At 40.2% G+C, this 57,671-nt stretch carries 53 protein-coding genes (2 of these 53 only partly in view); 27 read left to right on the forward strand and 26 right to left on the reverse strand.

All coding sequences use genetic code 11. The annotated features are described in order from the left end of the window. The 3 genes from ALFOR1_RS10705 to ALFOR1_RS10715 all read left to right on the forward strand — a co-directional run. Positions 1-1,293, forward strand: partial view of a sugar porter family MFS transporter gene (locus ALFOR1_RS10705; RefSeq protein WP_104642957.1) — the 3' portion only. The gene continues 132 nt to the left of window position 1, outside the view; the window shows 1,293 of its 1,425 coding nt (coding positions 133-1,425); its start codon lies beyond the left edge, outside the window; its stop codon occupies positions 1,291-1,293. A 1,254-nt stretch (positions 1,294-2,547) separates the two neighbouring features. Then, positions 2,548-4,125, forward strand: coding sequence for a glycoside hydrolase family 68 protein (locus ALFOR1_RS10710; protein WP_104642958.1), 1,578 nt, complete (start codon positions 2,548-2,550; stop codon positions 4,123-4,125). 266 nt (positions 4,126-4,391) lie between these two features. Next, the gene (locus ALFOR1_RS10715; RefSeq protein WP_197709262.1) at positions 4,392-6,044 is read left to right on the forward strand and encodes a glycoside hydrolase family 32 protein; all 1,653 of its coding nucleotides are present in this window, start codon (positions 4,392-4,394) and stop codon (positions 6,042-6,044) included. A gap of 654 nt (positions 6,045-6,698) precedes the next feature. Here ALFOR1_RS10715 and ALFOR1_RS10720 read toward each other — a convergent pair. Continuing rightward, a complete protein-coding gene (locus ALFOR1_RS10720) occupies positions 6,699-7,190 on the reverse strand; it encodes a MarR family winged helix-turn-helix transcriptional regulator (RefSeq protein WP_104642960.1) in 492 nt (163 codons plus the stop codon). 203 nt (positions 7,191-7,393) lie between these two features. Between ALFOR1_RS10720 and ALFOR1_RS10725 the strand changes: the two genes are divergently transcribed. From ALFOR1_RS10725 to ALFOR1_RS10735, 3 genes are all read left to right on the forward strand, one after another. Then, on the forward strand, positions 7,394-8,341 hold the full coding sequence (locus ALFOR1_RS10725; RefSeq protein WP_104642961.1) for a PDR/VanB family oxidoreductase: 948 nt from the start codon (positions 7,394-7,396) through the stop codon (positions 8,339-8,341). A 36-nt stretch (positions 8,342-8,377) separates the two neighbouring features. After that, on the forward strand, positions 8,378-9,430 hold the full coding sequence (locus ALFOR1_RS10730; protein ID WP_104642962.1) for an aromatic ring-hydroxylating dioxygenase subunit alpha: 1,053 nt from the start codon (positions 8,378-8,380) through the stop codon (positions 9,428-9,430). A gap of 232 nt (positions 9,431-9,662) precedes the next feature. Continuing rightward, positions 9,663-11,030, forward strand: coding sequence for an MFS transporter (locus ALFOR1_RS10735; protein WP_104642963.1), 1,368 nt, complete (start codon positions 9,663-9,665; stop codon positions 11,028-11,030). A gap of 69 nt (positions 11,031-11,099) precedes the next feature. Here the strand turns inward: ALFOR1_RS10735 and ALFOR1_RS10740 are convergent, their stop codons facing one another. Beyond that, positions 11,100-12,056, reverse strand: a complete 957-nt coding sequence (locus ALFOR1_RS10740; protein ID WP_104642964.1) for a PDR/VanB family oxidoreductase — start codon at positions 12,054-12,056, stop codon at positions 11,100-11,102. Positions 12,057-12,070: 14 nt separating this feature from the next. Continuing rightward, positions 12,071-13,162, reverse strand: coding sequence for an aromatic ring-hydroxylating dioxygenase subunit alpha (locus ALFOR1_RS10745; protein WP_197709263.1), 1,092 nt, complete (start codon positions 13,160-13,162; stop codon positions 12,071-12,073). Positions 13,163-13,376: 214 nt separating this feature from the next. On the opposite strand from ALFOR1_RS10745, the gene ALFOR1_RS10750 reads away from it, so the two are divergent. Continuing rightward, positions 13,377-14,093, forward strand: a complete 717-nt coding sequence (locus ALFOR1_RS10750) for a GntR family transcriptional regulator (protein ID WP_058429819.1) — start codon at positions 13,377-13,379, stop codon at positions 14,091-14,093. Positions 14,094-14,192: 99 nt separating this feature from the next. Here the strand turns inward: ALFOR1_RS10750 and ALFOR1_RS10755 are convergent, their stop codons facing one another. Genes ALFOR1_RS10755 through ALFOR1_RS10765 form a run of 3 tightly spaced genes read right to left on the reverse strand, consistent with a single transcriptional unit; the run spans position 14,193 to position 16,770 of the window. After that, positions 14,193-15,383: an acetyl-CoA C-acetyltransferase gene (locus tag ALFOR1_RS10755; RefSeq protein ID WP_104642965.1), complete on the reverse strand. Its 1,191-nt coding sequence runs from the start codon at positions 15,381-15,383 to the stop codon at positions 14,193-14,195. Then, complete coding sequence (locus ALFOR1_RS10760) at positions 15,380-16,051, reverse strand: 3-oxoacid CoA-transferase subunit B (protein WP_058429821.1); 672 nt, start codon at positions 16,049-16,051, stop codon at positions 15,380-15,382. The genes ALFOR1_RS10755 and ALFOR1_RS10760 overlap by 4 nt, the downstream gene beginning before the upstream one ends. 2 nt (positions 16,052-16,053) lie before the next feature. Next, positions 16,054-16,770 (reverse strand): CoA transferase subunit A, encoded by a 717-nt coding sequence (locus ALFOR1_RS10765; protein WP_104642966.1) that lies wholly within the window; start codon positions 16,768-16,770, stop codon positions 16,054-16,056. A gap of 112 nt (positions 16,771-16,882) precedes the next feature. On the opposite strand from ALFOR1_RS10765, the gene ALFOR1_RS10770 reads away from it, so the two are divergent. After that, entirely contained in the window at positions 16,883-17,776 is an 894-nt protein-coding gene (locus tag ALFOR1_RS10770) for a LysR family transcriptional regulator (RefSeq protein WP_197709264.1), read from the forward strand. Positions 17,777-17,779: 3 nt separating this feature from the next. On the opposite strand, the gene ALFOR1_RS10775 is transcribed toward ALFOR1_RS10770, so the two are convergent. Beyond that, positions 17,780-18,982: an MFS transporter gene (locus ALFOR1_RS10775; RefSeq protein WP_104642967.1), complete on the reverse strand. Its 1,203-nt coding sequence runs from the start codon at positions 18,980-18,982 to the stop codon at positions 17,780-17,782. Between the two features lie 353 nt (positions 18,983-19,335). Here ALFOR1_RS10775 and ALFOR1_RS10780 point away from each other — a divergent pair, with 353 nt between their 5' ends. Together ALFOR1_RS10780 and ALFOR1_RS10785 are read left to right on the forward strand one after the other, a co-directional pair. Continuing rightward, on the forward strand, positions 19,336-21,849 hold the full coding sequence (locus tag ALFOR1_RS10780; RefSeq protein ID WP_104642968.1) for a TonB-dependent receptor: 2,514 nt from the start codon (positions 19,336-19,338) through the stop codon (positions 21,847-21,849). A 13-nt stretch (positions 21,850-21,862) separates the two neighbouring features. Beyond that, the gene (locus ALFOR1_RS10785; RefSeq protein ID WP_158657440.1) at positions 21,863-22,849 is read left to right on the forward strand and encodes an MBL fold metallo-hydrolase; all 987 of its coding nucleotides are present in this window, start codon (positions 21,863-21,865) and stop codon (positions 22,847-22,849) included. 54 nt (positions 22,850-22,903) lie between these two features. Here ALFOR1_RS10785 and ALFOR1_RS10790 read toward each other — a convergent pair whose 3' ends face one another. Further along, positions 22,904-23,812, reverse strand: a complete 909-nt coding sequence (locus ALFOR1_RS10790) for a LysR family transcriptional regulator (RefSeq protein WP_104642970.1) — start codon at positions 23,810-23,812, stop codon at positions 22,904-22,906. A gap of 147 nt (positions 23,813-23,959) precedes the next feature. Between ALFOR1_RS10790 and ALFOR1_RS10795 the strand changes: the two genes are divergently transcribed. From ALFOR1_RS10795 to ALFOR1_RS10820, 6 genes are all read left to right on the forward strand, one after another. Next, the gene (locus ALFOR1_RS10795; protein ID WP_104642971.1) at positions 23,960-24,949 is read left to right on the forward strand and encodes a fumarylacetoacetate hydrolase family protein; all 990 of its coding nucleotides are present in this window, start codon (positions 23,960-23,962) and stop codon (positions 24,947-24,949) included. Between the two features lie 216 nt (positions 24,950-25,165). Further along, positions 25,166-25,729 (forward strand): cyclase family protein, encoded by a 564-nt coding sequence (locus ALFOR1_RS10800; RefSeq protein ID WP_197709268.1) that lies wholly within the window; start codon positions 25,166-25,168, stop codon positions 25,727-25,729. A gap of 41 nt (positions 25,730-25,770) precedes the next feature. Further along, entirely contained in the window at positions 25,771-26,931 is a 1,161-nt protein-coding gene (locus ALFOR1_RS10805) for an alpha/beta hydrolase family protein (protein ID WP_104642972.1), read from the forward strand. A gap of 10 nt (positions 26,932-26,941) precedes the next feature. Continuing rightward, positions 26,942-27,877, forward strand: a complete 936-nt coding sequence (locus tag ALFOR1_RS10810; protein WP_104642973.1) for a VOC family protein — start codon at positions 26,942-26,944, stop codon at positions 27,875-27,877. Between the two features lie 2 nt (positions 27,878-27,879). Next, positions 27,880-28,236: a Rieske (2Fe-2S) protein gene (locus ALFOR1_RS10815; protein WP_104642974.1), complete on the forward strand. Its 357-nt coding sequence runs from the start codon at positions 27,880-27,882 to the stop codon at positions 28,234-28,236. Between the two features lies 1 nt (position 28,237). Next, a complete protein-coding gene (locus tag ALFOR1_RS10820) occupies positions 28,238-29,368 on the forward strand; it encodes an FAD-dependent oxidoreductase (RefSeq protein ID WP_104642975.1) in 1,131 nt (376 codons plus the stop codon). Between the two features lie 87 nt (positions 29,369-29,455). Here ALFOR1_RS10820 and ALFOR1_RS10825 read toward each other — a convergent pair whose 3' ends face one another. The 9 genes from ALFOR1_RS10825 to ALFOR1_RS10865 are packed head-to-tail and all read right to left on the reverse strand — an operon-like array spanning position 29,456 to position 37,168. Then, positions 29,456-30,214 carry a sulfite exporter TauE/SafE family protein gene (locus tag ALFOR1_RS10825; RefSeq protein ID WP_104642976.1) on the reverse strand — a complete coding sequence of 253 codons (759 nt, stop codon included), beginning with the start codon at positions 30,212-30,214 and terminating at the stop codon, positions 29,456-29,458. A 24-nt stretch (positions 30,215-30,238) separates the two neighbouring features. Then, positions 30,239-31,225 carry an aldo/keto reductase gene (locus ALFOR1_RS10830; RefSeq protein WP_104642977.1) on the reverse strand — a complete coding sequence of 329 codons (987 nt, stop codon included), beginning with the start codon at positions 31,223-31,225 and terminating at the stop codon, positions 30,239-30,241. Between the two features lie 20 nt (positions 31,226-31,245). Continuing rightward, positions 31,246-32,190, reverse strand: a complete 945-nt coding sequence (locus ALFOR1_RS10835; protein WP_104642978.1) for a Gfo/Idh/MocA family oxidoreductase — start codon at positions 32,188-32,190, stop codon at positions 31,246-31,248. A 14-nt stretch (positions 32,191-32,204) separates the two neighbouring features. Further along, a complete protein-coding gene (locus ALFOR1_RS10840; protein ID WP_104642979.1) occupies positions 32,205-33,044 on the reverse strand; it encodes a class III extradiol dioxygenase subunit beta in 840 nt (279 codons plus the stop codon). Between the two features lie 2 nt (positions 33,045-33,046). Continuing rightward, a complete protein-coding gene (gene ligA, locus ALFOR1_RS10845) occupies positions 33,047-33,436 on the reverse strand; it encodes a protocatechuate 4,5-dioxygenase subunit alpha (RefSeq protein WP_058429838.1) in 390 nt (129 codons plus the stop codon). A 9-nt stretch (positions 33,437-33,445) separates the two neighbouring features. Beyond that, entirely contained in the window at positions 33,446-34,339 is an 894-nt protein-coding gene (locus ALFOR1_RS10850) for an amidohydrolase family protein (protein ID WP_104642980.1), read from the reverse strand. Further along, positions 34,336-35,355, reverse strand: a complete 1,020-nt coding sequence (locus ALFOR1_RS10855; protein WP_104642981.1) for an amidohydrolase family protein — start codon at positions 35,353-35,355, stop codon at positions 34,336-34,338. The genes ALFOR1_RS10850 and ALFOR1_RS10855 overlap by 4 nt, the downstream gene beginning before the upstream one ends. Positions 35,356-35,404: 49 nt before the next feature. After that, a complete protein-coding gene (locus tag ALFOR1_RS10860; RefSeq protein ID WP_104642982.1) occupies positions 35,405-36,478 on the reverse strand; it encodes a 4-oxalomesaconate tautomerase in 1,074 nt (357 codons plus the stop codon). After that, positions 36,479-37,168, reverse strand: coding sequence for a 4-carboxy-4-hydroxy-2-oxoadipate aldolase/oxaloacetate decarboxylase (locus ALFOR1_RS10865; protein ID WP_104642983.1), 690 nt, complete (start codon positions 37,166-37,168; stop codon positions 36,479-36,481). Between the two features lie 146 nt (positions 37,169-37,314). Between ALFOR1_RS10865 and ALFOR1_RS10870 the strand changes: the two genes are divergently transcribed. Continuing rightward, a complete protein-coding gene (locus tag ALFOR1_RS10870) occupies positions 37,315-38,514 on the forward strand; it encodes a LysR family transcriptional regulator (protein WP_104642984.1) in 1,200 nt (399 codons plus the stop codon). Here the strand turns inward: ALFOR1_RS10870 and ALFOR1_RS10875 are convergent. Then, positions 38,511-39,383 (reverse strand): helix-turn-helix domain-containing protein, encoded by an 873-nt coding sequence (locus ALFOR1_RS10875; RefSeq protein ID WP_104642985.1) that lies wholly within the window; start codon positions 39,381-39,383, stop codon positions 38,511-38,513. The genes ALFOR1_RS10870 and ALFOR1_RS10875 overlap by 4 nt on opposite strands. A 121-nt stretch (positions 39,384-39,504) precedes the next feature. Between ALFOR1_RS10875 and ALFOR1_RS10880 the strand changes: the two genes are divergently transcribed. Then, complete coding sequence (locus ALFOR1_RS10880; RefSeq protein WP_269459733.1) at positions 39,505-40,323, forward strand: 4-hydroxybenzoate 3-monooxygenase; 819 nt, start codon at positions 39,505-39,507, stop codon at positions 40,321-40,323. A 16-nt stretch (positions 40,324-40,339) separates the two neighbouring features. After that, on the forward strand, positions 40,340-40,714 hold the full coding sequence (locus tag ALFOR1_RS20625) for an FAD-dependent monooxygenase (RefSeq protein ID WP_269459734.1): 375 nt from the start codon (positions 40,340-40,342) through the stop codon (positions 40,712-40,714). 261 nt (positions 40,715-40,975) lie between these two features. Here the strand turns inward: ALFOR1_RS20625 and ALFOR1_RS10885 are convergent, their stop codons facing one another. Continuing rightward, positions 40,976-42,496: a carboxylesterase/lipase family protein gene (locus ALFOR1_RS10885; protein WP_104642986.1), complete on the reverse strand. Its 1,521-nt coding sequence runs from the start codon at positions 42,494-42,496 to the stop codon at positions 40,976-40,978. On the opposite strand from ALFOR1_RS10885, the gene ALFOR1_RS10890 reads away from it, so the two are divergent. The 6 genes from ALFOR1_RS10890 to ALFOR1_RS10915 all read left to right on the forward strand — a co-directional run bounded on the left by ALFOR1_RS10890 (position 42,416) and on the right by ALFOR1_RS10915 (position 47,029). After that, positions 42,416-43,066 carry an OmpP1/FadL family transporter gene (locus ALFOR1_RS10890; protein WP_227006952.1) on the forward strand — a complete coding sequence of 217 codons (651 nt, stop codon included), beginning with the start codon at positions 42,416-42,418 and terminating at the stop codon, positions 43,064-43,066. The two genes, ALFOR1_RS10885 and ALFOR1_RS10890, sit on opposite strands and share 81 nt — an antisense overlap. A gap of 80 nt (positions 43,067-43,146) precedes the next feature. Then, a complete protein-coding gene (locus ALFOR1_RS10895; RefSeq protein WP_104642378.1) occupies positions 43,147-44,301 on the forward strand; it encodes an IS110 family RNA-guided transposase in 1,155 nt (384 codons plus the stop codon). A 311-nt stretch (positions 44,302-44,612) separates the two neighbouring features. Further along, positions 44,613-44,975, forward strand: a complete 363-nt coding sequence (locus tag ALFOR1_RS10900) for a hypothetical protein (RefSeq protein ID WP_227006951.1) — start codon at positions 44,613-44,615, stop codon at positions 44,973-44,975. Between the two features lies 1 nt (position 44,976). Continuing rightward, on the forward strand, positions 44,977-45,390 hold the full coding sequence (locus tag ALFOR1_RS10905) for a YeeE/YedE family protein (RefSeq protein ID WP_104642987.1): 414 nt from the start codon (positions 44,977-44,979) through the stop codon (positions 45,388-45,390). A gap of 4 nt (positions 45,391-45,394) precedes the next feature. Then, a complete protein-coding gene (locus ALFOR1_RS10910; RefSeq protein WP_104642988.1) occupies positions 45,395-45,796 on the forward strand; it encodes a DUF6691 family protein in 402 nt (133 codons plus the stop codon). Between the two features lie 153 nt (positions 45,797-45,949). Next, a complete protein-coding gene (locus tag ALFOR1_RS10915) occupies positions 45,950-47,029 on the forward strand; it encodes a mechanosensitive ion channel family protein (RefSeq protein ID WP_104642989.1) in 1,080 nt (359 codons plus the stop codon). A 109-nt stretch (positions 47,030-47,138) separates the two neighbouring features. Here ALFOR1_RS10915 and ALFOR1_RS10920 read toward each other — a convergent pair whose 3' ends face one another. After that, a complete protein-coding gene (locus ALFOR1_RS10920) occupies positions 47,139-49,274 on the reverse strand; it encodes a TonB-dependent siderophore receptor (protein WP_104642990.1) in 2,136 nt (711 codons plus the stop codon). Between the two features lie 223 nt (positions 49,275-49,497). Here ALFOR1_RS10920 and zigA point away from each other — a divergent pair, with 223 nt between their 5' ends. Both zigA and ALFOR1_RS10930 read left to right on the forward strand, forming a co-directional pair. After that, positions 49,498-50,697 (forward strand): zinc metallochaperone GTPase ZigA, encoded by a 1,200-nt coding sequence (gene zigA, locus ALFOR1_RS10925; RefSeq protein ID WP_104642991.1) that lies wholly within the window; start codon positions 49,498-49,500, stop codon positions 50,695-50,697. Then, positions 50,697-51,386: a DUF1826 domain-containing protein gene (locus tag ALFOR1_RS10930; RefSeq protein WP_104642992.1), complete on the forward strand. Its 690-nt coding sequence runs from the start codon at positions 50,697-50,699 to the stop codon at positions 51,384-51,386. Before zigA ends, ALFOR1_RS10930 begins: the two co-directional genes overlap by 1 nt. A 26-nt stretch (positions 51,387-51,412) precedes the next feature. Here the strand turns inward: ALFOR1_RS10930 and ALFOR1_RS10935 are convergent, their stop codons facing one another. The 6 genes from ALFOR1_RS10935 to ALFOR1_RS10960 all read right to left on the reverse strand — a co-directional run. Next, positions 51,413-54,172 (reverse strand): response regulator, encoded by a 2,760-nt coding sequence (locus ALFOR1_RS10935; protein WP_104642993.1) that lies wholly within the window; start codon positions 54,170-54,172, stop codon positions 51,413-51,415. Positions 54,173-54,708: 536 nt separating this feature from the next. Further along, entirely contained in the window at positions 54,709-55,374 is a 666-nt protein-coding gene (locus ALFOR1_RS10940) for a hypothetical protein (RefSeq protein WP_104642994.1), read from the reverse strand. A gap of 258 nt (positions 55,375-55,632) precedes the next feature. Then, positions 55,633-56,352, reverse strand: a complete 720-nt coding sequence (locus tag ALFOR1_RS10945) for a DUF4262 domain-containing protein (RefSeq protein WP_104642995.1) — start codon at positions 56,350-56,352, stop codon at positions 55,633-55,635. 5 nt (positions 56,353-56,357) lie between these two features. Next, positions 56,358-56,528, reverse strand: a complete 171-nt coding sequence (locus ALFOR1_RS10950) for an HNH endonuclease (protein WP_104642996.1) — start codon at positions 56,526-56,528, stop codon at positions 56,358-56,360. Between the two features lie 4 nt (positions 56,529-56,532). Then, entirely contained in the window at positions 56,533-56,931 is a 399-nt protein-coding gene (locus ALFOR1_RS10955) for a polymorphic toxin-type HINT domain-containing protein (protein WP_158657442.1), read from the reverse strand. A 346-nt stretch (positions 56,932-57,277) separates the two neighbouring features. Then, positions 57,278-57,671, reverse strand: the 3' portion of a protein-coding gene (locus tag ALFOR1_RS10960; protein ID WP_104642999.1) for an RHS repeat-associated core domain-containing protein. Its footprint extends 329 nt past the window's final position; 394 of the gene's 723 nt are visible here — the last part of the coding sequence; the start codon falls outside the window, past its right edge; its stop codon occupies positions 57,278-57,280.

The raw sequence follows: 57,671 nt of genomic DNA on the forward strand, positions 1-57,671 counted from the left end.
GGCACGGTGTCGGCACTCGGTAATGCTTTTAATTCAAGCAGTGTGGCTACGGGCTTTAACGTAGCGTCTGTGTTACTTGGCTGTGCCCTAGGTGCACTTGCTGCGGGGCCGCTGGCTGATAAGTTTGGTCGCCGTGCAATTATGATCATCACCGCGATTATTTTTGCTATTAGCGCATTTGGGTCGGGCATTAGCGAAAGCTCTGCGGAGTTTATTTTTTACCGCTTATTTGGTGGTTTAGGTATTGGTGCTGCATCGGTATTGGCGCCAGCTTATATTGCAGAGGTTGCGCCACCAGCCCTTCGTGGTCGTTTAGCTACATTACAGCAACTCGCTATTGTATTGGGTTTATTTGCTGCGTTTTTAAGTAACTATTTAATTGCTGATGCAGCTGGTAGCGCGCAAAATATTTTAATGCTTGATACAGCCGCTTGGCGCTGGATGTTTTGGGCTGAGCTTGTGCCTGCAATACTTTTTTTAGTGGGTGTGTTGTTTATTCCTGAGTCGCCTCGTTATTTAGTAGCGCAAGGTAAAGTAGACGATGCAAAAACGGTATTTAGTAAAATTTCGAACGACAACGTTGCTGCGCAAATAAGCGATGTTAAAAGCTCCTTGCATAGCGATAAAAAGCCGAGTATTCGCGATTTATTTATTGATGGCAGTAAAAAAGTACACCCAATTGTTTGGGCGGGTGTTGCGCTGAGTGTGTTTCAGCAATTTGTAGGTATTAACGTGGTATTTTATTACGGCTCTGAGCTTTGGCAAGCTGCTGGGTTTGACGAGTCGCAATCGCTATTTATAAATGTATTAGCGGGTACTACTAATATTGTATCGACCTTTATTGCTATTGCCCTTGTTGACAAAATTGGCCGTAAGCCACTATTGCTTGTAGGCAGTGTGGGTATGTTTATTAGCTTAAGCGCGCTTACTTATATATTTGGCAGCGCAGGCCTTGATGAAGCAGGCAAGCTCGCACTTAGCGATAACATGGGTTCGTTTGCGCTTATAATGGCTAACTTATTTGTGGTATTTTTTGGATTAAGTTGGGGCCCCGTTGTGTGGGTGTTATTAGGCGAAATGTTTAATAACCGTATTCGCGGTGCAGCGCTTGCTGTTGCTGCAAGCGCACAGTGGATTGCTAACTTTGCCATTACCATGACCTTCCCTATTATGCTGGCTAACATTGGCCTTGCAGGTGCGTACGGCTTTTATGCTTTATCGGCACTTATTAGCATATTTTTTGTGGCTAAATACATTACAGAAACCCGTGGTAAAACACTTGAGTCTATGTAATTAGCTCTGAAAGCGGTGAACCCTTTTCACCGCTTTGTGTTTTTTAGGTAAATTATTGATTTAATAGCCGTATTAAACCATTTAATAATTACTGCACTAAACATTCGCTTACCTCTCGCGTTCAGTATTCCTTTTTACTATAAGTAATCGATTTAAATTCCTTTTTTGAATATAGAAAATTAGCTATTGTCCGCGTTTTCCCACTACGTATGTCTGATCAGTGCCACTTAAGTCGAGAATACACGGCGCGCTGAGAACTTATTGATTTATAATGAAATATGGCACTTAAATTGAGATTTATTAACTAAATTACACCCTAAAAATAATTATGTTTTTTATTAGGTAAATTTCTTAAACAACGAGAAATCGCTTACAAACATCTATTACAGTAAGTGATTTGAAGCGGTAATTAGCCTAGTTATTAAAACGTATACTTTTTGCTTTAAACATATGGTCGAAAATTAGATGCCCTGATGAAGATTAAAACCTTGGCGGGAAAGCTTTTCAAGACCCAAAGCAACAGTATTTTATGAGTCGGTATCGTTTTTGACTCATCGGAAAATAACAATACGTAATCCTATATTCGGGGTTCATTTTTCCATTACATAAGCACTAGTGTAAAACTAATGCCTCCTTTTCCTAGATTAACTTAATCGATTAAGTAAAACCCTAATTAACCTAGTACCGAATGGTGATAAATACATTGTTTTTCAGTTAAAAACTAAATGCAGAATCACAACCTTAAAGCATTAAAATTTATTTTTACAGCATTAATATTCACACTTTTATTTTTCCCCTCTAGATCACCCATTAAGATTATAAGTAAACACTAACCCTTTACGACCCATATACATGGCAAAACCTTAATTAGAGATGAATTAATCGGATTTTTTTAAAAGTTAATTCATGCATTAGTTTTTATATTTATGTTTATGTTTATATTTATATTATTAAATCAGTACACTCTTACTAAATACACAACTTAATCGTTTAAGTATTCGAGAGATTAGTATATAGTCACACTGCTAATATCAATTAGCGAGGGCATTATTACGCCTGAATTTATTGGCTAATTCCAGAAGATAAACTTTAGCCTTTGTCCGAATCGATTTCGCTTTAAAAGTCGCATACGTTCAAGTGAATACAATTGGTTTTCACTGAGGATAATTGATTTAGACTAGGGTAACAGGGTGTCTTATTAGGAAGAGGCTATTCTTTTACGGGAAACATTTTCAATTTAGTGAGAAGATATTGATGGATAGTAAAATAAGTAAATCGACAATCCCAATTTTGTGTGCATTTCTGGGTTTAACAACGGCAGCTGTTGCAGAACCTCATCTACAGCCAGGTCCCGAGCCGACACTTCACACCCAAGAGGCATTTTCACCTGAGAGTAATTTCACTGCGAAGTGGACGCGGGCTGATGCACGTCAAATCAAGCGCATGTCTGATCCGACGGCAGGTTCACGTCAAAATTCGATGCCTGAAGAATATACTATGCCTGATATCCCGCAAAACTTTCCCGACATGTCGAACGAACAGGTCTGGGTATGGGACTCTTGGCCTCTTACTGACGAGAATGCTAATCAGTACAGTGTTAATGGACAGGAAATCATTTTTTCTTTAGTAGCCGACCGTAGCCTTGGCTTTGATGATCGTCACGTTTACGCAAAGATCGGCTACTTCTATCGGCCGGCTGGGATTTCCGCTGATCAACGCCCAGAAAATGGTGGTTGGACCTATGGTGGTCTCGTGTTCGATGAAGGTGTCACCGGTGAAATTTTCGAGGACCAGTCTTATAGCCACCAGACCCAGTGGTCAGGCTCGGCGCGTATTTTTCCAGGTGGTGAAATAAAATTATTTTTCACAGATGTTGCATTCTACCGAGACCAAAACGGTGGACCGGACATCAAACCGTACGACTCTCGACTCGCCCTAAGCGTAGGCCATGTGCATGCTAATAAACACGGTGTGAGATTCACCGGGTTCAATAAGGTTACGTCGTTACTCGAGGCTGACGGCACTTACTACCAAAATTCTGAGCAAAACCCTTACTATAACTTCCGCGACCCGTTCACTTTCGAAGATCCAGCTCATCCAGGTGAGACCTATATGGTATTTGAGGGCAACACGGCGATGGACCGGGCAACTGCACAGTGTGATGCGGACGACCTTGGCTACCAGGACGGCGACCCTTATGCAGAAACCGTAACCCAAGTGAATGCATCGGGTGCGCCCTTTCAAATCGGTAACGTTGGTCTGGCCAAGGCTACGAACGACGACCTGACCGAGTGGGAATTTCTGCCGCCTATTCTATCTGCAAACTGTGTCACCGACCAGACTGAACGACCGCAGATTTACCAACAAGATGGCAAGTACTATCTTTTCACTATTAGCCACAGCACTACATATGCAACAGGTATTACTGGCCCCGAGGGCGTATATGGTTTCGTAGGCAACGGTATTCGTAGCGATTACCAGCCGATGAACCAGGGATCTGGGCTGGTGCTCGGTAACCCAACAAACCTCAATTACTGGCCAGGTAGCCCGTTTGCGCCAGACTATAATCAGCATCCAGGTCAATTCCAGTCATACTCACACTATGTGATGCCTGGTGGTTTAATCCAATCGTTCATCGACACAATCGGCACTAAAGAAAATTTTCGTCGTGGTGGGACACTTGCACCTACAGTTAGGATAAAAATTAACGGCGACTCGTCAGAGGTTGATTATTCCTATGGCGTAAATGGTTATGGACTAGGTGGTTGGGCCGATATCCCTGCAAACCTGAATGTGAATTCGGGCGGACAGATCAAGCCACTTAAGCAATAACTTTAGTAAATTAACTTATATAGTCCTTACAAGGGGGAAGAGGAGAATGTGTTGTACCGACGTATCCTCTTCTCTCTTATTTGTACCTGGCAAATAAAATTATGCGGAACTGTCAGTCTATTTTTTTGTTCTGCAGCAGTGACTTTTGAAGCACTGCATTTCTTTATTTTACAATTTTTTTGTACCGCCCATACCATCTATCATGCTCATTGAGTACCTTTGCGCAACTACTTTACTTTTTATCCGATTTTCCAATAAGGAGAGTTATGAATAACAATTTTATTTTAACATCTGCAAGTCGCTGGTCTTTGGCAATTTGCATGTTGGTCGCGCTGTTCAATTCAGGGGGGTCATCGGCCGTTGAATTCGGTTCCGAAGCAGCAATCAGCTCCTCACCGTTGCCCCTGTTGACAGAAAAATCATCTAAATACCAGCGTCCGACTAATTGGGCACGATATAGACCCGCAATGCACCTGACCCCCGAAAAACACTGGATGAACGATCCTCAGCGTCCAATTATGATTGACGGTATCTGGCACTACTATTACCTTTACAATGCCGATTATCCTATAGGGAATGGTACTGAGTGGTACCACGCAACCTCGGTTGACCTTGTGCACTGGCAAGATCACGGCGTGGCAATTGATAAGTATAAGAATGGCCTCGGCGATATTGAAACCGGCAGCGCAGTAATTGACATCAATAACACTGCAGGCTTCGGTCCTGGCGCGGTAATCGCCATTATGACTCAACAGCACGAGGGTGTGCAGCGTCAATCACTCTTTGTCTCTACTGACGGCGGCTATCGATTTAAGGCCTACCAAGACAACCCTATTATGGACAACCCAGGATCCCAGCATTGGCGTGATCCTAAAATAGTCTGGGACGACACGCGCAATGAATGGTTGATGGTTCTGGCTGAGGGTCATAAGATCGGCTTTTACACATCGCCCGATTTGAAGCATTGGAAGTATCAGTCTGGGTTCAAGCGCAGCGACCTTGGAATTCTGGAATGTCCAGACCTGTTTCGGATGTCGGTCAACGGTGACACTGCAACTACACGATGGGTGCTGGTAACTGGCGCGAACGGCTTTAAAAAAGGAATGACTACGGGAACTGTGTACTGGACCGGAGAATGGGACGGAGAACATTTCACCGCTGATCGCGATGAACCTCAATGGCTAGACTTCGGCGCCGACTTTTATGCCACAGTGACATGGGACGACCCCCGCAACAATGACGCCGAACGCCTTACTTCGCGCTATGCCATCGGTTGGCTCAATAACTGGGCCTACGCCACCAAACTCCCAACCGATGACTGGCACGGGGGAGCTAACTCGGTCGTACGGCGCATCATGCTTCAGTCCGTCGACGGTAAGCCACAACTTGTATCGCAACCCATAAATGCGATCAACAAACTTGAAGGCAGTACAGTAGCTCGATCTAATATTCGGGTGACGGAAGCGTCGAAAACGACACTTCCTCAACCTCCGTCCGACGCCTACCGTCTCCGTGTGAAGATTAATGCAGATTCAGATGCTAAAGAGGTCCGCTTCCGACTTAAGGAAGGAAAAAAGCACTTTTCTATCGTTGGGTACAACCTTGCGAATGACACTGTATTTATCCAACGCGATAGTGATGCTATAGCCAATGCGATGCCCAAAGTATATCGCGAGGTTCGAAAGTCGCCCGTACAAATGCGCGATGGCTTTGTCATGTTGGATATCATTGTAGATACAACATCCATTGAGGTCTTTGTAAATAACGGAGAAGTTGTACTTTCAAATCTTGTATTCGGTGCCCCCGGAGCAAATGGCCTCTCTGTCGAGTCAATTGGAGGAAATACCGAACTGAGCTTATTTGAGCTAGCTCCTTTGAAGGTTGCCCCGATTATTCGCAGTAAAGGTAATACGCGCTAGGCCTATGCTCCCGTGAAATTTTCGCCTAGATTGTATTTTAAGGTGTTGCTGGTTATTGTGTAATTAATAGATATCGTTCCAATGTGCTATCTCTCTATGAACAAAGAAGCTCGACAGCTATTGAAGTGAATTGAGCTTCCTGAAAAAACAATGATGTGGGTCTAGTTGTACATCAGATTGACAAAGCCAGAGAGATGTTGATAACTCTATAATTCACACGGAGTTTGATTTGAAATTTATCAACTAAAGTAGAGGGCTATATTTGTAATTCGTATCAGCTATTTTACTAAGGTAATGGTAAGGTAATTTTGGACACCCATTGAGAAGGGAATATTATGCTAATAAGCATATAAATTTGGGTAAAAATCACAAAATTAAAACGCGAAACTTATTCCGCAGTAATCAAATAAGAAACTACTCAATTAGTTTAATTTAGGTTTAACGACAATTGACTCTAAGATTAAATATAAAGAGCCTTAAATTGTGGCCAATATAATTGGCCACTACATTTCGAGAATCCCTCCACAAATATACATCTCAAATGTTGGATGTACTACCACTACAATGTTTTTTATATAGTGGTCGAACTAACTAGCACTAGCCCTTGCATAGTTTCTATAACCTTCTATCTCACTTTACTCATTAGTAAAATTATTACTCAGTATCAGATACTTCAAACTCATTAACTTTCTTAATATTTTTATTTAGTTTAAGCAGGACATCAATAAGTGTATCAATCTCTTTTTCTGACACTCCATGTAATAGCAAGCTTTCTCGTTCTAAAGCGACAGTTAGAATTTCATCATGAAGTTTTTCTCCCTGAAGAGTTAGCTTTGCTAGCGAAGAGCGACCATCGTGCTCATCCTTTACAAAACTAATATGCTCTAACGTTTGTAATTGCTTTAAAGCGCGGCTCACAGCGGCTTTATCTAAACCAATGACCTGACAGATGCGATTTGCAGAAATATTTGATTCCACCTTGAGCATTGCTAATACACGCCACTCAATAACGCCTACATTAAAGTTTTTTCGATAGCATACAGATGCACCACTTGAGAGTTTATTAGAAAGAAAATTTACAAGCGCAGGTATATATCGTTCAAGATCTAGCTGCTTAGCACTAGGTTCTTTGGGTTTAGAAGGCATTGGTTTTTCCAATTTTCAGGGTATAAATAAATTTTACTAGGTAAATCTTGAGATTAAAACTATTTATGATCATTGCTTATTACGATCAAAGAGTTTTACATTCATAACGTTAACACTGAGTTAATCCCTACACCCAAATTATAGTTGACACCTCAACTACAATTCAACATTATAAACATAAAGTAACAAACATTAGGAACTTTATGTTTTCAGTAAACGTACGCTGTAAAAAGGTTGAAACACCTAATATTGTCAGTTTTGAGCTAATACCTATAAATGCGCAAGCTTTACCTAAATTTGATGCGGGTAGCCACATTGATGTGGTGCTTAATGATAAAATAACTCGTCAGTACTCACTTATCAGCCATCCTCAATCCGATGAGTTTTATAAAATAGCGGTATTAAAAGATGCCAATTCACGAGGAGGCTCAATTGCACTTCACTCTGATGTGCAAGTCGGTGATACATTATCAATTTCTGATCCTCGCAACCTCTTTGCACTCAATTCAACTCATAATAAAGCACTATTATTCGCAGGCGGTATAGGCATTACTCCAATAATCTCAATGGCAAGAGAGCTTGATATTAACGGCGTTGATTTTGAGCTTCATTATCATGCTAAATCCCCCGTAGAGGCAGCTTTTTATCAAGAATTGCTAGAGTGTTCATTTTCTGAAAAGGTATTTTTTCACTTTTCAACCCAGCCAAAAAAAGATGCAAAAGAACTTATTGGTGAATTTAAAACGAATACGCATTTATACACTTGTGGCCCAGCAGCTTATATGGAATATATTTTTAACAGTGCAAAATCAAATAACTGGAAAGACGAGTACTTACACAAAGAAAATTTTAAAGCTGAACCTAAAGCAGAAGGTTCTGAAGATATTCCGTTTAAGCTCATTTTGAGCCGTTCAGGCTTAGAAATTGATGTTTCTGCAGAGCAAACCGCTTTAGAAGCAATGGAAGATGCGGGTATTGAGTTAGACGTATCATGCGAAATGGGAATTTGCGGTACATGCGTTACCTCTGTGACATGCGGTATACCCGACCACAGAGATGAATTCTTTACTGCTGATGAAAAAGCAAAAAACGATAGGTTCACACCCTGTTGTTCAAGAGCGTTAAGCAACTCTCTAACGCTAGATTTATAGAGAAAATTTTAACACGAGACTTTACACGAGACACTTATGACCACACATACACAAACTAATTCGGACACTAAAACCCCCTTTCCTCTTAACATGTGGTACTTAGCAGCACTAAGCAAAGAGTTAACCGACAAGCCACTAGCTCGCACTTTATTAAACACCCCTATAGTTTTATTTAGAGATGCACAAGGCCATGCTAGCGCACTTGAAGATCGTTGTTGCCATCGCCAACTACCTTTATCGATGGGAACACTTGAAAAAGAAGGATTAAGATGCGGTTATCATGGTCTATTATTTAATGGCCAAGGCCAATGTCTTGAAGTACCAGGGCAAAAAAAAGTTCCAAGAAAAGCAAAAGTAACGCCTTTTACACTTAAAGAGCAAGATGATTTAATTTGGATTTGGTTTGGTTCAGAGCAAGGCTCAACCCCTGATCAAGACCCACCTCGCTATCTTTATCATTCTGACGAAAAATATGTTTACGATGGTGATGTATATCACTACCAAGCACCATTTCAACTCATACATGACAATTTACTTGATCTTAGCCACTTAGGTTACGTACACCTTAAAACGATTGGTGGTGACGCTAAAACACATATGAATGCACAAATGGATGTAGAAGCTATAGGTGATAAAGTGACCGTAAAACGTTACATGCCAAATTCAACTCCGCCACCAACATATACAGCTGCTTATCCATTTAAAGATAAAATAGATCGCTGGCAAGAAATTGAATTCTATCCATCACATTTAAGGATATGGACTGGCGGTATTGACGCAAACAGTGAATCGGTAACTAACCCTAACCGTGGCGGCTTTCATATGCGTGGCTTACATTGCATAACCCCAGAAACAGAAGAAACATGTCATTATTTTTGGACTATATCAACAAACCCAACAACTGATATTGAAAATGTAAAACAAAAAGTAGTAGAACAAACTCGTTACACGTTCAATGAAGACAAAGTGGTTATTGAAGCGCAACACAAATCAATGAAGCACTTTAAAGGGCAACCTATGATTGATATCCATGTTGATACCGGTGCAAATTACGCTAGGCGAATAATTAAGCGCTTATGTGAAGCTTAAAGGCTTGTTTTATTTATATTAACTCAAACTGAGGTATTACTTTTTCAATGGCCTACAAAGTAATACCTCATCATATTGGACCAAAAAATACGCTAATTAAAAATTACGTCGATACTTAGTAGACCAGCTTGCTACCTCTGTTGCTATTAGCAATAATAAACGCATTAACAAACCCATGTTCTCAAACACCACCTTTAATTATTTTTACAGTCTATGCGTTTAAGGATCATATTTGTTTAAACTTCCTATTACTACCATTGCACTTATAATTGTATGCAGCGGATCTATTATCGGACCTCTTGGCATGGCCGGCGTCAACATAGCTATTCCAAATCTTGCAGAGGATTTACAAGCAAGCGCTAAAATGATTGGTTGGATGCCGACCCTTTACTTACTTAGTAGCGTAATATTTATGCTGCCTTGCGGGAAAATTGCCGATAACTATGGTCGAAAACGAGTATATGCATTTGGTTTAGGCCTAAATGCACTCGCATCACTGATGTGTGCTATTGCGTCATCAATTGAATGGGTGCTTTTTTGGCGTTTTGTACAAGGCGCTGCAGGTGCCATGATTTTTGGTATTGGTGTTGCAATTATTACTTCTATTACGCCAAATAATAAAAGAGGCATGGCACTAGGCACCTCTGCAGCGTGTGTGTATATAGGCTTAAGTGCAGCCCCTGCAATAGGCGGTTGGCTCACCGAAATATGGGGATGGCGAGCTGTATTTTACTCTCAAATTCCGCTTGTGCTTCTGCTACTACTTGCTATTAAACTTTTTTTACATGGTGAGTGGAAAAACGATAAAAAATCTTCGTTTGACTGGTGGGGTACTGCGCTTTTCTCACTCTTTGCAATATGTTTAGTATTAGGACTCAGTGATCTACCCACTATGACAGGATGGGGTTTAACATTACTTTCAGTAATAAGCTTAGGATTATTTATTATTCACCAAAGTAAAAGTAGGCGACCATTAATCAGAGTACAAATGTTTTTAGAAAGCAGAGTATTCAGCTTATCGCTGTCTACATCGTTTTTAATGTACGCCAGTAATTTTTCATTGGCTTTTTTGTTAAGCTTATATCTGCAATATATTAAAGGGTTAAGTCCTTCTCATGCTGGCCAAATCGTGTTACTGCAAGCAGTTTCTATGGCCATTATGGCACCATTGTCTGGTAAACTTTCAGATAAAATACAGCCACGCATAATAGCTACATTTGGCTGTATAATTGTTATGGTCAGCTTTTTTTTACTATCACTGTTATCTATGGACTCAAGTATCACATACATAAGTGGCTCACTGTTATTGTTAGGTATTGGCTTTGGCTTATTCTCAACACCTAACAATAATGCAATTATGGGCGCTGTAGATAAGAATGAGTTAGGCGTAGCCTCTTCTTCCATGAATTTATCACGAACAATTGGTAATTTATTTGGAATGAGCTTGGTAAATTTAATTGTGCATTATTACTTAGGGGACAGCACGTTTTCAGCGCAACATAGTCATGCTTTAATGAGTACAATTTCACTCGCGTTTAACGTGTCTTTAGGCTTTGTAATTCTAGCAAGCTGTATCTCGGCATTTCGTGGGAAAGCCTAAATTATGCGTTGCTGATACGGGTTACACGTATAAAAGTAATTATAAATCGCTTTATACGTGTAAGTGTATTTATAAATCGAGTGTTATGGACCCTGTTTTTGCTCTTGAACAACACGGCATAATCAACTTGCCTTGTGCTTTTTCTTTGTCTGTTAAAAAAACATCGCGATGTTCCGGATTGCCTTCCACTACACCAGTTTGGCAAGTGCCACAAACTCCTGATTCACATGCAACTGGTATAAATATCCCATTAACCTCTAGCACTTGAGAAATAGACTGCCCTTCGCCTACAGTAAACTGTTTACCTGAGCTAGCAATTTTTACAGTGAATGACGTGTCTTCTAAAACATTTTCAGCAACCACTGGTGCGGCGAAGTATTCTCGATGTAATCTCTCCTCAGACCAACCTAGCAAACGAGCTTGAGTTAATACATATGTTATAAACTCAGCAGGCCCACATATATACAAGTCAGTACCACGAATATGCTCACCTAGCACCTGTTCTACATCCATACGACCCGATTGCAATTCTTGGCTAAAGTGAAACACTATTTTATCGCTAAACGGCCCTAATTTTAATGCTTCAACAAATGCTGCAGTTTCAGAAGATTTAGCGCAATAGTGAAATGCGAAAGGTGTCCCCAAACTATGTAATGTTTGAGCCATCGTTATTAATGGCGTAACCCCTATTCCACCCGCAATCAGTAATGTATTTTTCTTTGGCTTCAGCAATGAGAAGTGATTTTTAGGTTCACTTACTTCGACTTTATCGCCTATTTTTAGGTTATGCACCTCCGCTGAGCCACCACGAGATTGAGGATCTTTTAATACTGCAATTTCGTAGTAACGAGGGTCGCACTGTAACCGACATAGAGAATATTGACGAAGCAAACCATTTGGTAGCTTTATATCAATATGTGCACCTGCCTCAAATGGTGGCAAATTCACATTGTCAGCGCGTCCAAGTACGAGCCTCACAACCGCCTTTGCCTCAATGACCACATTTTTAACAATAACTGAAATCATCTTAATTCCCTTTGTTAAAATGTTACTGATTGGAGTGGTAGCTCGTCTGTAGATATATTTTTCGCATTTATTTCTTTATCGATTAAACGCTCAATGATACGTCGCGACTGAACACCACCGGCATCTATATCAAGCTTTAAAAGATCAAATTGCGGGAAACTCTTCAGATTTTGTTGCTGACGTTCTAATACCTCTAAATCTTCTTGGAAAATACTGCCTTGCCCTTCTCTAATTTTATCAGTTAATGTAACGTCTTGAGCATTAAAGTTACGTGCCATCCCCCAAAAGTACCACATCGTATTTTCAGTCTCAGGAGTAATAAAATCAACCACTGTACTGCTCGCTTTTTTATTCTTTGGTGCATCAAAACCACCATAACCAGCATGTGCTACACCCACATCAATCATTACATGTGATGGCGGCATAAAGCGACAAATTTGCCAACGGTCTACTGGTGTATCCGATGCAAGCCCATTACCCTCCAGAGCAGTTCGCCAAAATGGCGGTGCCATAATATTTTCCATATAACGGCGACAAAAAACTTTATCGCCTTCTACTTCAGTTTGCACCGGAGACTCATCAATTTCTTTTTGGCCTATACTACTAGCATGAACGTAGGTTTCATGTGTTAAGTCCATTAGATTATCGATCATTAAACGATAGTCGCATTTTATATGATACAACCCCCCCCCATAGGCCCAAGTATCATCTTCAGCCCAAGGTAAGTGTGGGATAAGATCTGTATTTGCAGCCTCTTTATCACCAGGCCAAACCCAGATAAAACCAAAGCGCTCCTCAACTGCAAATGACTTCATACACGGAAATCTCTGCACACGTTGCAGCGGCATTTCTTTTGTTTTACCGTCCTCACCCATTTTTAGACCATGATAGCCGCATACAAGCAAGCCGTCCTCAACATATCCTAAAGATAAAGCTGCGCCACGGTGTGGACAAAAATCTAGCACCGCAGCTACTTTTCCATCCGCCTGACGATAAAAAGCAATACTTTGATCACACACTTTTCGGCCGAGTGGTTTATTGTGATTGATTTCATCACTCATTGCCGCCACATACCATGTATTTTTAATAAAGATCTGCTTAGCCATACCTTGATCTCCTGTTGTGTTTTTGTTGTCATTGGATCCAATATAAACTAATAAACAAGATAAATGAAACAAATATGCACAAATTGGATCCATATAATTTTCTTTTTTGCACTTTTAGTCACGCTTTAGTTGTAAATTCACACTATTTCAATGACTATATGCAGTGTAGATTCCTAATTGGATCCAGTTTAAAAAGTAATTGAGGTAATTTTTTATGACTAAGTCAGGCCAAAATGCAGTAACTACATTGCGACAAATGATTTTAACTGGAGCACTAAAAACCGGAGAAAGGCTCGTTGAAATTGCTACTTCTGAACGTCTAGGTGTTTCAAGAACGCCTGTAAGAATTGCATTTAGAACACTTGAACAAGAAGGTTTGTTGACCAAACTTCCTAGGCGTGGCTACGAAGTCCGCTCAGTTTCACCAATTGAAATTGAAGGCGCTATTGAAGTAAGAGGAGTATTAGAGGGCCTAGCTGCTCGACAAGCTGCAGAAAACGGCCTTAACGAAGAACAAAAACATGAAATGCAATCCCTGCTTGCTTGTGGTGATTTATTATTTGAAGGGGCCGAACTAACTGAAGATGACTTAGCAACCTACCATGATATGAACCGCCGTTTTCATCTACTAATTATTGAAGCGTCGGGTAACTTGGCTATCCAGGCTGCACTATCTAAAAATGAGCACCTACCATTTGCCTCGGTAAGCGCGCTTGCCATCGACAAAAATAATATGCAAAAAGAGTTTAAACGCTTTGCATTTGCACATCAGCAACATCACCACGTATTTCATGCAATGCTTTCTCGCCAAGGTGCTCGTGCTGAAGGAATTATGCGTGAGCATGCACAAGCAACACTCGGTTACGATCGAAACTATCACCGAACAGAGCTTAAAAACAAACTCACCGTTATTTCGCACGCAAATAAATAACCTGCACAGAAGTGTTACTCACTCTTAAATATTGAGGGAGCCATATTCTATAAGATCTAAAGCTTGCTAATGAAGGAGGCCTTTAAATATTAAAACTTATTAAGCCTTTGTGCGTTCACGCGAGACCAACATAGCAATGCCCATACCACCACCAATACAAAGTGTTGCTAACCCTTTTGTTTTATTAGCTCGCTGCATTTGATATATCAGCGAGACTAAAATACGACAACCTGAAGCACCTATGGGGTGGCCTAAAGCTACCGCCCCCCCATTTACATTTAATTTTTTAGGATCAAGCCCTAATTCATTATTTACGTGCAGTGCTTGGGCTGAAAATGCCTCATTAGCCTCAATTAAATCAATATCATGCACTTGCCAGCCCGCTTTTTTACACACAGCCTGCGTGGCCGCTATTGGGCCAGTGCCCATGTAAAGCGGCTCAACACCTTCGCAAGCGGTAGCTTCAATCACAGCTAAAATAGGTAAGTTTAACTTTTTTGCATACTCGTCTGAAGTAACCACCACCATCGCTGCGCCGTCGTTAATAGTCGAACTATTTCCAGCGGTAACTGAACCGTCTTTTTTGAACGCAGGCCTAAGCTTACTAAGGTTTATAATTTGTGTATCAGCTTTTACTGATTCATCAACATCAAAACTCTGGATATCGCCTCCACGTTTTGCAATATAAATAGGGGCAATTTCATCTTTGAATAAACCACTACTAATAGCATGTGCTGCTTTTTGCTGTGAATGAACTGCAAATTTATCTTGTGCTTCTCGTGAGACCGAAAATTTTTCAGCTATCTTTTCAGCTGTAATTCCCATATGTATATTTTCGCGACTATCCCACAGCCCATCTTTTATTAAGCTATCAACCAGTGATAAATCACCTAATTTTTTAGGTACTCTATTATTGGGTAATACGTGCGCCGCCTGAGACATACTTTCTTGCCCACCAGCAACCACCATTTTAGCATCACCGCAAAGAACTGATTGCGCAGCCAATTGCACCGCTTTTAGTCCTGAGCCACATACGTGATTAATAGTAAAAGCAGACACATTAATAGGTAGTCCGGCATTAAGTGCTGTCTGCCTTGCTGGATTTTGGCCACAACCTGCTGTTAGCACCTGCCCTAAAATCACCTCCTCAATGTGTGGCTTTACTTGCGGTGTTTCATCAAGAACGGTTTTAAGTAACTGACTACCTATTTCAATAGCTGATAGGCTTGATAAACTTTGTCCAAAACCACCAATTGCGGTTCTTTTTGCAGCAACAATAACAGCCTTCATGCTACCACCTCGGGCAAGTCCATTTCGGGCACATGTTCAGGAATAACAAGCTCACCTGCTGTTAACCGTTGAATATCTTCTACCGAGACATTCGGCGCCCTTTCTAACAAATGAAATTTACCGTCTTTAATTTCCATAAAAGCGAGATCAGTTAGCACTTTTTTAATACAGCCCTTACCAGTTAGTGGCAGTGTACAATTTGCTAATAACTTTGATTCACCATGCTTTGATGCATGGGTCATAGTGACAATAATGTTATCGGCACCCGCCACTAAGTCCATAGCACCTCCCATTCCTTTAATTAACTTCCCGGGGATCATGTAAGACGCAATATTACCATTCACATCCACTTCAAAAGCGCCTAATACAGTTAAATCAACATGGCCACCACGGATCATGGCAAACGACTCTGCACTATCAAAAATTGAGGCGCCGGTTGCCATAGTCACCGTTTGTTTGCCTGCATTGATTAAATCAGCATCAAGTTCATCTTCTGTTGGAAATTGCCCCATACCTAACAATCCGTTTTCTGATTGAAGCATCACTTCAATGCCTTCAGGCACATAGTTAGCAACAAGCGTTGGAATACCAATACCTAAGTTTACGTAGTATCCATCTTGTAGTTCTTGCGCAACACGCATTGCTAATTGCTCTCGGGATAAAGCCATTGTTACACTCCTTGAACTTGTTTAGCACGAGTTGTGCGTTGTTCTATACGTTTTTCAAATGAACCTTTAATAACCCGATCCACATATATCCCAGGGGTATGAATTTCATCGGGATCTAATTGCCCTGCTTCAACAATTTCTTCAACTTCAACAACCGTAACTGTGCCAGCTGTTGCAACTAAAGGATTAAAATTACGTGCTGTTTTTCGATAAACTAAATTACCATATGTATCAGCTTTCCAAGCTTTAACAATGGCAAAATCACCTTTAATCGACTCTTCTAAGATGTAAGTTTTACCATTAAAGTTACGTTCTTCTTTTCCTTGTGCAACTGGAGTTCCATAACCCGTTGCGGTGAAAAAGGCAGGAATACCGGCACCACCGGCACGCATTTTTTCGGCTAATGTGCCTTGGGGGGTCAATTCAACGTCCAGCTCACCAGACATCATTTGCCGCTCAAACTCTGCATTTTCGCCAACATAAGACGCAATGATCTTTTTGATTTGTCGTTTTGCAAGCAGCAACCCTAAACCAAAGTCATCAACGCCACAGTTATTTGATACGACCGTTAGCTCTTTAGTACCTTTATTACTAATTCCCTTGATTAAATTTTCTGGTATACCACATAATCCAAAGCCACCTGCTAACACTGTCATACCGTTTTCAAGCCCTTTAAGCGCTTGAGTGTAGGAAGTTACTACTTTATTAAATCCAGCCATTGTTAATTCCAAATAATGTATCAGAGGATTAGTTTGACAATAAAGTAAGAGATAGTTAATTTTATAATTCTATTTTATTAATTAGTTTTACTTATAAATGAATATAAAACAGTTGAAAGCATTTACGGAGGTTGCAACTAACTTAAGCTTTGTAGAAGCGGCTACAAAGTTACACTTATCACAGCCGGCACTTAGTTTAAGCATCAGAAATTTAGAAGAAAGCTTAGGTGGAAAATTATTATCGCGAACTACACGTTCTTTAGTGCTGACACAAGAGGGCAAGGCATTATTACCTGTTGCTAAAAATATATTAAACCAAATTGATGCCGCAGAAAGAGAGATGAAAAAGCGGTTTTCACTTGAACTTGGCCACACCTCCATTGCTGCTATGCCGTCTTTTGCAGCTTCAGTTTTACCTAAAATAATTAAGCGATTTCATTCTAAGTATCCACACATAAAGCTTTCTGTGGAAGATGTACTCTCTGATACAGTAATTGACATGGTAAGTGACGACTTAGTCGAGCTAGGTATCTCATTTGAACCTAAGCATAATAGCGACTTAGTGTTTCACCCTTTGTATAAGGATCAATTTATTGTGGTGTTACCCCCTTCTCATCCACTGACTCAATCTCATACTATTAGCTGGGACGAATTGCTAAAGTTTGAATTAATCACTCTGCAAAGTCCTTCTTCCGTTAGAGAGTTAATTGAAGAAACCTTATCGCAACATAACATGACGCTTAACCCAGCATTTGATGCGCATCAATTAGCAACCGTTATAAGAATGGTGAGGGATAGCTTAGGTGTGGCGATTGTGCCCGCACTTTGTAAAGCGCAAGCACTGGAAGCAGGCGTCGTATGCAGAGACATAAACTCTCCCAGCATAGCACGACGCGTCGGTGTTATTTCAAAACCTATAACCTCATTGTCAATTGCGGCTAAATCAATGCTTGAAACCATTAAACTCTATTCATCAGAACTTACCAGACAAATAGAGCTTAAATAAATTTTACAGTTGTAGTTGCCCCGTCTCGTCACACTTTAAATCGCTTGCACCTTTAGCTTTGAGTGCTGCAACTAAAGATGCAAAAGCACAACATACCGCAATTAATACCAAGACGGTACTCAAAGAGCCCATTGGTTTTTGTAGTAATGTAACAACAATGGGCGCTAAAAATTGGCCTAAAAAGAACATTCCTGTCCACATACCTGTACCTTTACCTCGCACATTTTCAGGGAGTAATTTCAATACCCATGTAAGAGTAGTTGGTAACAAAGAACCAAAACCTAAACAGCCAATAAATATGGCAATCGATGAAACAACAAGAGACGAAGAACCCGCGGTGACTAAATACCCAAATGCGCTTAAACCAAAGCCTACGCACAATAGAAGCGGCCCTGAACTACGCTTAATTTTACCGTAACCAAAAGCACCAAGCGCAACACCTATATTTGCTAATGCTCCAATCCCACCAATCATAGCTGGTGTTACAGCCTGGCTAATTGCTAATACTTCACCAAGCTTTACAATCATTGAATAAAAAATGATACCGACAAACAAAGTTATAAATAATAAAGGCACTACTTTTTTTACTGGAAAATGCCCTGCTTGCTCGGAAATGCTTGCTTTTACTTTAGGTTCAAACAAATTTAATGCCACAAGTAGAGCAACTGGCAAAGCAAGTAAATATAAAACAAATGGTCCTCTTGAGCCTAATAACTCACCTAACATGCCGCCTAGCCCAATTAAAAAAATGGCACTTAAGCTTACCGAAGCAATTTGTATTGAAATCCATTTTTGCCTTTCTTTTCCTTGAAAGTAGTCAGCAATTAATGCAGTAGCAATAGTCATAATAATTGCTTCAGTTATTCCTAAAAATACTCTTGAAGTAATGATAAGTGATAAGTTTTTTAAAAAATAAGGCAAGATACCTATTACGCTATATATGATAAGCGCAATAATTAATAGTGGTTTTCGTCCCATTTTATCTGATATAGCGCCCGCCAAAGGTGAGAAAAGTGCTACGCAAAGTGCTGGAATCGTCATTGCAATAGGCACCAATACCTCATACCCATCCACAAGTTTAAACTCTTCTAATAGCATAGGGAGCACGGGAACGAGAGAGATCACCGCCATTACGGGCATAATCGCCGCTAAAATTAAAATAATACCATGTTTGGTTGAAGCAACCGGATTAGAAAGACTATTCATTGAAGCTACCTTTAGTGTGTGTTGTAGGTGTGTTTGTAAAACCTATTAAATCAGTGAAGCTTCACTATGTGTCTAAATTAAAAATTTGTGGAATTAAATATTTGGATAGGAGGTATCAAGTAAATAAATAGTTAACGCATTTGGTTTTATTTTTACATAAATCCCTCCCTAAGGCGCATTTTTGCAGATGTATCTATGAAATTGATAATTTCAATTATAAAAATCAATTAACTTGATACATATTTTTACTTTATTGTTAATTTTGCGTTGCACACACATCGCAATCTTAGTGCTTGCTTTTTACAAGCCATTAGGAAACGTTTTTGCACACACACAATTATAAGGATGGAACAATGAACAAATCGTATTTACGTTCATGTATTCTGACGGCATGTTTAACACCTTTAGCTATTTCGGCTCAAACTGCTGAAAATATACAAGAGTCTAAAACAGATGGTATTGAGTTAATTACGGTTACTGCTCTTAGAAAAACAGAAAGTTTACAAGATGTAGCTGTACCAATTGATGCTGCAACAGGAAAAGAGCTGTCACGCATAGGGGTTACCGACGCAACAGGCTTAAACAAAATATCACCGGCACTAAACGTTGTTTCTGGCGGTGGTTCAAATACCGTATTTTTTGTTCGCGGTGTGGGTAACTTTGCTGTAAACGCATACACAGATGCAGCACTGGCGTTTAACGTAGATGGTGTATTTTTAGGAAGACCAACAGCCACAACGGCATCATTTTTAGATGTAGAACGTATAGAAGTTTTAAAGGGCCCTCAGGGCACTCTTTATGGCCGAAATGCAACAGCTGGCGCGATCAATGTAATTTCAGCAAAACCGGAACTTGGAGAAACATTTGGCAATATCTCTATAGGTGCTGGTAACTATGGAACAATAACAGCTTCTGGTGCTGTAAATTTACCAATAAGCGATGACTGGGCAGCGCGCTTTGCAATTGGCAAAACTAAAAATGACGGTTATAACGATGATGGCACAGCGGCAACAGATGATACCGCGTTCCGCGCCCGTTTATTTGGTGAGTTTTCTGAAGATGTTAACCTTACTATCACTACCGACTACTCAACAACAAAAGGTAATGGTAATTCACCTTCATTTGAAGGCAGTTACGGATTTCCACTTCAAGGAAGTAATAATCACCCAAAAAACATTCCAGGTTATAACTTTAACCCAGCTCCTGATAACGTATCGGCTCCTCATACAGGCCCAGCAACACCTGCTGCAGTTGAATACTACACAGGCCTCCAAACCTTACCAGCATTTACTTCTATCACTCCCCTATATGAACCATATATAGACAACGAGTTTATGGGCGTGTCGGCAGAGTTGAACGTTGCTACGTCATTGGGCGATCTAACAATTATTCCGGCTTATAGAGAGAATACGGTTGACGTATTATTTAATAACCCCGCTTTCCAAGCAGCCATTAATCAAGAAAATCACCAACAATCTAGCTTAGAAGCTCGCTTCACTACAACTGTAGGGGCGCTTGATTTAATCATGGGTGGTTTTTACTTTGATGAAGCAGTTGATGGTCTAGCTTCATTTAACCAATACAGCTTACAATCAACGCAAGATATTGAAAACTCAAGCACTAAGTCAACCGCGTTTTTTGTTCATGGTAAATATCACCTATCTGATGAGCTTAGACTCGTCGGCGCTGTGCGTTGGACCAAAGATAAAAAAGAATTTAAGGGACAAGCGGATGTATTTCTAAATTTATGCATTAGAGATTTGCCAGCCTACCCAGGCGGGCCAGAAATCCCAAATTGTGACGGTGCGCCTGTTATTCCGGTTGGTACAACTGTTGCTGAAACAATTGCGTCTATTGATGCAGCGGATTTGCCAGAAGGAGCTCCTATAGCAAACCGCGGCCCTGTTCCATATGGTCAGATCCCATTATTTCCTGGCGCACCCGACAACCTGCGTGCAAACCTACTGTTTATTAACCAAACCCAGATTGATCGCGTTCAAGAAAATAACGAAATTACTTACAGAGCAGCGATAGAATATGATATTGCACAAAGTAATCTACTTTATGCTAGCTATGAAACAGGCTATCGTTCAGGTGGATTTAGTCCTACCAACGGCCGAGAAGAGTTTTTACCTGAATACATAAATGCATGGACATTTGGTTCTAAAAATAGATTTTTAGATAATTATTTACAAATCAATGCTGAGGCATTTATTTGGGATTATGAAGATCAACAAGCTAGTCATTTTGGTATTGATGGTAACGGTAATTCTGCGTTCTTTACTGAAAACATAGGTCAATCAAGCATTAAAGGAATTGAGATTGATATTCTTTATCAACTGACTGAAGCAACACGGATCAAAGGAAATGTTCAATATCTAAAAAATGAGATTGAAGAGTTTAGTTACCTTCAAAAAACACCAGACGAAGCTGTAAATGTTGTGACAGGTTGTGACACAGAAGTAAAAAGCGTGACTGATGGGGAGCCCACATATAATGTAGACTGTTCAGGTAAGGAAGGCAGAAACTCGCCATCACTTTCTTTAACTGCAAGTATTAACCATTACTTAGAGTTTGAAAATGGTTATTCGGCATCAGTGTCTCTTGATGCTCGTTACCGCGACGAACGTTGGGTTGGCTTTGACTTCTTGCCATCGCAGCGTGCTGAGGATGTGGTTACCTTAGACACTTCTGTGCAATTATTTTCAGCAAATGATAAGTGGTCAATACTCGCATATGTGAGAAACGTAACTGATGAAGAAATAAAAGCAACATCTCAGTTATTTGCTAATGGTGGCAACACAATGGTCTCAACCTACGAAAAACCAAGAACTTACGGTATAACATTCAAATATGACTTCTATTAAGAGAGCACACACAATGCAAAAAATTAGTATTATATTTAATTTATTTCTATCTCTAGGCTGTTTAGCATTTACGTTTAACGGCAGCGCAAGCGAAACAAAAAATGAGTGGATAACTCTAGGTACGATGGCAGGCCCTATTCCTAATGCAAAACACTCTCAACCAGCTAATGCGATGCTTGTTAATGGCAATACGTATGTGGTTGATGCCGGTGACGGAACTGCAGGGCAATTAGCAAAAGTTGGGTTAGACATAAAAAATGTCGATGCAGTCTTTTTAAGTCACTTACATTTTGACCATACAGGTGGTTTACCTGCAATTTTGAGTTTAAGGTGGCAAACAAGCGCACGTAATGAGCTTGTTGTATATGGCCCTCCGGGAACTCAGCAAACCGTTGATGGTATTTTTGAATACATGACTTATGGCACGCTTGGACACTACGGTGTACCAGGCCAAGTTCCTGCGCCCGCTAATACTAATATCAAAGTTGTTGAGGTTGAAGATGGGACTCAATTAAAACTTCCAGACTTCACTGTGGATGTTATAAGAAACTCACACTACAGCTGGCCAAAAGGAAGTGAAGAGTGGAAAAAGTTTCAAGCACTTTCATTTAAATTTAGTCTACAAGATTATACAGTTGTTTATACAGGTGATACGGGCCCAAGTAGTGCAGTTGAGAAGCTATCTAGCGGTGTTGATTTATTAGTAAGTGAGATGATGGATATTGATCACACAGTCAACATGATAAAAGAAACAAACCCTCAAATGCCTAAGGGTAAGTTTATTGGCATTCATAAACATCTTTCGAAGCACCACCTTTCACCAAAACAAGTTGGTGAGTTAGCTAAAGCAGCCAATGTAGGCAGTTTAGTTATTACTCATATGGCACCGGGGTTAGATACTCAAGCCGAAATAGACTTTTATACTAAACAAGTTGCAAGTGAATACAAAGGGCCGATCTCAGTAGCACAAGATTTAAACCGTTACGAACTAAAACGCTGACCTGAGTATTGTATCTGATTACAGCAATGAAAAGCCGCCAATTAAGGCGGTTTTTTATATGCCTTGAGCGGCATTCATTATTTTTTCTCTTAACCATCGGTGTATAGGATCATTATCAAGCGTAGGATGCCACATCATAGATTCCACTAGTAGTGGCGTATCATAAGGAAGTGAAACTACCTTTAAATCATGTTTTTGTGCATGTATGTTAGCAAATTTTTTGGGTAAAATAGCAACGCGCTGAGTTCCTTTCAGTGTGTAAATCATCGTAGAAAAATCATTAGTTATTATATCAACTTTGCGACTCCCTCCCATCGTTTCTGTTAACCATGTCTCAATACTTAAATGGCTTGTCCGTGCAAAACCAACTGATACATGCCCCATGCTACCTACCTGTTCAGCTGTAATCACGTCTCCATCAACTAACTCATTTTTTACATCAACAACACATGCAAGCTCATCTGACATGAGTATAGCGCTTGGGTAGTTATCAAGCATTACTCCCTCGGGTGCAATAAATAAATCAGCCCCCCCTTTTATAATTATATTAGCCTCATGGGAAAACGGTGATAAGAACTCAAATGTCATCCCTGGGGCTTGCTGCGCAAGTTCAGTTAAAATACTGGAAAACAGGACTTGAATAACATAATCTGATGCAACAATTTTAAAATGACGTTCGCTTTTTAAGGGATCGTTAAAACGTTTTCCGATGATCACCCCCCTAATTGTTGTTAAAACTTCTGTAATAGGCACCTGTAGCTCTAAAGCAAAGGGCGTTGGTTGCATTGTTTTACCTACTTGAACAAGTAAATCATCTTCAAAAAAGATTCTTGCTCTGCCTAATATACTACTGGTTGCTGATTGAGATAGATGAAGGCGTTTTGCACTTTTTGTTATATTTTTTTCCTCTAACAAAACATCTAATGCGACTAATAAATTCAAATCTAAATGCTCAAATCTCATAATTTACTCACTGCTGATTGTTTAAATTTAATAACTTTAATGTATTAAATTTTTGGATACAACCTATCTAAACATTCAATTTCATCAATTGCAATTTAAGGATTAACATGAATTAAATAATAGTTTAACAAACACCGTGACCAAACAATGAAACTAGCAACAATTAAAAACACAAATCAAGATGGTCAACTCGTCTTAGTATCTGAAGACTTGAAAGACTACGTAGAAGTAGGCGACCTGGCCACTACACTTCAAGATGCGTTAGATTTATGGCCTGCTATAGAAGAAAAGCTTTTAATACGTTATGAGGCCCTTAACGCTCTAGAACTAACTGACATTAATAAAGTAAGTGACGCCGAGTTTATGGCTCCTTTACCGCGTAGCTGGCAATGGCTCGATGGTTCTTTATTTTTGAATCATGGAACGCTTATGCAACAAGCATTTCACCTTGAACCTATTGAAGGTGCCGATTCTTACCCACTAGTTTACCAAGGTGCTGGCGATAGTTTTTTGTCGGGCAGTGCACCAATCATTGCTCCTAGCGAGCAAGTCGGTATTGATTTTGAAGGTGAATTTGGCGTCATAGTTGGTGACATTCCTATGGGGAGCAGCGCAGATTATGCGCTTGGTCAAATACGTTTAATCGTTATGCTTAACGACATTAGTTATCGCGCACTTGGCCCTCGAGAAATGAAAACCGGTTTTGGCTTTGTGCAAGCAAAAGGACCTACCTCATTTGCTCCTTTTGCTATTACACCTGACGAACTTGGCCGACACTGGCATAACGGGCGAATAAACCTCCCTTTAGACGTTTATCGCAACGATAAATGGTTTGGATCACCGGAGGGTTCACAAATGTATTTTGGCTTTCATGAGCTCATCGCTCATGTCGCAAAAACTCGCCCTATCAAAGCAGGCACAGTATTCGGCCCGGGAACCGTTTCTAATGCTGATGTTACCAAAGGCCAAGCCTGTATCTCAGAGCTTCGTGCTAAAGAAATGATCGCGACAGGTAAACCGCAAACAGAATTTCTTAAATCTGGCGAGATTGTTCACATGCAGGTACTTGATCAGCGCGGTAAAACTGTATTTGGCGAAATAAAACAACACGTTACAGTGGAGAATACAGATGTTTAATCCATCACAATATAAACTTATCGATTTGTCAGTTACGCTTGAAAATAATCCATACACAGATCCCCCACCACTGCTTCCTAAAATTGAATACACCGATCACCAACAAGGCTGGCCTGAGATGGCCTCAATGTTTCCGGGCTTAAAAAAGAGCAATTACCTGGCGATGAATCATGGGCTGCGGAACGTTTAGAAATCACCACGCACAGCGGAACACATATGGACGCACCTTGGCATTACGCCTCAACCACAGATGGCGGAAAACCAGCGTTTGGTATCGACGAATTACCGCTTGAATGGTGCTTTCAACGCGGTATTAAATTGGATTTCAGGCACCTTCCAGATGGTTATGTGGTTACTGCTGAAGATGTTGTAAAAGAGCTTGCTCGCATTAACCATACTCTCTGTCCATTGGACATTGTGCTAGTTAATACGCGTGCCGGCTCTGTATTTGGAAAGCCAGGATACTTAGATGCAGGTGTCGGCATGGGTCGCGAAGCAACATTGTACCTTTTAGAGCGCGGTGTAAAAGTAGTTGGAACCGATGCCTGGAGCTGGGATGCACCATTTAAATATACAAAGCAACGCTTTGAAGAAACTGGCGATCCGTCAATTATATGGGAAGGCCACAAAGCAGGAAGAGACATAGGCTATGGTCAAATGGAAAAACTAGCAAACTTAGAAGCTTTGCCTAGTACAGGTTTTTTAGTGTCTTGCTTCCCCTACAAAATAAAACATGCATCCGCTGGTTTTGTCCGAGCGGTTGCATTTTTAGAAAAATAATTAATGCAAACAGAACACACTTAACGAAGAGAGAAAATATTATGTTTAAGTATTTCCCAACAAATTACGTATGGAATTTATCAATTAACCTAGCCATAGAAATGGGTGCTCGCATTGGTGAAATAGAAGAAATGTGTGGCCCTTTACAAGAAGCCGCAAAATCACCAGATAAAGAAGGAGTTCAAGCATTTAGAGACACGTGGGCTAAAATGGCCGATAAACTCTGCGGGCTTGCCGAAGAAGACATTGAACGTGGCAGACTACTTTCAGCAGGGTATAAATATAATCGTGCTGCAACCTACCTTATAACGTGTGAACGTCTGCAAGCACATGGTGCACCGGGTAGAACTGAGCTCTACAAACGTTCACTCGAACTTTTCCATAAGTCTATCGAATTAAGTCAAGAAAACTGCCAGCGCGTTGAAATCCCATATGAAGGTAAGCATCTTTCAGCCCTTTATGTAAAAGCTAAAGGCGTCGAAGGTCCTGCCCCAATTCTTATTCAGGTAAACGGCCTTGATTCATCAAAGGAAATGAAATATCGCGTTGGTTTACCACAATGGTTAGCAGAACGTGGGGTTTCATCACTAATTTTAGATCAACCAGGTACTGGTGAAGCATTAAAACTTCAAGGGTTACATGCGCGTTTTGATACTGAGCATTGGGCAAGTGTGGTGGTTGATTGGCTTGAACAACATGGCGACGTTGATAGCAAACTGATTGGTATGGAAGGTGTTTCTTTAGGTGGTTATTACTGTCCTCGCGCGGTTGCAAATGAACCTAGATTAGCATTGGGTTGTGTGTGGGGTGCAAACCACGATTGGCGAGATGTTCAAAAACGTCGATTAGAAAAAGAAGGTGACTTCCCAGTACCTCATTATTGGACTCATGTGCAATGGGTTTGGGGCGCCAAAGATATTGACGATTTTATGGAAATCGCTGAAAACGTACATCTTGACGGCCAAATTGAAAAAATTAAAGTGCCATTTTTAGTTACTCATGGCGCTAAAGACTCTCAAATTCCACTTAAATGGGCACACAGAACATTTGATCAGCTAGTGAACAGCCCAAAACGTGAGCTAAAAATATTTACTGAGCGCGAAGGCGGTGTCCAGCACTCAAGTTTTGATAACAGTTCAAACGCGGGCCAATACATTGCTGATTGGGTAGCAGAGACATTTAATGAATTAAAGGCACAATAGGAGTCACACCATGAATATTATTGGCCCAGATACACTTGTTTTTAGTGTTGAAGACACTGAAAGCTGTAAGCAGTTTGCACTTGATTATGGTTTAACGCAGCAAAGCGATACTCGCTTCGTAGCCCTTGACGGGACTGGCATTGAAATAAAAAAAGCAGATGACAGCTCACTACCGAGTCCTCTTGCAACTGGTTCAATGCTACGTAAAACGATTTACGGCGTAAAAGATCAGCATACTATTGATGCATTAAAAACTGAGCTTGAGAAAGACCGAACAGTAACAACTCTAGACGATGGCAGTATCGAGTCTGTTGACGATTTAGGTTTTGTTATTGGTTTTCAAGTAACTATACGACAATCACTCGAGAACCTACCTGCAGAAAAGGTCAACGCGCCTGGGTCTGAAAATAACCGTGCGGTAAATAATATTGGTATTAATACAGACTTTAAGGCGCAACCTCGTAGCCTTTCTCATGTTGTGTACTTTGTACCGGATGCCGTTAAAGCCGAAGCTTTTTACGCACAGCGTTTAGGCTTTATTACTACGGATCGTTTTACCCATGTAGGTCCTTTTATGCGCCCTGCCGGTACCAATGATCACCACACATTATTTTTTATAAATACCCCACCACACATGCAAGGTATTGAGCATTTCACTTTTCATATGAGCGGACCAACAGAAGTTTCTCAGGCAGGTACTGCCTTAGTTAATAAAGGCTATCAAAGCTTTTGGGGGCCAGGTCGTCATATATTTGGATCAAATTGGTTCTGGTACTTCAAAAGTCCGTTTGGCTGCAACATTGAGTATGATGCTGATATGGATTTACATGATGGTGAATGGACTGCGCGAGAAGCGATGCCTGGTGCTGATAATTCGCAAGCTTTCTTACTTCAATACCGGGAAAAGTGGGCACCAATGGGCCCACCTCCGGGTAAACCAGAGTAATCATGAGTAAAGTATTTATCGCCCATAAAAGCGATATTACAGAGGGGCAAGCGAAAGGCTTTGACCCTCTTAATCAAGGGCGCGACAGCCTCTTTATAGTTCATAAAAATGGGGAGTGTTATGGCTATAAAGATATCTGTCCTCACTACGGTGATACCACATTACCTTGGAAAAAAGATAAATACTTAGATTCAAAAAGTGATCAAATAGTCTGCGCTGCCCACGGCGCTTTATTCGAAATTCGCACTGGTATTTGCACACAAGGGCCATGTAAAAATCAGGCCTTAACAAACATTGAATTAGATATTCGCCAACACAATGAAATTTGGGTGGATATAACAACAATAAAGGAGTTCTAAAATGAACCCGTGTATTTCTAATGTATTAATAATTGGTGGTGGCTTCTCTGGTATGTCAGCAGCCATCGAACTTGAGAAAAAAAATATTGCTGTCGATTTGGTCGAAATTGACCCTAACTGGCGAGCAGAAGGGGCTGGGATCAGTTTAGGCGGAGCCACCATTCGAGCTTTTCAACAACTTGGAATTTTAGAAGAGTTTTTAGCAAAAGGCAGTGCCCATGAAGGGCTAGATATATATGCCCCGCATGGTTTGCACCTTGCCCATATACCAACGCCATTAATGGCTGATGCTAATATTCCAAAAGCGGGCGCTATAATGCGACCAGCACTTGCACAAATTTTGGCAAATAAAACGAAACAAACCAATGCCAATGTTAGGCTTGGCTGTACATTTTCATCTATAGAACAAGACGAAAATGGGGCAACAGTAACCTTTACCGATGGCACAACAAAAACATATGACCTAATTATTGGTGCTGATGGCTTGTACTCAAAAGTACGACAAATCATATTCCCTGAAGCTGAAAAGCCTAAATTTGTAGGCCAAGGTGTATGGCGAGCCGTACTGCCTCGCCTTGAAGGCATTGATAACACGGTAATGTGGGTAGGCGAACATATTAAAGTAGGGGTTAACCCTATGTCGAAAAACGAAATGTATATGTTTGTTACTGAAGATAAAATTGAAAATAATTATATTGAACCAAAAGACTTTTTACCTTTATTAAAAGCACTTGTTGCCAAATTTCCGGCTACTGTAGTACAAGAGATACATGCTCATCTAAATGAAAACTCTAAAATTGATTACCGCCCGCTTGAAGGACTATTAGTTAAAGATGCATGGCACAAAAACCGAATCGTCCTTATCGGCGATGCAGTACATGCAACAACACCCCATTTAGCGTCGGGTGCATGTATAGGTATTGAAGATGCTATTGTACTGGCTGATGAACTAACTAATCATGCTCACTTGGAACAAGCACTTAGCGCCTTTAAAGAGCGCCGTTGGGAGCGTTGTAAGCTTGTTGTTGAAAACTCGGGTCGGCTTGCTCAAATTGAAATAGAAGGAGGCGACAAAGCTGAGCACTCTGCAATTATGCGCGACTCCCATATTGCTTTAGCTAAAGCAATATAACTGACCCGATTTTAAGTTAACTAGGTTGTTAATACCCCTTCGCTGAAAATGAGTGACAGCGAGGGGGTATTATTTACCTTATCCCAACTAATTATAAAAATAACGGACGCCTTGCCATATCAAATGCAGGGATAAAAAGCTCAAGATAAGTCGTAATCCCTTTCTAAAGTTAGCTCCATGAGTTTTATTTAATACATGTAAACCTACAAACGTTCCGAACACACCACTAATAACCATACAAAAAATTAAAGGCAGCCAATCAAGAAAAGCAAATCCAACAACGCTAAAAACCGCCGCTTTTAATACATGCTGAAGTGCCATACAGCTTGAAAATGTTGCCGTAAATTTTAATTTTTCATACTCTTTTGTATACAAATAACTGCTTACAATTGGGCCGCTAGCGCCAACAAATACAGAGAGAAAGGCAGTACTCAACCCTGCAATAAGGCGCACGCTTGGTGATGTGCCACTAAATTTGGGCTTTGGACCCCACAACAAATAAAAAATAAATATTGCCAACACAATTTTCATCGGCTCAAGTGCTATTTGTATTAATACGGTAGTCGATAACACAGCACCAAACAGCCCCCCTACTGAAAAATAAGCCAACATATCTAGGTCAATGTATCTATACGTTGCTATTGCACGAGTCGCATTAGAGCCTAACTGAACTAGGCCATGAACAGGAATAACAATGGACATAGGCAGCATTGAGGCCATTGTAAGAAGTAGTAATAACCCGCCTCCTGCACCAAATGCGGCGGTAATAAATGATCCAAAAAAAGCGGATGCAATTAAAATCCCCGCATAAAGCGGGGTGAGTAAATCATTTAGTAATAAGCTCAAACCGAAAGACCTTAATTGCTACATTTAAAACTCTTCGGTATCTATTTCTGCTTGAGTTGATTCAGGATAACGCGAACCACTAACTGAAGATGGTGAGAATAAAGCTGATAGTTGCGTTAACTGTTCTGCAGACAGTACAATATTCTCAGCACTTACATTATCGGCTAAATGTTCACTATTCTGTGTGCCAGGAATAACATGTACATGCTCACCTTGATGAAGCACCCAAGCTAAACACAATTGAGCCAGTGTTAAGTGTGTGCTCTGTGCAATAGATTTTAGTGCACTTAACAATTGCTTATTTTTGCTAAAGTGAGGTTCGTTAAAGCGCGGCATTCCACGTCTAATATCCCCTTCAACTAGTGCCTCTCGACTGGTAACCTGATCAGTTAAAAAGCCTCTGGCTAATGGTGAAAATGCAATAAAAGCAGCCCCTATATGTTTACATGTTTCAAGGACTGCAATCTCAGGATTACGCGTCCATAACGAATACTCTGTTTGCACTGCTGCAATCGAGTGTACGCTATTTGCTCGCATTATTGACTCAGCTGATACCTCAGATAAGCCAATTGCTTTAATTTTTCCTTCAGTAACTAAACGCGAAAGCTCACCAACACTCTCTTCAATCGGTACAGATTTATCCATACGGTGCAAGTAATATAAATCTAGGACTTCTGTATTTAGTCTAGTTAAGGACGACTCTATTGTTGAGCGAAGCGTTTTAGGACGCCCATCAATAACGCGTTTACCATTAACGCCGGCCATACCACACTTGCTCGCCAAAAAAATTTTATCTCTGTGCTGTTTTAATGCTTTGCCCAGCAGGGCTTCATTTTTACCAAATCCATACAAAGCGGCAGTATCAAAATGTTCAACACCTAACTCAATCGCCTCGTGTAATAAATTAATTGCAGCTTCATTTGAGGGAGGATGCCCATAGGCATGGCTCAAGTTCATACACCCCAACCCAATTGGATTAACGCTATAACCATTAATTTGACGCTTATTCATACCCCCTCCTTTGCGATTAATTATTGATTATTTAATTGTTGCTCTAAGTCGTGAAGCACACGATAACAATCAAGTACCTGATCAACACTCGAGTTAGGTTCTCGGCCATCTTTGATAGCAGTAAAAAACTCTCTATCTTGTAGCTCAATGCCATTCATAGATACGTCAACATTAGAGACATCAATCGCATTTTCTTTGCCATCCACTAAATCATCATAGCGTGCTATATATGTACCTGTGTCACCGATATAGCGAAAAAATGTCCCTAAAGGCCCATCATTGTTAAACGATAATGATAGGGTACAAATTGCACCATTTTCAGCTAATAATTGAATAGACATATCTAAAGCAATACCGAGCTCTGGGTGAATTGGCCCCTGAATAGCATTAGCTTTAACCACTTTAGCGCCAGCTTGATAAGCAAACAAATCAACAGTGTGAGCAGCATGGTGCCATAAAAGATGATCAGTCCATGACCGGGCCTCGCCTTTAGCATTAATATTTTTACGACGGAAAAAGTACGTTTGTACATCCATTTGCTGAATATTAAACTCTTTAGCCGAAATTTTATTATTAACCCATTGATGAGATGGATTAAAGCGGCGAGTATGCCCAACCATACAGGTCAGCCCCGTGCGCTTTTGTACCTCAACTACTTTTAATGAATCTTCCCAGCTATCTGCTAATGGGATTTCAACTTGCACATGCTTACCCGCTTCCATACATTGGATAGATTGCGCAGCGTGTTGCTGAGTGGGTGTGCATAAAATCACTGCATCGGCATCAATTTTAAGCGCATCGTCTAAGCTCGTAAAAACTTGTGGTATGGCGTAGTCATCAGCCACTTTTTGAGTTTTTTCTGGCGTACGACCAACGAGTGCAACCACTTCAACACCATCGATATTTTTAATACCATCAAGGTGCTTAATGCCAAATGCGCCTGGTCCAACAACAATTACTTTCATAAAATTTCTCCAGGTTATTTATTTTCTAAAACAAGATGACCAACAGCAGTATTCGATGCGGGTACATGATAATGACGCTTCTTTAATTCAACCTCATCATTGAGCGCTCCACGCATTACAAGCCACATAATAAGCTCAATCCCTTCAGAGCCAGCAAGGTTAATGTATTCAAGATGAGGTTTTAGGGCTAAGTTTTCAGCATCATCAACAATGTCATCTAAAAAGGCATTATCGAATTCTTTATTAATTAAACCTGCACGTGGCCCCTGTAATTGATGGCTCATGCCGCCCGTCCCCCAAATTTGTACATTTAGGTCTTCATCAAAGCTTTCTACAGCTTTACGTAAGGCCTTACCTAAATTGTAACAACGCTGCCCAGATGGGGTTGGATAAAGTACTACATTGACAGCAATAGGAATAACTTTACACGGCCAATTTTCAGGCTGACCAAACATTAGCGATAACGGGACCGTTAAGCCATGATCAACATCTAGAGTATTAACAACAGTTAAGTCAAAGTCGTCTTGAATAACAGATTGAGCAATATGTGATGCAAATTCAGGATAGCCTTTTACATTGGGTACAGGACGTGGCCCCCACCCTTCATCGGCTGGTTTAAACTCTTCACCTGTTGCAATCGCAAAGGTAGGAACTAAATTAGAGTCAAACGCGGTTGCATGATCGTTGTATACCAATAATACAACGTCCGGCTTTTGCTCCTTTATCCATTCTTTAGCGTAATCATACCCCTCGAATAATGGTTTCCAATACTCATTATCAGTTATGCCATTATCGATTGCGGCACCAATAGCCGGAACATGTGATGTTGCAACACCTGCTTTTATTTTGGCCATGATTAACTTCCTTTTTTTAATGTATTACTGCTGTCGGGTACACGACCCCCTGATAGCATCATTTGCGCGTATTCGTCTTGTGTCATACCCGTCATCGTTGATGCTGCGGCTTGAAAACTAATACCGTCGCTAGAAAAGATTTTTGCAAGGAAATAAATATTGCCGCCTAAGCTCATCATTTTGTTGTAATCACGTGCTATAACCGCTTCTTTTTGTGCTTCACTCATTGGCCACTCATCAAGGTAGGCTTTCTGACCTGCTTTAAACCTTTCACGATTTGGCGCCTTCATCAACGACATGCAAAATTGATTTAAGTGAAAACCTAAACGCGCCATATCGGCGTCAAATATAGTGGTACCTGGCACCTCTTTATAAGGTTTATTAATAGCCATATATATTCCTTATTTTGACCAATACAAACGCATTGGATTATCAATTAATAACTTTTGCTGTAATTCAGTAGTGGGGGCAAACAGCGGGATCATGTCCACTAATTTACCATCGTCAGGCATGTGGCTTTTCATATTTGGGTGAGGCCAATCTGTGCCCCATAAAACACGGTCAGGAAAACTTTCGACGACTTTACGCGCAAAAGGAACAACATCTTGGTAGCCTTTATTTGGACCATCAATAGAAATTCGTTCAGGGCAGCTTACTTTAGACCATACATTTTCATTTTCGAGCATAAACTTTAAAAACAACGCAAAGTCTTCGCCTTCAACAGATTTAGTAACATCTGGGCGCCCCATATGATCAACAACTAATATTGTTGGTAAACTAGTGAAAAAATCATAAAGCTCGGGTAAATCTTGGCTTTCAAAATAAATAACAATGTGCCAATCACGTTTAACTATTCGTTCTGCAATGCGTTTTAACGAGTCAAATGGCAAAGCATCAACTAACCGCTTAACAAAATTAAAGCGTACACCTCTAACACCTGCAGCATGCAATCTATCAAGCTCAGCGTCGCTAATATCTTCTTTAATAGTTGCAACACCACGTGCTAAACCATTTGATGCCAAAAGCGCATCTACCATCGCATTATTATCAGCTCCATGACAGGTTGCTTGCACTATCACATTTCGACTAAACCCTAAGTAGTCGCGTAAATCCCAGAGCTGCTGTTTTGATGCATCGCATGGTGTGTATTTACGTTCGGGTGCAAAACCAAACTCATTGCCAGGACCAAACACATGACAATGCGCATCAACAGCCCCTTTGGGTAACTCAAAGCTAGGTTGTGATGGCGATTGATGCCAATGAAGCCAATCGGCATCCATTACAAATTGACTCATAAACCCAACCCTTTTAATTTGGCGTCTAAACGTGGGTATACGCGACGCGCATTTTCTTCAAATATCGCTTTTTTGTCCGCTGCCGATATTTCTAATGTGTCAATGTAACGTTTAGTATCATCAAAATAGTGTCCTGTTTGCGGATCAATACCGCGCACGGCCCCGATCATTTCAGAGCCAAATAAAATGTTTTTAGTATCAATAACGTCTACTAATAAATCAATCCCCGGTTGGTGATAAACGCAGGTATCAAAATACACATTTTTCATTACGTGCTCATTTAAAGGTGGCTGCTTCATCATATCAGCCAATCCTCGGTAACGCCCCCAATGATAGGGAACAGCTCCACCACCATGAGGTATAATAAACCGTAAATCAGGGAACTCTTTAAACAAGTCACCTTGCAAAAATTGCATAAATGCGGTGGTATCAGCATTCATATAGTGCGCACCTGTTGCGTGAAAATTTGGATTACATGAGCCCGATACATGGATCATTGCAGGAACATCTAGCTCAACCATTTTTTCATAAAGTGGAAACCAACTTGGATCGGTTAACGGCGCTGAAGTCCAATGACCGCCAGAAGGGTCAGGATTTAAATTACAGCCAACAAATCCTAATTCATTAACACAGCGCTCTAGCTCAACAACTGAATTTTCAATCGGTACACCGGGTGATTGTGGTAATTGGCACACTCCTATAAAACGCGTTGGGTATAAGTCAACAACCCTTGCTATCAAATCATTACACGCTGAGGTCCATTGTTTTGATACCTCTTCATTACCTACGTGATGCGCCATAGCCGATGCACGAGGTGAAAAAATAGTCATGTCTAGGCCGCGTTCATCGAGCAACTTTAACTGATTTTTTTCAATACTTTCGCGAATTTCATCGTCTGAAATATGGGGAACATCTGGGAGTGCTCTTCCCTCTTTAAATGCTTTAATTTGCGCTTCTCTAAAAAGTTGTAATGGCTCTGGCGCTGTTGTGTAATGGCCGTGGCAATCTATTATCATTGTGTGTCTCCTGCTAAGAGTATTATTGAAACTATCTTTTAATATGCGATCAAGCCATTGCGGAGCCGACCATTAATAACCGCGCGGTTCTTAATAGCGCAGAGCGATGTATTTTATAAGTGCTCAGCTGTGTAACACCTGATACCTGCATTTCAACAGTAAACTGACCCGTTGGATGCTCAACAACGATATCAAACTCCCCATCACTAAAGTTTTGGTTAGCATACCTATAGGCTACTGTACCTTTTAAAACACATGCACTTGCTACGCTCACACTGCCTAACACCCCAATGGCCTCATGAACACGGTGGGGTATAAATGTTCGAGTGTTAATTACCCCACCATTTTTTGCAGGGCTTACTAAAGACATTTTTGGAATCGTTTTATTAGTCACATCCCCTAAATTCATCTTCTCACCCGCAATTAAGCGAATGCCTTCAACCTTTTGTTTTAAATCTTCATTATCTTCGAGCATATTAGGCGATTCATCACCCACTAAACCAAACTCGCTAGCATCTAAAATAACCACTGGCATACCGTTATCAATACAGGTTATTGAATAACCGTTAATTTCATCTATGGCATTACCCGTAGGAAAAAGTGCACCACAATTGGCACCTGCTATATCTAGAAAGTCGAGCGTGATAGGCGCTGCTGAGCCTGGTACACCGTCTATTTCGGCCTCCCCTTTGTACCTTACTTTACCATTAGGTGTTTGAACACGAGCTACAGCTGAGGCTGCAGTATTAAGCATATGAATTCGTACATCGGTTGTTTTTTCATTTGCATTCACTAAGCCCTGCTCAATTGCAAATGGCGCAACACCGGCGAGTAAATTGCCACAATTTTGTGTGTCACTCACCACTGCTTTATCAACAACAACTTGTAAAAAAAGGTAATCCACATCAGTATTTGCACGCGTTGATTTTTCAACAATAGCCACTTTACTGGTGAGAGGATGTGCACCACCTAAACCATCAATTTGCCTTGTATCAGGCGAACCCATTATGTGTAACAGTAATTCATCGCGCTTTGAGGAATCACTAGGAAGATCACTGGCTAAAAAATAAAGCCCTTTAGAGGTACCACCACGCATAATTGAACAAGGGATAGCCGTTTGCATTTACTTATCCTCATTCTGCTTTATGTAAGTTAAGCCTTTAGCTGCTAAACGCTCGCGCATAGCATATATATCCAAACCTAACTCACCCGAAGCTAAACGCTTTCGCTTATCTTCTTCGTTAGCAACACGTTTTAGTACTTTTTCATGAACTTCTTCACCACGGCTTTGCTCAACAACAACGACGCCGTCATCATCAGCAATAATAATGTCTCCAGGTTTTATATAAGCCCCTGCGCACACAACAGCTACGTTAACATTTGCAATGGTTTCTTTAACTGTACCTTGCGCATAAACATCTTTAGACCAAACCGGGAAGCCCATTTCAGTCAGTGTTGCGATATCGCGTACACCACCATCTATAATTAAACCTTTAACGCCACGCGCTTGTAATGAAGTTGCCAACAAGTCACCAAAAAAACCGTCAATACACCCGCTTGTAGGTGTAACAACAAGTACATCACCTGGCTGACATTGCTCTACAGCTACATGAATCATCCAGTTGTCGCCAGGAGCTACTTCACATGTTACTGCACTGCCGGCAATTCGCGCTGAGCGATAAATAGGCTTCATATAGCTGGCTAATAAACCAACTCGACCTTGTGCCTCATGCACTGTTGCAACTTCAGCATTTTGGTATTTATCTAACGTCTCTTTATTAGGACGCGCTATATCTGTAATGCACACAGCCATACTACTCACCTTATTTATAATTATACGTTGTTGATGCAACGAGTATATTCAAGAGAGCTATACAAAGAACTTTAAAAAGCTGTTAAAGATCATTAATTTTTTCTATAGTGCAATTAACTATGCGTTGATGAAATAGCTAAATAAAAATGAAATTTAATAATAGACACTTACTAATATCCTTGCATATTAAGAACTTGAAGTCGTTAAGCAAAGCAGCCAATGCTGTTCACTTAACCCAATCAGCACTCACTCAAGGCATTAAAAAACTTGAGGACGAACTTAATCAACCCCTATTTGTTCGCAGCCACTCGGGGATGACACCAACGCCTAGTGGTTTATTTTTCTTAAACCGAGTTGAACGTGCATTTGAGTATTTAGATGAATTTTCGAGAATCATTTTTAATAGTAGAAATAAGCAAGATGGCTTTAATCGCTCTGTCACTTCAAAGCAGCTAGAAGCGCTCATAAATTTAGTTCAAATGAAAAGCTACACCGCCGCAGCTAATAAGCTCAATTTGTCACAACCTACCTTGCATCGTAGCATCAAAGATTTAGAGCAACTGTGTCAAAAGGAGCTAGCAGTGCGCTCTCCTACGGGCATTGAACCGACGTGGACGGCAAACTTGCTTAATCGCTTTGCAAAGCTATTTTTCTCTGAATTACGTCAAGGTATTTATGAAATGAGGGAGTTCAATGGGCAAATGGATGGTTCTCTAAAAGTGGGTAGTTTACCATTGGCACGCTCAGCTATTGTGCCATTGAGTATTATTGCTTTGAATAATGAATTCCCTGATGCACAGCTAAGTATTATAGATGGTCCATACCAAGAGCAGCTAGCTAACTTACTTCATGGTGAAATTGACATTATTGTCGGTGCATTACGCATCCCAGTTCAACATAGTGATATTGAACAAATTCCATTATTTAAAGATCAACTTTGTATTGTAGTGAATGCTCAACATCCTTTAGCAAGTCGCCAAACAATTTCAACGAAAGAACTGCAGCAACTAGAATGGGTAGCACCAAACAAAAGTACCCCCGCGTGGCAGGTTTTTAGTAGCATATTTGTTAGCCGAGGCCTGCCCCCACCGAACCATGTAATAGAGTGTAGTTCGCAAGTTGCTGTGCGTGGTATTTTATTAAACAGTTCGCGAGCGGCCTTGTTACCAGCCAAACAAGTTGAAGTAGAAGTCCAATCGGGGATTTTAGCTATATGCCCGATGACACTGCCCGATACTGACCGTAGTATAGGACTGACGATACGAAAAGATTGGCAACCTACCCAAATGCAATCGCGTTTTTTAACAATAATTAAAAACCATACCCGTACACTTCAATCAAGTTAGTTAGTATTGGACTGTTGCTTGAATAATGTTGGGGTTGTACTAGTGGCTAACTTGAAAAAACGGCAAAAATACGCGCTATCTTTAAACCCTAAATGAAGTGCTATTTCGTCGATTGTTTGTGTAGTATAGATTAAACGTCGCTTTGCCTCAGTAATCAGACGCTGGTGAACAATCGCTTTGGGAGAATCATTTAATAAGCTTTTACAAATACGGTTTAACTTTGAAGTAGATATATGTAGTTTCTCAGCGTATTCTGGAATAGTCATATGCGATGTATAATTTAGCTCAATTAAGCTTCTGAAGTTAAAGACTATTTCTGCTTCTCGACTGCGGGCGCCACTTGTAAACTGAGTCGTATTTTTTTGCCTATAAATATTTAATAAAATCAATTTTAGCAATTGCTCAACGGCAATAGATGTGCCTAATTCATTATAATTAATTTCGTACATGAGTAGCTCTATATAGTGATTCAAATGGGCTAAACGTGCTGTATTTTCAAACTCAACCGTTAATGGATTTAATAACAACTGGTTGAGATTAGTCTCATCATGATTGCTTATTAAAAAACTGTCGTCTATTGAAATTACAAACCCTTGTGTCCGTGGTTTAAAATGAAAGCCATGTACAACACCTGCTGGAATAATTACCCCCCAATCCCCATTAAGTTGATACTCTTTTTCATCTAACCTTGCCGTCCAAGTGTTATTAAATACAATGACAATTTGTGCTAATTTATTATGGCGATGTGGTGATATCTCCCACATCAGTTCACTACTTCGAAAAGCGATATCTTCCACATGCACATCACCGGGCTCTTGGCGAATAAACGGCTCTCCGTATAAGCCATAAAATGGAATGTTTTTCTTCATGTAAATTTTAACTCAAGTTAACTTTGACTCAAAAGTACAACAGATAACATCAATTGTGAATGGTTTAAGCTCTATCTAATGAGCAATATAAACTAACACGATGTTTTCAACGAGTATAAAAATGCAATCATTAAAAACTAAAATAGCAATCATTGGCGCAGGGCCCTCTGGATTGTTACTCGGTCAACTTCTAGCTAAAAAGGGAATAGATAACGTAATTATAGAACGCGCATCGAGCGAATATATTTTAGGTCGTATTCGCGCAGGTATTTTAGAGCAAGGATTGGTTAGCCTACTTGCAGAAGCTGGTGTAGATGAGCGAATGAAAAAAGAAGGCCACATTCACGATGGCTTTGAAATAGCACATTATGGTAAACGCCATCGCATAGATATAAAAGCACTCACAAACGGCAGCACAGTTATGTGTTATGGGCAAACAGAAGTTACCCGTGATTTAATGCAAGCACGCCAAAGCATAGGTGCAACAACTTATTATGAGTCTAGTGATGTTGTCATTCATGAGCAAAACTCAAACTCCCCATTTGTAACGTTTACTAAAAATGGTATTGAATATAAATTAGACTGTGATTATATTGCTGGATGCGATGGCTTTCATGGCGTTACTCGACAATCTATCCCTAAAGAGAAACGTAACGAATTTGAACGCATTTACCCATTTGGTTGGCTTGGATTACTCAGCGATACCCCCCCTGTTGCTGATGAGCTTATTTACTGTAAAACTAAACGAGGCTTTGCCTTAGCGAGTATGCGCTCTTCAACCCGTTCACGTTATTATTTACAGGTGCCATTAACTGATAAAGTTGAAGATTGGTCTGATGATGCATTTTGGGCTGAGCTTAAAAAACGCTTACCTGAAGACGCTGCTAACAGGCTGATTAGCGGTCCCAGTATCGAAAAAAGCATCGCCCCCCCTTCGTAGCTTTGTATGTGAACCAATGCAGGATGGACGCTTATTTTTAGTTGGTGATGCCGCTCATATTGTACCGCCCACAGGCGCTAAGGGCCTTAATTTGGCAGCATCTGATGTATCCACTCTCAGCAAATTGCTAAATAAGACATACAATGGTGAGGAGCCTAATGCAGTATTAAAATACTCCGAAATTGCATTAAAAAGAGTATGGCATGCCGAGCGATTCTCATGGTGGATGTCAAACATGCTACATGAATACGATGATAACAACATAAATGAAAACGAGGCTAAAACGTTTAAACGATTCATGGCATCCGACCTTGATTTTCATCTAAATTATGAAGAAGGTAAAAAAGTTATGGCTATCCAATATGTGGGAATGCCATACGAAAAAATTTAAATAATTCCCTTAAAATAAAGTAAGCCCATATGACATGTGTCATATGGGCTTACTTTATTAATGAATACAACCAGCTAACGTACTTAGTTATTTCGTGCAAACGCTCAATTTTCAATCTACCTCCTTAGCTTCTTCGAACTAATTAAATTCAATAGTTTCATTATTTATTGCTAAATATAGTGGCCAACGTTGAGTGCAATAATGTGATTAGAGCCCATATTTGGTAGATTTTAATTCAATCAGCACGGGTTCCATGAATATTTATTGGCTAATTAGATTGGTTATCTCATTCAAGCGATTCGCCAGTGGGTCCTGTTTTACCTCACTTCCGTTCTCGTTAAATTCAATTATTCTATTATCTTTAGCATTGTAGGTAGGCCAAGCACTGCCTTGCTTAGGTGACGGATCACTGTATTTAGCAAACCTTACCCATGCAGTGTGCATTGCACTGGCAACTTTAAAATCGTTTTGCGATGCTGATAGGTTTTGCTCTAGTATATTAAAGACAAAAGGTATTTCAGTAGCATGGTATGCACCATCAACTTTGCCTTTTAACTGACTAGGAACGTAATTAAAGCGATAAAGCCATATAGGCTGATCATTCATACTTGCCTTGCTTGCAATATAGCGCGCAGGTTCTACAAAACGCTTATCACCGAATATCATAGAGCCTAGCAGTGGATAATTTAACTCCCCGTTTTTAGCTAGCACAAACGGCAAATACGCTTTAGTGAACTGTACTCTATTGTTCACTGATTTGAGCGTTTCTGTGGCTATTGCAATAGCTCCTTGCGGATTATAGTCTTTTAAAAACCCCCATTCAAAATCAGTGCTCCCAATAAATAAGGGAATTTTTTTTTGTTGACCTTGAGCAAACCCCACCTCGTCAGTTGTTAATACAATAGATGAGTCAATCATCGGCCCGCTATAAGTAGGCGTATTTGCGTTCATCATATTCAACCCGCTTAGAACCTTTTCTGCAGGCAAAGCACGTAGTTTTGCGAGTGCTTCTTTATCATTGGTATTAATACCCACACTTTTAGCAAATTGAACACCAGCATCTTCAGCTGAAAGGTTACCTCTAGTGCCTTTTTTATTTAAGTATACGACCGTTTCTGTTGAATCGCTTCTCCCTCCGCCTGATTGCACAATTACTTTATGAAAAAACCCTTCAGATTGAGGCGATAACATATGAACATTTACTGAGCGTCCACCCGCTGACTCACCAAAAAGAGTTACATTATTGGGATCCCCACCAAAATGGGTAATGTTATTTTTAACCCATTTTAATGCAGCAATTTGATCCATCAAGCCGTAGTTTCCAACTGGTGTATTTTTGCTTTGCTCACTCAACTCAGGATGAGCAAAAAATCCAAAACGCCCTAACCTATAGTTAAAACTAACAAATACAACACCCGACTCAGCAAACGACTGACCACTATAAATAGCCGCTGACGAACCGCCATTGACAAAACCTCCGCCATGTATCCACACCATAACAGGGCGCTTTCGAATAGCATCTTGTGCTGGTGTCCATATATTTAAGTAAAGGCAATCTTCACTCAATGGGCCTTTTAAGGGCGCCAAGTCACCCATAAATGGAACTTGCATACAGTCGGGGGCATATTGAGTTGCATCAAGCACGCCTTGCCAAGGCGTTGCACTTTTAGGTTTTTGCCAACGTAAATTAGCAATAGGTGCTTGTGCATAAGGGATCCCCAAAAATTTATTAATAGGTCTTTTTGTACCTATTGCAGACACCCCTTTGACAAACCCTATAATGACAAAGTAAGTATTGGCTTATTAGTTTATGGTAATGGCGGTATGAACACCGACTACAGCGCCGATTCAGAGCCTGAAGGCACATTTTATGCTGGCACTACTGGTGTTGATTTAAAGCAAATGTTTATTAGCCCAACAATAAGCTACAAACTTAACGAGCAAATACGCCTTGGTGTATCGCCAATTTATGCAGTGCAACAGTTTAAAGCTACAGGCCTTGGAAACTTTGCTCCTTTTTCGCAATCGCCACAAGCCCTTACAAATAATGGCACCGACACCAGCACAGGCTTGGGCATTCAGCTAGGTATTAGCCAAGATATAAACTCGTCATTAAGCTGGGGAGCAAGTTACCGCTCATCAGTATCTATGCAAGAGTTTGATAGCTATAAAGGTTTGTTTGCAGAGCAAGGTGGATTTGATTTACCTAGTTCACTTCAAATTGGCGCAGCTTATAAAATTACGCCAAACAACCAGCTTGTATTTGATTGGCAAAAAATAAATTACAGTGAAGTAAACAGCATTGCTAACCCTATTGGTAATTTAGACATAATGACTCCCACACGGTGTTAGCCTCCGCTTTTCGTGGGTTAGCTTAATTCAAAGCCAGAGCCATAATTAGTTTGCCAATTAACTAAACAGCAGAGGCTAACATGAACAAACATAGCATACTTTTTATCGGACTTGATACACATAAAGAATTCAATGAAGTCGCCTATATTGAAGAACATAGAGGCTCTCAACCTGTTCACCTTGGTCGATTTTCTTCTTCCAAAGTGGCCGTTCAAAAGCTTGTTCGTCAGTTTGAATCTAAATACCCTGGCGCAACGCTACACTTTGTTTATGAAGCAGGCCCTTGTGGTTATTGGATTTACAGATTAATCACAAGCCTTGGCCATTGCTGTTATGTGGTTGCCCCATCTCTTATTCCTAAAAAACCAGGCGAGAAGATTAAAACCGATAAACGTGATGCCCTTAAGCTCGCTAAATTACTTAAATCTGAAGATTTAACACCTATCTATGTTCCCGAGCCTGAAGATGAAGCCGTACGCGATTTATCTCGCGCACGCGAAATAGCCATGGAAGATTTAAAAGATGCTAAATATCAATTAAAAGCGTTGATGCTTCGCAATAATATTAATTACAAAGGCACCGCAAATTGGTCACAAAAACATTTACGTTGGCTCACTGAGCTTGTGCTGCCACATCCCGCGCAGCACATTGTCTTACAAGAGTTTTTACAAACAATTACCGAGCGAATAAGCCGACTTGAAAGACTAGACAATGAACTAACACATCACGTCCATCAATGGCGTTATTATCCCGTTGTTAAAGCAATACAAGCAATGCGAGGTGTTCGCTTGTTGGTCGCCACCGGCGTTGTGGCTGAGCTTGGTGATTTATCGCGCTTCGACCATCCCCGTAAATTAATGAGTTATCTCGGTCTTGTACCCAGTGAACACTCGAGTGGTGGCAAACGCCATATTGGCGCTATCACAAAATGCGGAAACGGCCGAGCAAGACGCCTTCTCGTTGAAGGTGCACACACTTATCGGTATGCGGCAAATATATCGACAGATATGCAAAAACGACAAGAAGGTTTACCAAAGGACATTATTGATATTGCGTGGAAAGCACAACTTAGGCTCTGCAAGCGCTATAAAAAAATGATAGCCAAAGGGAAACACTACAACCTTGTTGTCACCGCAATTGCCCGAGAAATGATTGCGTACATATGGGCCATTGCAAAAGAAGTGGTACTTACGCCAGTGAACGCAAAACTTAGATTGGCAAGAGTACCCGCATGATAAACGAATTAGAGTTAATGCATGGGATCAAGCATCGGGTGTGGCACAACCACCGACGGCATTAGGATGGCAATGCAGCTAACGCTGCATTGAACCACGAACATAGACTGAAGACAGGTGCCACGACGGAATAAGTAAGGTCTGCTCTGTTGCTAGAAATAGTAATAACCAACGAATATCAGCAAGATAACCGACGAAATTACTTGCTTCATCTTATGTATTAACTCGCTCTAATTCGAGCTAAAGTAATTATGGCTTAAAAAAGTTAGGCAGGGATCAGTGCGTTTAACTTGACAGTGGGAGTCATACCAATGTCAGCTCCACTGGGTGCCGATGCGGGGGCAGGTTTTGGTTGGGACGATATGAACATTTATAAGCTGGGTTATCAATGGCAGCGTACAGCAAAACAAAAAATTCGCTTTGGTATTTCGTATACAGAGCAACCTATTCCTTCATCAAACGTTTTACTTAATATTTTAGCGCCAGGTGTACAAGAGTGGCACTTTACTACTGGTTTTAGCCATTCTTTTAGTAACTCGATACAATTAAATGCAATGGCTTTTTACTCGCCAGCTAAAAAGGTATCGGGTGCTAACTACTTAGCGCCAAACCAACAAATATCAATTGAGATGGAGCAATCAGGCCTAGGTGTGTCGGTTGTTTGGGGAATATAAAATGGTTACAGAGTTTACGCCAATAGCGGCAGCTATAGGGGGGGCTTTAATAGGAATAGCGTGCGCACTATTACTGGTTTTATACGGAAAAATAGCCGGTATATCAGGCCTTGTTAAATCTGTTTTTAATAAGCAAACGTCTGAGTCGCGTTGGAAATTATACTTTATTATAGGGCTATTATTGGCCGGTATTTCAGTGCGTATATTTGCGCCGTCTTTATTAGAAGGTGAGCTGAGCTTATCACCGGTGCTTATTGTTATAGCTGGGCTACTTGTTGGTATGGGCACCTCTTTAGCTAACGGCTGCACAAGTGGCCATGGCGTATGTGGTATGTCGCGTTTTTCTACCCGTTCTTGGGTTTCAACATGTACATTTATGGCTGTGGCTATAATTACAGCAAACCTAGTAGGGTAAAAAAATGACAGCAGTAATTCATGTTATTTTAGGATTTATATTTGGCTTAGGGCTTATCATTAGTGGTATGACAAACCCTGACAAGGTACTTAACTTTTTAAATTTTCAAAACCACTGGGATGGCAGTTTAATTATTGTAATGGCTGTGGCTATGGGAATAATGATGCTTGCGTGGTTTTGGGTTGCTAAAAAAGATAAACCACTACTAGGTGAAACGTTTACTTTAAGCGATGTTAAAAACATTAGCCCTCGACTAATAACTGGCTCGGTATTGTTTGGTTTGGGCTGGGGATTAAGCGGCATATGCCCAGGCCCTGGCCTTGTACAACTTACCTCACTTAAAATGGAGTTTTGGTTATTTTTTGCAGCCGTACTTGGCGGTATGTGGATAGCTAAAAAAGTATAAATTTAACTATTTGTCCTTCATTAAAACTGGCAGGTATAGGCTTGCCAGTTTAAACCCATTTAATTAACCCCTATTTACTTACTTAACCTAACTATTAGCTTAGGTACATAACTTGCTGCTTTACCCTTTAAGTTTTTAAAAAAGGGATCTGTAATGTCTGTTAATACGCTTTATAACCTAACAGAGCAGCCTTGGGCTGTTATTGCTATTTGCTTAGTTACGTTAACTATAGCCTTGTTTTGTATCCGCTTTTTTATAATGTACTGGCTCAAAAAATGGACCTCTCATACTAAGTTTATTTTTGACAGCTTATTTATAGAGTCAATTTCTAAACCGCTCACTCTTTGCACAATAATTGTGCTTCTCACCATTATAGAGCAAGGCCTTTTAATAAAAAATGAGTCTATAGCGCACTTTATTTCGTTTTCGACCATTAATATTATTTTGGGTTTAGTGGCCATTATTTTATTTTTTGACCGTTTTTTTATTGGCACTATTAATTACTACAGCAAAGAATCGGCGGTAATTTTTAATTCGCAAAGTATTATTAAAGGCGTTATTAGGGTTAGCGTTTTATCGGTTGGTATTTTAGTTTTAATGGGGACTTTAGGTATTTCTATTACACCTATTATTGCCTCATTGGGTATTACCTCGCTTGCTGTGGCACTCGCCCTGCAACCCACCCTTGAAAACTTTTTTTCGGGCGTACAGCTTGTTATAGATAAACCCATACGTGTGGGGGATTTTATTGAGCTTGAGTCAAAGGAGCAAGGCTTTGTAGAAAAAATTGGTTGGCGCTCTACGTGGGTTAAAATGCTGCCAAATAATATGATTATTATTCCTAATAGTCAGCTTTCTAAATCGCGTATTATTAATTACTTTTACCCAGAAAAAGAGCTGAGTGTACCTGTTGATGTAAGCGTTCATTACAGCTCAGACTTAGAGTTTGTAGAACAAGTAACACTTGAAGTTGCTCGCCAAGTACTAATTGACCATGAATGGGGTGTTGATGATTACAATACCTTTGTGGTGTATCACACCTTTGATAACTCAAGTATTAATTTTACCGTAATGCTGCGCGCAAAAGAGTACTTTAATCGATTTTGGGTTAAATCTGCTTTTATTAAAGCGCTGCATAAACGCTATAACCAAGAAGGTATTGTGATCCCCTTCCCTATTACAGCCATTAATACATCGCAAGAAGCGGCTAATTTTAATAACGCTGAACATTAAAAAACCGAGGTAAGCATGCGCCTACCTCGGTTTAATTATTTTACTACATGTATAGTTACGCGCTTTTATGCTGTGTAATAAAGCATAGATAGCCGTTTACTTACGTGCTTTAAAATTTATAGGTTACTTGGCCTACTATTTCACGCGGGCTGCCCGGGAAGTGACCGTTACGCTCACTAAAGCCACTTACTGCGTATTCTTTATCGAATAGATTATTGATATTTACACTTAATAACACATCGTCAAAGCGGGTACTCCAGCTCATGTCGAATACGGTAAAGGGTTTAACTTTTTGGCCGTCTTGGCTTATTTGCTCGCTTACGTAATTTGCGCCAAATGCTATAGACGAGTCGATGCTATCAAGCGCAAAACGCGACCATAAACCAGCTTGGTGGCGCGGGGCATTAGCAAAGCGAGAGCCATCACCGTAGGTGCTTGAAATAGTATCGCCCGTTACACCCTCAACAACCAGTGTATCGTTATATGCGTAGTTAGCAGTTAGCGTCCAGTGCTCGGTTAAATCGCCCACCAGCGTTGTTTCAAACCCACGGCTTTCTACCTCACCAATATTTAAAAGTGCTGCAATGCCATCACCCGCGCCAGTGTCGTCAGGGTTGCTCATTACTACGTTTTCTTTATTAATTTGGTAAATAGCAAAGGTGCTCATAATTTTGCCATTAAGCCATTTGTTTTTCATACCAATTTCGGTTTGTTTACCGGTTTCTGGCGTTAAGTTGCCCTCGCCTTCTACATCTTCTTGGTCACCCGATGATGCTGGGTTAAAGCTTTCTGAGTAATTTATGTATACCGATGTGTTTTCAACGGGTTGGTATGTAACAGCCACGCGCGGGGTTACATCGTTATCTGAGTAACTGTAACCGGTTTCTTTGTTTAGCTCTTTAAAATAATCATAGCGCAAGCCGGCAATCACGGTCCATTGCTCGTTAATGCTTACAACATCTTGTACGTATAGGCCAAAACGGTCAGTATCAACACCATCGCGGTTCATGTCGGTAAGGTTATAAGTACTTGGGTCGGTTTCGCCGTAATTTAAGTCAAATATGTTTAAGTTAGCCACGCCGTCTGCTTCATAGCGGGCACGTAAGTAATCGTACTCGGTATCGACTATGTGGTAGTCGCCACCAAACAATACTTGGTGTGCTAATTGGCCTTGCTCAAAGCTATAAACAAAGTCGGTGGTTAAGCTTGTTTCTTCGTTTGCGCGGTATTGATTACGGTATTCGCGTTTAATGGTTTCATCATCAATGTTTGCTTCACCATCGCCGTTTACATCTACCCAGCTTTGCGACTCATGGTAGGCTTGGTCGCGTTCGTTATCCATGTAACGCAGCGTGCTACTTACCGAAAAATCATCATTAAAGTAATGCTTTAGCTCGGCTTGCAGCACTAACGCTTCCATGTTTTGGTAGTCAAATGCTTCGTTTGCGTTGTAACTTGGGTCAACTAAAAAATTACCGTTGTCATCTACCGGTACACCACGTAAACGGTTACCGCCTAAGTCTTGTTTGATGTAGTCAACACTTGTGGTTAGTGTGGTTGAATCTGTTAAATCAAATAATAAACCACCGGTAAACTCGGTGTTTTTTGAATCTGCATTATTACGAAAGCTGTCTTGCTCCTCGTAATAACCACCTACACGATACGCCATGGTGTCGGTTAAACCGCCGGTCATATCAAGTGATGCACCACGTGTGTTGTAATTGCCAAGCGTTAGCTTTAGCTCTTTGCTTTGCGTGTACGAAGGCTTTTTAGTCACATAGTTGATCATACCGCCTGGCTCACCACCACCATATAACGCAGAGGCTGGGCCTTTTAATACTTCTACACGCGCTACATTAAATAATTGCGGTACACCAAAGCCCGAGTACGGATCGCCACGTACGCCATCGTAAAATACATTGGCATCGTCTCTAAAACCACGAAAAGTAACGCCTGAATAACTGTACTCACTTACCCCTGCTATTGAGCGGTATAAATCGGTAATGTCGCGCGCGGCTTGGTCAATAATAAGTTGCTCGGTTAATACCTGCGCAGATTGCGGTAATTTAATAAGATCTAAATCCGTTTTAGTACCAATTTTACTTTCGGTTTCTAGGTAAAACTGCTGAGCGCGGCCTGTTACTTCTATTTTTTCAATATCGTTATTTTGCTCGGCAAATGCCACATTAGAAAAAGCAGAAAAAGACGCAGCAATACTAAGCGCCAAGTATTTTTGGTTAAACATGTTGATCCTGAAAAGAGGTGTATAAAACACCGCGAATGATAACGACTATCATTAACATGTGCAATGTAAATAATTTCATATTCATCCTTATTTTTCGAATGAAGAGTATTTAAGCAACACACTAAATTGGCAGCTCAGCTATGAATAAATTAATTAGCATTACTGGAATACACAATTGATATAATATAACATACCCAAAATTGTAATTTAGTAAGATTATTAAATGATAAATAAACTGTCCGTCACAGTGTTATCAGGCTTTTTGGGGGCTGGTAAAACCACTGTACTTAGCCATATTATTAATAACAGACAAGGTAAAAAAGTCGCCGTTATAGTAAACGATATGAGCGATATAAATATCGATGCCGCCACTATTAAAAGTGGTGTATCGCTCAATCACAGTAACGAAAAACTAGTCGAAATGAGCAACGGTTGTATTTGCTGCACCCTACGAGAAGATTTACTTGTTGAAGTGGGCAAACTTGCCAAAGATGGGCGTTTTGATTACCTCGTTATTGAATCAACCGGTATATCTGAACCCCTCCCCGTTGCCGAAACATTCACTTTTGCTGATGAAAACGGTGTTTCACTTGGTGATGTTGCCACCCTCGATACCATGGTAACAGTGGTTGACGCGGTTAACTTTTTAAACGACTACGAACAAGCAAATGATTTACAAGATACCGGCGAATCATCAGGAGAAGACGACGAGCGAAGCGTAGCCGACTTACTTGTTGACCAAGTTGAATTTGCCGATGTTATTTTAATTAGTAAAACTGATTTAATTACAAACGATGAATTAAATAGACTCACTGCCATTTTAAATACGCTCAATACTCAAGCTAACATTATTCCTATTTCAAACGGCCATATTAATATTAACGAAGTGCTAAACACCGGTTTATTTAATTTTGAACGTGCCCAACACGCACCGGGTTGGCTTAAAGAAATGCGTGGTGAACATATTCCCGAAACCGAAGAGTATGGTATTAGCAGCTTTAATTACACTGCGCGCCGCCCATTTGACCCAGAAAAGTTTTATAACTTTTTGCACAACACCGAGCAATTTGGCAAGCTCATTCGTTCTAAAGGGTATTTTTGGCTCGCAACGCGCCCTTTATTTTGCGCACAGTGGAGCCAAGCTGGCGGTATAGCTCATTACGGGTTTGCAGGCATGTTTTATAAAGCAATACCTAAAAAAGACTGGCCCACAGAGCCCGAACTACTTGCTGATATAAACAGTAAATGGGTAGAGCCCTTTGGTGACATGCGCCAAGAGCTTGTTTTTATTGGTCAGTCGTTAGATAAAAAAGCCATGATTAAAGCGCTTGATGACTGCCTTCTCCCAGAAGATGCCGTACTTAAAGGTAAAGACTTTTGGAGAACCTATAACGACCCGTTTCCTATTTGGGAGGAAGAGTAATGAATGCCCTAGCCCCAATAACTGCGCAAATAAAGCCTGCGGAAACGCTGTACCGAAAAGCAGCTAAAGAGTGTGACGCCAATGTATTGCCACAAATTTATAACCAAGACACTAACATTGTTATTTGGCAAAGAGACCTTGAGCAAACATTAACAAATGCAGTTAATACACTCATTAGCGCAAATGCTTTAAAGCCACTTGAACTTGCGGTATCGCCCGATGATGCGTTTGATCAATTAATAAAAGCGCTTAAGCCAGAAGATAATAACCGCGATGAAGTTAAAGCTCTGTGTGAAGATATCGCACTGTTGGTTGAAATGTTTTGCTGCCTGTTTGATTTAAAACGCGCCGGTTTAAGGCTAAAAATATTAGATAAACCTATGTGCCCGCGTTTTCATGTAGACAAAATTCCGTGCCGGCTAGTTACTACCTATCAAGGTGTTGCTACACAGTGGTTAAATCACAGCGATGTAAACCGCTCAAAGCTAGGTACTGGTAATTTAGGTAAACCCGATGAAGAGTCTGGTTTATTTAAAAGCCTAAATAATATTAATCAACTCCAGCAAGGCGATGTTGCCCTGCTTAAAGGCGAGTACTGGGATGAAAACGAAGGTGCAGGGCTTGTACATCGCTCCCCCCCGGAGGCTGAAAACGAGCAACGCTTATTACTTACGCTCGATTTTATCTAAAATTTGTTGTGGTGATAAACGCTAAGCTAATGCGCGTTTATCACCCTAGCGATTACTTCGTACAAACCTTGTGTGCTTACAGGTTTAGATACAAAGTCATCCATACCTACACTTAAACAGCGCTGTTTATCATCTTCGTAGGCATTAGCGGTAATTGCAATAATGGGCACATGTGCCTTAGTGTTTACTTCGTTAGCACGTATGGTTTGGGTACATTCGTAACCATCCATATTTGGCATTTGGCAATCCATTAAAATTAAGTCAAAGGTATTACCCTTAAGCACTTTTAACGCTTCAATTCCATCGTTAGCCATTGTAAGTTGTACATGAGTTGGCTCTAACATTTTTGCAATTACTTGGCGGTTTATGGGGTTATCTTCCACTAAGAGTAATTTTTTGCTACCAAGGTTAGGTACTGATTGCGACTGTACTGCAGCTGTGGGCTTTATAAACTCAGCTTTAGGCGCATTAATGTAAAACTTAAGCATGCTGCCTTTACCGGGCTGACTATTTAAAGATATTTCACCCTGCATTTTTTTAATTAACCCTTGGCTAATGGCCAAACCAAGCCCGGTACCACCGTATTTACGTGCAACACCTACATCAGCTTGTGTAAACTCGCTAAACAATAACGATTGCTGATCTTTTGCTATGCCTATCCCGCTATCAGACACACTTACAAATAACTGCTGGCCACTGTAATCAAACGATAAACGTACAAACCCGCGCTCAGTAAACTTATACGCGTTAGATAATAAATTAATAATTACTTGGTTTAAGCGTAAATCATCTACGTTAATACAATCTGGCAAGGTGTTACTGCACTGAACTATAAACTGCACGTCGTCAGAGCTTACAATGGGTGAAAACAACGATTTAATATTTTCGATAAAAGGCGCTAAATTTGTAGGACGCGGGCTAATTTGCATTGCATTAGCCTCAATTTTAGAAAAATCTAAAATATCGTTTAAGATTTTCAATAAGTTTTGAGCACTTTTTTGTTGCGTATCTAAAAGATCTCTTTGCTCGTCGGTTAACGAACTATCACGCAGCAATACCTCACCCATGCCCAAAATACCGTTCATTGGGGTGCGTAGTTCATGACTCATATTTGCTAAAAACTGCGATTTAGCCACATTAGCTAAATTAGCACGCTCTACTGCTTGCTTAAGCTTATTGGTTTGCTCAGCAACTTGTTTTTCTAGCTGCTGGTTAAACTCACTGAGTTGTTTGTTTAGGTCTTGGTTTTTTATATTTGACGCTTGCAGGTTTTCTATTGAATGCTGCAGCGCAGTGGCGAGCATTTCAAACTGCTGCTGAAGTTGCAGTACTTCTTGCCAACTTGAATCTGTATTAAAAGTCTGTTTTTTTGATTTATTAAAGCTTTGCATTAAATTAGTTAAACCACTGATTGGCTGCACTAATAAATTTGCAAGTTGGCGTACAAACAGCACCACCATAATAATTAGCATAGCGCCTAGCAAGATACTTGGCAGCCATGCTTTGGCTACAGCCATACTCAAATGTTTACGATTATAAAAAGTGATTACTTGCCATTTGCTCTGCGGATTAACATATTTAGAGCTATGGTAAACCTCGTTATTATTGGAACGAAATAAATTTTTATCGCCCATATTACGCGCATTAAAACCATCTTCGTTAAAGTCGGTTAATATTTTAAACTGCTCAAGCGAGCTAAAAACCACTTTTTGTTTATCATCCAGTACAACTAATTCACCAGTGTTTTCAAATAGATTAGGAATAAACTGTTCTAATCGTCCAAGCTTTAACGACCCCTCTACTACGCCGAAAAACTCACCATCACGATAAATAGGTGCCGACAGCGCAACAATGGCCTCATTGCCAAGCCCTCGCCCTTGAAACACACCACCGCTATAACCAAGAGGATACTGCTTAGCCTGATTAAAGTACTCGCGATCAGTGACATTACGCTGCGCCTTAGTTAACCCCGCTATAAGGTTATTAGGCGACGTTATTTCAACAAAGCCGCTAGGGTTTGCATACAAGCTTGTAGCAAACCCTGGAAATAGATTCATTAGCCTTTTTAACTGCTGCTCACTATCAGTGCCCGCGCTTATGGCGTCGCTACTCATTACAATGGCATTTTTATGAAACGTTAAATAATCACTTAATTGAGTGCTTATATATTTGGCTTTTTCTTCAAGCTGGGCGTCTACCTCATACTCTAACCGAGAGTGGTGATCGTTCACTAAAATTACACTGGTAAGCAGTATAACCAATATAATAATAACGCTTACAACATAGCTAAGAATGCGAGCAAGAGGCCTGCCCTGATAGGCACGGCTGGCGTGGGGTACAAATACACTAAATAAATCAACTAAAGCTAAGCTAATTAACGCATTTATGAGGTACTTTGATATTGCAACAACTAGCGTTAACCATGGCAGACCAATAAGAAACTGCCCTATTCCCCAAATTATAGGTAAACCAACTAACAGCCAAAAAACAGTACCAAGAGGGAGTATGGGTTTAGAGCGGCGTAAACAAAAAGTGTAAAGCCAAAAAAGCTCGAGTAAATAAACAATACTCGGCCAGCAATGCCCCCACCTATAAAGTAAAAAGCCAGATACGATCGCAAGGCTTAAGCACGCATAACGCAGCCCAATAAACACTAAGCTACATAATACAAATACTTGCCCAAATAAAAACTCAGAACTGTCGAAAAAATATAACGGCGAGAGGTTAACTAAACCCCCTAGCAACCCTAATAAAACAGCGAGTGTCCACTTACTTCTTTGAGGCATTAAACCAACCTTGGGGCACTTTGTTAACACGCAGTGTTAAATTAATATAATTGCTACATTATTGCGTACAAGTTAAAAGTTGTCTAGCGAGAAAAGGAGCCGGAAACTATTAGGTATTATGGATTAATTTAGTGAAAGAACATAAATATTAAGGAGTTAGAGATATACACCCAATGTTGTTTGAAGTGTAAATTGACATAGCCACATTCGATTTCATTGAGCGACAGCGGCACTATATAAATTGACATAATAATGAAGTTTAAAATGGCATAAAGTATCTAGCAAGTATGTCGACTGATTTTGCTTAAAAAAATTTTTGGAGGGGGATTAAAGGCTTCAACAACCAAGCCGATTTTTAATTAAAAAAATAACACCCAGCTTAATTAGCACATTAACTATCAAACCAAAGACAACTGGATTTGATTTGATAGTTAAAGTATATACTGATACGTAAAATTATAAGAAGTAACTGAAAGTTCAATACTTAGCTACTATATAAAGTAAATTTTTTCATTATTAGTGTTGGTCGAAAATATTTAAATAAACTTAGCTGATTTAAGATCGAACTGTGATAAAATATTCTTTCCTTTTTTATATTCAAGAATATCGCTTTTCGATATAGAAAGCTCTCCTAGAAAGCCATTAAACAAGAGCTCTCTTGGTTGAGTTTTAGCTATAATGATTTGTCCTGCTAATTTGCAATCCACATAAACAAATTGTATCAATTTAAATTCTTGCATTGAGAGTTCAGCAATCACTTTAGATTTTATTGATTTCTTGGCCCACACTCTCTCAGATTGAACCCATTCATTCTCATAATTGCTTGCTTCGAATCGTCTCAATATATCCAAGCTTTTTTCAAGAGGTATTGGCATAGCAGATACAGCAGCCGACAAAGCTTTCTCTAATATTCTCATGTAATGCTGTTGTAGTTGAATATCATCTAAATGACTTATTTGTTCTATTGGGTAATTAACTACAACTTCGAGGAATGGCACAACCTTCATTGCCTGTACCCGCACCTCTGTACTGCCATCAGTCACATAAACATTTATTCGTGAATATTTAGAGGTAAACTTAAGTTTGCTCACTTCCCTTTCCCAGAAATTACACAAGCAGCGAGACTTAAAGAGAAATATCTTTTTATCTTCTTTCGAATAATTACCGTCAAGATAAAGTTCTATTTGACTTAACTTTGGCATAAATCTACAGTCCCTTAGCTTTTGGTCGTTGATTTTTGTAATGTTTTAGCCGGGTTTACAATTCCTACAGCTGCGTCAGTAACTGCGCTTCCTAAATTCAACGACCCTGTTTCGGCATAGTTTAATGCAGTTTCTCCATCATCATGTTAATTCCTTTTATATACAAACCGGCTATTACATTGCGTATAGATAGATGCATTAAAAAAGTCTCGGCTATGAGGCTTTGGATTCAAAAGATTTTATTAATTATTATTTAAATCAGTTCCAGTTGTTCCACATCATATCCTCGTTGCGCCAAAGCCCTTTTCCTTCTTTAAGCTTCATTACCAGATCTAATGTGGGGTCATACAATACAAGTGTACTCAGCGGAATGACTCTTGTATCCTCTTTTTTCACATCCGGACCTGCCCCTGAAAATAGCTCCCATTGATCAACTTCCCACCTCATTGCCTCAGTTACAACGGCTCCCTTTAGGGCCTCTAAATTTGTCACTGCTGAACAATTTTTAGGTAACCCACTTGGGTAACTACGATCAAACCAAGACCACACTCTATTATTTGTGTCGTTCATAGGTAAATCACAATTCGGAACATCGATTGTCATTAATTGCTTTGGTGGTATTATCTGCATCAAAGAAATTTTGTCTGCTTTATAATAGTCGATAGCACCTAATGGCAAATTGTTAGACCAAGATTCACCTGCTTTTTTCAGTTCAAAGCTTCCACTTATGTTTTCCACATTAACTGAGGATGCACTAGGGTTGTTCATCAAGTATTTCGCTGCACAATCTACTATATTTTTAGCTAATTGAGCCGAGAAATAAGCTCCCCCGGCAAAAAGTAGCTCCACACCAAGTTTTTCATGCAGCCCTATGCTATATAAAAAGCGCGGTGAACTTCCCCCACTTATGGTATACACAAAATGGCCGTGACTCTTGATAGCATTACCTATCGTATTTAATGCATCATTTTCATTCATTTAATCTACTTCTCTTTCGCATGTACTTCTTTATGACAGTCTTTGCAAAGTGCAGCACCATTTTCTTTAGTTGTTGGGCCACCATCTGCGTGACGCTGTTTATGGTGACCATCGACTTCACTTAAAGGCTTAGTCTCACCACAACCAGCACATTTGCCACCTTGACCTTGCAACATTTCATTAGTTTCCCCCTAGAGTATGTTCTTTTAGGATCTCTGTCACCGGGAGCAACAGAGCCTCTTCCTGTTGGAGTCTTGGGAACCTTCGAAAAGTCACAGGCATTGTGTACCCACATATTTGTTTTACCAACAAATATGTGTGATCGATGTCTACAGTAAAATTATAAGCATATTGTGGTTTTTCGTTAACTTGTATAGATGCAATAGTAATATCGTTTTTAAACTTTGGTCCAGAAACAATAGTGCCTACTTCAACATTACCAGCCGCTAACCAACCTAGGTTATCTACATAAAATGGGTGTTCTTCTGTTGTAGTAATAGACTCTTCTACGCCATTCTCATCTACAACTGTAAATGTAATAGTTTCTTCATGCCAATCCTTAAAAGTATCAGCAGCCAAACTTACTGGCAGAACACTTCAGGCAAAGAAATGCAAAAACTGACCCTGATTGTTCTACTGCTTCATTTCTTTTCTAAAATAGAAATACAGAAAAATACTCCCTATAGCATTAAATAAAATTAAGACTAAAACTGTTATAAAAAAGCTTTTTTTCCTAATAACGCTAGCTACTAAGGGCATAATCAAAAGAGCTATAAATGCCCCAATTTGCGTTACGTATACAGCCAAGTGTAGTATTCTGTAGGACTCATCAAACACTGACGCCGTAACTAGAAACGTTAAAACTGCTAAAACAAATAAAATTATAGAATTGCGCCATAGTGAGCCGACATTTTTCACCGAAAAGTTAGTGTTTTTCATTTAGTTTATCCAAGTTAACTTCTGCCGCCAATTTAAAAAACCCTAAAGTAACTTCAACTTTTAATTTATTTTCATTGTTCAAGGATACATTTCCTGATTTTATTTGCACAGTTAATTTAGGTCCTTCTTTAGTGACAGAAGTCACTTTAGGCACACCTGTACGACTATCGGATTTTTCTTCTACCTTAAATAGCTGCGCTTTAGCACTAGCAACATTTGAATCTATATTGGCTAACACTTCAATTGTTGTAACATTTTCAGGACCGTGGTCCCCATTTTGAACAGTCATAGAAGCTTCGCCACCAAACGTTGCTGTAGCATTGGGTGTTTTTATGCCAATCTTCGCTCCGATAGCAGGTCCCGCACTTAGAGTTGTTGCT

It is taken from the genome of Pseudoalteromonas carrageenovora IAM 12662, from assembly GCF_900239935.1.
Lineage (GTDB): Bacteria > Pseudomonadota > Gammaproteobacteria > Enterobacterales > Alteromonadaceae > Pseudoalteromonas > Pseudoalteromonas carrageenovora.

What these genes read in the sequence shown, in the direction of transcription:
- ALFOR1_RS10840 (WP_104642979.1), bottom strand. Translation starts at nt 33,044, where the DNA reads ATGGCCAAAATAAAAGCAGGTGTTGCAACATCACATGTTCCGGCTATT.
- ALFOR1_RS10775 (WP_104642967.1), bottom strand. Translation starts at nt 18,982, where the DNA reads ATGAATAGTCTTTCTAATCCGGTTGCTTCAACCAAACATGGTATTATT.
- ALFOR1_RS10715 (WP_197709262.1), top strand. Translation starts at nt 4,392, where the DNA reads ATGAATAACAATTTTATTTTAACATCTGCAAGTCGCTGGTCTTTGGCA.
- ALFOR1_RS10710 (WP_104642958.1), top strand. Translation starts at nt 2,548, where the DNA reads ATGGATAGTAAAATAAGTAAATCGACAATCCCAATTTTGTGTGCATTT.
- ALFOR1_RS10815 (WP_104642974.1), top strand. Translation starts at nt 27,880, where the DNA reads ATGAGTAAAGTATTTATCGCCCATAAAAGCGATATTACAGAGGGGCAA.
- ALFOR1_RS10860 (WP_104642982.1), bottom strand. Translation starts at nt 36,478, where the DNA reads ATGCAAACGGCTATCCCTTGTTCAATTATGCGTGGTGGTACCTCTAAA.
- ALFOR1_RS10870 (WP_104642984.1), top strand. Translation starts at nt 37,315, where the DNA reads ATGAAATTTAATAATAGACACTTACTAATATCCTTGCATATTAAGAAC.
- ALFOR1_RS10760 (WP_058429821.1), bottom strand. Translation starts at nt 16,051, where the DNA reads ATGGCTTTATCCCGAGAGCAATTAGCAATGCGTGTTGCGCAAGAACTA.
- ALFOR1_RS10765 (WP_104642966.1), bottom strand. Translation starts at nt 16,770, where the DNA reads ATGGCTGGATTTAATAAAGTAGTAACTTCCTACACTCAAGCGCTTAAA.
- ALFOR1_RS10725 (WP_104642961.1), top strand. Translation starts at nt 7,394, where the DNA reads ATGTTTTCAGTAAACGTACGCTGTAAAAAGGTTGAAACACCTAATATT.
- ALFOR1_RS10785 (WP_158657440.1), top strand. Translation starts at nt 21,863, where the DNA reads ATGCAAAAAATTAGTATTATATTTAATTTATTTCTATCTCTAGGCTGT.
- ALFOR1_RS10930 (WP_104642992.1), top strand. Translation starts at nt 50,697, where the DNA reads ATGAATGCCCTAGCCCCAATAACTGCGCAAATAAAGCCTGCGGAAACG.
- ALFOR1_RS10720 (WP_104642960.1), bottom strand. Translation starts at nt 7,190, where the DNA reads ATGCCTTCTAAACCCAAAGAACCTAGTGCTAAGCAGCTAGATCTTGAA.
- ALFOR1_RS10850 (WP_104642980.1), bottom strand. Translation starts at nt 34,339, where the DNA reads ATGAGTCAATTTGTAATGGATGCCGATTGGCTTCATTGGCATCAATCG.
- ALFOR1_RS10730 (WP_104642962.1), top strand. Translation starts at nt 8,378, where the DNA reads ATGACCACACATACACAAACTAATTCGGACACTAAAACCCCCTTTCCT.
- ALFOR1_RS10780 (WP_104642968.1), top strand. Translation starts at nt 19,336, where the DNA reads ATGAACAAATCGTATTTACGTTCATGTATTCTGACGGCATGTTTAACA.
- ALFOR1_RS10805 (WP_104642972.1), top strand. Translation starts at nt 25,771, where the DNA reads ATGTTTAAGTATTTCCCAACAAATTACGTATGGAATTTATCAATTAAC.
- ALFOR1_RS10835 (WP_104642978.1), bottom strand. Translation starts at nt 32,190, where the DNA reads ATGAAAGTAATTGTTGTTGGACCAGGCGCATTTGGCATTAAGCACCTT.
- ALFOR1_RS10740 (WP_104642964.1), bottom strand. Translation starts at nt 12,056, where the DNA reads ATGATTTCAGTTATTGTTAAAAATGTGGTCATTGAGGCAAAGGCGGTT.
- ALFOR1_RS10750 (WP_058429819.1), top strand. Translation starts at nt 13,377, where the DNA reads ATGACTAAGTCAGGCCAAAATGCAGTAACTACATTGCGACAAATGATT.
- ALFOR1_RS10795 (WP_104642971.1), top strand. Translation starts at nt 23,960, where the DNA reads ATGAAACTAGCAACAATTAAAAACACAAATCAAGATGGTCAACTCGTC.
- ALFOR1_RS10875 (WP_104642985.1), bottom strand. Translation starts at nt 39,383, where the DNA reads ATGAAGAAAAACATTCCATTTTATGGCTTATACGGAGAGCCGTTTATT.
- ALFOR1_RS10820 (WP_104642975.1), top strand. Translation starts at nt 28,238, where the DNA reads ATGAACCCGTGTATTTCTAATGTATTAATAATTGGTGGTGGCTTCTCT.
- ALFOR1_RS10880 (WP_269459733.1), top strand. Translation starts at nt 39,505, where the DNA reads ATGCAATCATTAAAAACTAAAATAGCAATCATTGGCGCAGGGCCCTCT.
- ALFOR1_RS10915 (WP_104642989.1), top strand. Translation starts at nt 45,950, where the DNA reads ATGTCTGTTAATACGCTTTATAACCTAACAGAGCAGCCTTGGGCTGTT.
- ALFOR1_RS10940 (WP_104642994.1), bottom strand. Translation starts at nt 55,374, where the DNA reads ATGCCAAAGTTAAGTCAAATAGAACTTTATCTTGACGGTAATTATTCG.
- ALFOR1_RS10755 (WP_104642965.1), bottom strand. Translation starts at nt 15,383, where the DNA reads ATGAAGGCTGTTATTGTTGCTGCAAAAAGAACCGCAATTGGTGGTTTT.
- ALFOR1_RS10895 (WP_104642378.1), top strand. Translation starts at nt 43,147, where the DNA reads ATGAACAAACATAGCATACTTTTTATCGGACTTGATACACATAAAGAA.
- ALFOR1_RS10900 (WP_227006951.1), top strand. Translation starts at nt 44,613, where the DNA reads ATGTCAGCTCCACTGGGTGCCGATGCGGGGGCAGGTTTTGGTTGGGAC.
- ligA (WP_058429838.1), bottom strand. Translation starts at nt 33,436, where the DNA reads ATGGCTATTAATAAACCTTATAAAGAGGTGCCAGGTACCACTATATTT.
- ALFOR1_RS10855 (WP_104642981.1), bottom strand. Translation starts at nt 35,355, where the DNA reads ATGATAATAGATTGCCACGGCCATTACACAACAGCGCCAGAGCCATTA.
- ALFOR1_RS10800 (WP_197709268.1), top strand. Translation starts at nt 25,166, where the DNA reads ATGGACGCACCTTGGCATTACGCCTCAACCACAGATGGCGGAAAACCA.
- ALFOR1_RS10865 (WP_104642983.1), bottom strand. Translation starts at nt 37,168, where the DNA reads ATGGCTGTGTGCATTACAGATATAGCGCGTCCTAATAAAGAGACGTTA.
- ALFOR1_RS10830 (WP_104642977.1), bottom strand. Translation starts at nt 31,225, where the DNA reads ATGAATAAGCGTCAAATTAATGGTTATAGCGTTAATCCAATTGGGTTG.
- ALFOR1_RS10745 (WP_197709263.1), bottom strand. Translation starts at nt 13,162, where the DNA reads ATGGCTAAGCAGATCTTTATTAAAAATACATGGTATGTGGCGGCAATG.
- zigA (WP_104642991.1), top strand. Translation starts at nt 49,498, where the DNA reads ATGATAAATAAACTGTCCGTCACAGTGTTATCAGGCTTTTTGGGGGCT.
- ALFOR1_RS20625 (WP_269459734.1), top strand. Translation starts at nt 40,340, where the DNA reads ATGCAGGATGGACGCTTATTTTTAGTTGGTGATGCCGCTCATATTGTA.
- ALFOR1_RS10790 (WP_104642970.1), bottom strand. Translation starts at nt 23,812, where the DNA reads ATGAGATTTGAGCATTTAGATTTGAATTTATTAGTCGCATTAGATGTT.
- ALFOR1_RS10905 (WP_104642987.1), top strand. Translation starts at nt 44,977, where the DNA reads ATGGTTACAGAGTTTACGCCAATAGCGGCAGCTATAGGGGGGGCTTTA.
- ALFOR1_RS10910 (WP_104642988.1), top strand. Translation starts at nt 45,395, where the DNA reads ATGACAGCAGTAATTCATGTTATTTTAGGATTTATATTTGGCTTAGGG.
- ALFOR1_RS10950 (WP_104642996.1), bottom strand. Translation starts at nt 56,528, where the DNA reads ATGTTGCAAGGTCAAGGTGGCAAATGTGCTGGTTGTGGTGAGACTAAG.
- ALFOR1_RS10935 (WP_104642993.1), bottom strand. Translation starts at nt 54,172, where the DNA reads ATGCCTCAAAGAAGTAAGTGGACACTCGCTGTTTTATTAGGGTTGCTA.
- ALFOR1_RS10945 (WP_104642995.1), bottom strand. Translation starts at nt 56,352, where the DNA reads ATGAATGAAAATGATGCATTAAATACGATAGGTAATGCTATCAAGAGT.
- ALFOR1_RS10810 (WP_104642973.1), top strand. Translation starts at nt 26,942, where the DNA reads ATGAATATTATTGGCCCAGATACACTTGTTTTTAGTGTTGAAGACACT.
- ALFOR1_RS10920 (WP_104642990.1), bottom strand. Translation starts at nt 49,274, where the DNA reads ATGTTTAACCAAAAATACTTGGCGCTTAGTATTGCTGCGTCTTTTTCT.